This is a genomic window from Natrinema sp. HArc-T2 (assembly GCF_041821085.1).
In the GTDB taxonomy this organism is placed as follows: domain Archaea; phylum Halobacteriota; class Halobacteria; order Halobacteriales; family Natrialbaceae; genus Natrinema.
The window spans coordinates 56906-108095 of record NZ_JBGUAZ010000008.1 but is presented as its reverse complement, the minus strand read 5'-3'; the positions used below and the strand labels follow the sequence as shown (position 1 = coordinate 108095).

Below are 51190 nucleotides of genomic sequence, written 5' to 3'. Positions count from 1 at the left end.
ACAAACTCGTGCAACTAGCATGGCTAAATCGGACTCCAATAGCAATGACCTCCGGCAGGATCAACCGGAATGTAATGCTCTTCCCCAGCAAAGCTGGGGGAGTTGGCGGTGAATGTAAGTACACTCACACATTTGGGTCCACACGTTCGGTGACCGTTGATCGAACGACCGATCGGGCGTCACCGAACTACCAAGGCTCACATCAGATCCCGTCTGTACGGCGGACCGCAGGGGCGGGGTCCTCATCTTCTTCGTACTAATACACAATCGCCGACCACTACTTAAGGCCTACGAAGCTTCACTTCAAAGGTAGTTAGTACCACACTGGCTACCAAGATAGAGATTCAAGAAACTCCGCGTCTGGAGTAGTCTGCGTCACTTCTGAATCGTGGCTACACCGGTACGCTATTCGAATCCGGCGACTCGAGCGAACGCTTCCGAAACGAGTATCAGTACCTCACAAAGCATCCTCAGCAAACTGACGCTGGAGCGTGAGTTACTATCGAACCAGAGCTCGAATTCGCACTCTGAAGATCTACTCCACAACGAGAGATAGGAGGTCGTCGCAGTCGGCGGCTGAACGCCGCCGACGCGACAGCGTTACCACTGATCGCCAGGGTAAGATCGGTCACTAGTTACCGGTGGAACCGGTCGTCCGGTGGCCGATTCGCGGGGACGGCCCGACGCACCGCAAGGGCCGTCCACGCTGCCCGTGTCACCATATCGACGAACTCTTCGAAAGGCCACCACCAGAGGCGACGCCCGCCTTGGCGGGGCGTCGCCACATACTCCCAGTGCAAGTACCGCCAGATGTTCTGAATCAGGAGACTGAGTACGACGAATAACAGCCGTCTCGTGGGATCTTGCGTCGTCGTCGAGATGATTGTTGACTCGGAGAGACGGTAGCTCGCTTCGATCCCGAACCGTTTGCTGTAATGGGATCGAGCCCGTCGAGGTTCATCGACAAACGGCGCGTCGACGGCGTAGCCATGACGCGCCACCCCGTGCTCACCGTATCGACCGTTCTTGTAGGTACAGTCGATCATCACTGGAAACTCGACGGTCCACTCGTATTCGCCGTAGGACGTCGTGAGATCGTGAGTGATCTCACGACTCCAACCGGTGCTGAGTTCGTTCTTGATCTTGCTGCCCCACTTGATCACTGGAACGATGTACGCGAAATTGTGTGCTTGGAGCAATGTGAGACACTTGCCGTCGTAGAAGCCGCTATCAAGATATACCGCTTTAACGTCGAAATCGAAGTTGTTGAGCAGTCCTAGAAACTCTGCGAGGACATCGCTGGTGGTGTCGCCGTCGGTGAGACGGCGCACCCGCCAAGGTGTAGCGCTTGTCGTTCACGCGGGCGTAGAGTGTGGCGTAAGCATGGAACGCAGTTGTTCCTGCTTTGGCCTCACTGTAGTAGAGGCCGTCAGTCTCGTCTTTGTCACCATAGTAGGGTCGCAGGTGGAGGTCAGCGACGACCTCCACCTGCTGGGGAGTGTTTCAAGGATATCCTGTTGGAGAAGCGTGTTCCCCGTAGATTCGACAGTTTCGAGGTCAAACTTGGAACGGAGGTGGTAGAGGACGTCATTGGCAGAGGGAGCGTCTTTGCTCTCCTTACAGAGTGAGGAGATCGAGGTCGCGCCGACGGGACCTCGAAAATGTCCTCTGGGTCGATTTCAGCGTTCTCACTGAGGTCAAGAGTAAACGCGCCGGTGAGAACGTTGACGAGAAAATTAAGAAGCTGGTCCTCGTGGATTTCACTGTCTGCTTGCTGCTGTTTGCTAGGCACATTCACAGCAAGCAGACGTTCTAACTAAGCGGCTTTGTGAAGTACTGAGTATTCAAACCAAACCCCGATCACTCGCGACGCGGTGTTTCTCTTTCAGCTCCTGTGCTTCGAAAGACATGCATGGAGCACGACTTTTGAATCGACATCAATCGCGGCGTAGAGCCACGCTTTCTCTTCGTTTCCAAGTTGAATCTGTTTCTCATCGACTGCAACACGGTCCGGTTCTGCTGTGAAGTCTTGCTTGTAATAATCAGCGTAGGATTGGTACCAGTGCTGAATCGTCGCTCGGCGTCGTTCGACACCGAACCGCTCACAGAGGTCTCGACACTCTGCTAATGAGGCCGCTCCAGCATGGACAGCGCACGCCAGCCTGGCTGATCAGGCTGGCGTGCGCGTCCGATCACTATCCAAAATCCACATCAGAAGAACTCGTTACATCGACGTGGAGTTCTTCGAACAGCATGTTCCCACTTCCCTCGAAGAACTCTGCTCAGTTTAACCTCAATCTAGCAGTGCCCCTCTATGAGATAGGTTTAGTCCTCTATATGTAGTAGTTCTGTTATAATGTATGGGTATATCAACGGGAATTATATCATTGGTATGTCATATACAATAGCTGGCAGGGATACTACTTGCAGATGACGCGTATACCATTATCCGCCAGTTTCGAGCCTACTAGTGATATCGGGCGTGCATACACTGATCATGGCTCTTACAAATGTTCTGCCAACAGGCGATTCGTCCAGCGGAACCGAGACAGACCATCCGACCGATTACGTAACAGATCGTCTCGAAGCAGGAAAGGAAACAATCAGCGGTGTTTCGATGCGAATCCGTCGTACGGCTGGCGAGCAAGTCGCCGGTGTTATCGATCGAGGAGTAGACGAACTACGGACGCAGTCTGAGACCCGAACTGAGACTGGCATCCGCGACCGACTCGTCGAGCGAGCCGCCAACGAACTGTGTGAACGGTTTGTGGATCGAACTGTCGACGAACTCCGTGAGCAGTCCGACCTGAATCTCAACATCGACGATACACTCGATCGTACACTCGAGTCATTTTTGCGCCGATATAATCTGAACGCAACCCGTCTCGACGACGATACACTGACCGCGATCCGGAACCAGTTGGCCTCAGAAACTGCCGTGAGTACAGATGAGTTGCTCGAGCAGTTCGTTGCCGACAATTCGGGACAGCCGTCGGCGGAGTCGGATGTGGGATCGCAGTCAGACGCGACGGAGACAGTCGACTACGGGCTCACAGAAGCGTACTCTCATTTCTGTACAGAATTGGATATTGAGACGGATCAGTCCATCGACCGCGTTCTCGAGGACATCCTCCAGCGGGACGCCGTTGTCGTCGGCCACGCACTCGAACGAACGCTGACCGAGGAGGTACCACAGATAGTCAGTGACCAGTCACGTGACGTAGCTGGAATCGAGGGCTCACAGAAACCGAGTGCTCAGTCGAGCGACGCGACCGCAACCCTGTCAGACGGAAAAACTGATCGACCAGCTGCCGCGATGGCGCTTGTAGCAACGGCACTCCTCTCAGACAACGTGGGCGGTGATCGAGCCCTCGCCCGTGTGCTCCCGGCCCTGGCGTCGAATCTGACGAACGGAGATAGCCGAACCGCCACACGAGAGCGTGTCTTATTCGAGATCCTCTCGAATCTGGTACTCGAGACTGGAAACGAAGACGGGGGAATCGATCTCGCAGCACTTCGGTCACAGTCGACCGGCTCATTGGCGCTCGTCGCGCTCTTCATCGCTAATCTCATCGCGATGGGGCTTGGGGCGTGGGTATCTCACAAGCGTGCACCGCCGATTCCCGACGAGATTCGCGGACCGGATGGGGAACCGATCGTCACGGACGAGCAAGTACAACTCGGCAAGAAAGCGTTCCAGGCAAACGGCCTCATGAACCTGGGCTCGATCCTGGGTAACGGCTCGTACTTCGGGGTCGATCTCACCGCGGATGCGCTGGCGCTAAAAGCCGAGTTCATGCGTGAGTATTACGCTCGCCAGCACGGTGCTGATTCATTCGACGCACTTGACGATGACGAGCAGGCAGTCATCGCAGAACGCGTCGAACAGGAACTCGACGCAGATGCTCCGGAGAGATCAATTGCCCAGTACTCAGCGGCCGAAGCCTATGCCCATCATCGTATTCGGGACCAGTACGTCGACCGGTACTACGGCGGCTCACCGGAACGAGGGATTCCGTCGAAGTTCGTCGGATCGGTCGACCATGCTAAACGAATCGCTGATTTCGCATGCTGGACGGCGTGGATGTCCCACACCAACCGGCCTGGCTCGGATCACTCCTATACGAACGACTGGCCGTACGTGCCTGCAACCGGAAACCGACCGACAGGACAGGTACTGGTCTGGAGCACGGTCAGCGTCATCCTCCTCATCGCTGGCGGCGGCGCTGGCGTCTGGGCGTACCACTCGTTCGATTTCGCCGAACCGACGACCGAACTCATCGACGTCCCTTCCCCTGATGAAGTATCGATCACGCCGACCCAGTACGCTGCAGCGTGGTACGTCCCCGTCGCCGGGGCGCTGTTCGTCGCACAAGCGCTCGTTGGTGCGCTGCTCGCCCACTACTATGTCGAACGGACTGGATTCTACGGTATCGGGGACGCACTCGGGATCGACATCGTCTCGCTGTTGCCGTTTTCCGTCGGTCGTACCTGGCACGTCAACCTCGGTATCCTCTGGATCACGACGCTGTGGCTCGCAGGTGGGCTTTTCCTGCCAGGACTGTTCAGTGATCGCGATCCACCTTGGCAGGCCGAGGGCACAACTGCACTGCTTGGCGTGCTCGTACTCGCGACAGTCGGCGCGTTCACGGGCGTCTGGCTCGGCACACACGGCAAACTCGGCTCACCCGAGGACGGTGATCTCTGGTGGTGGCTCGGATCTGAGGGTCTCGAGTACCTCGAAGTCGGTCGACTCTGGAAGGTTGGGCTGCTCGGCGGCTTCGTCGGCTGGACGGGGCTAGTACTCCGTAGCGTCCGCCAACTGGATGAACCGCTGACTGGCTTGGGCCACTTCATGACCTATGCTGGTGGCTCGATCGCACTCATGTTCGCCGCGAGCATGCTCTATACGCCCGAGACGAACATGGCAGTCACGGAGTTCTGGCGCTGGTGGGTCGTTCACATGTGGGTCGAGGGCGTTTTCGAGTTCTTCGTCACCGCTGTGATTTCCGTTGCACTGGTGTCGATGGATCTCCTCGAGAGAGGTGACGCGGAAAAAGCGATTCTCTTCGAAGTGTTCGCGATCATGGCGGCAGGAATCGTCGGTGTCTCCCACCACTACTGGTGGGTCGGCCTTCCCGACTTCTGGGTCCCGCTTGGAACAACGTTCTCGACCCTCGAGTTCGTCCCGCTCGTGTTCGTCCTCTATCGAAGCTTCGGCGAATATCGGTCGTTGAAAGCTCAAGGCGAGGCATTTCCCTACACGATACCACTCTTGTTCATCGTCGGCAGTAGCGTTTGGAACTTCGTTGGTGGTGGAGTGCTTGGTTTCTTCATCAATCTCCCGGTTATCAACTACTATGAACACGGAACCTACCTGACCGTTGCACACGCTCATACCTCGCTGTTCGGCGCATTCGGGCTACTTGCACTCGGTCTCGGCACGTATATTCTGCGTGTCGTCACACCCGAAGCGGCGTGGGATCCGACGTGGTTCCGGGGCGCGTTCTGGCTGACGAACGTCGGACTCGTCATCATGTCCGTCGCATCGTTACTCCCTGTTGGATTCGTACAGTTGCAGACCGCCTATCAGGACGGATATGCTGCCGCACGGAGCCTCGAGTTCTACGAGCAAGATCACGTCCAGACGCTACTATGGGCACGAACGCTTGGAGACACACCGATGATCCTCGGCGCACTCGCCTTTACTGTCGGCGCGATTCGACACCTCTACGCAGCACGACAGCATTCCCTCGGAGACGGCTAATGGTTCGCTGTCGGCAGGGGGTGTTCGATGCGGAGTTTGCTGTAGCGCTCGATAGCGATGCCCTCGTCGAGGCGGCAGAGAAGTCTTGCGAGTGATAGCAGGTTTTGAGAGTTGAAACTAACGCTATTAATAGGCACCACTGGAAACTTTTTATATATTTTATTTAATAATTATTCTGTGTATTTGACTCCAACGGGAAATGAACCATGGAGAATGCAGACACTATGTGTAGCAACATCACTGGTAGCTGATAGAAGTGTCAGCATTAGATTCGCATACTCACTTATTAGCCAATTCGATGTAGAATTAGGTGTAATAAAATCGCGGGAAGAGTTCTATGACGCCCTCTATGATGCCAAACATACCAATTTCTACGATCTCATAGGGAACTTATTACTGATATAGCTGGATCTTTGATTTAGCGACCTATCCCGCCGCTGTCCGGTGATTCAACACAGCCGTTTTAGGCGTGTTCAGGCAGCAGCCGGTCCTGAGAGCAACGATTCGAAGACTTCCTTCTGTGCTCGGCGGAGATGTTGATGGAACGTCGCCGGCGCAATCTCGAGCGAGTCGGCGATCTCTTCGCCGGAGGCATCGCGAGGCCACTCGAAAAAGCCCGCGTGATAGGCGGCATCGAGGGCTGCTCGCTGGCGGTCGGTGAGTTCGTCCGTCAGCACGTGACGGACACGTCCAGCGGTGGTGTCAGGACGCGTGGTCTGACTGTGTTTCAGCAGCTCTGCGGTCGGATAGGTTGCCTGGACGGCGTCGATGACCTGCCGGATATCTGCGCTTGGCGCGAGATGAAACGTCATCTGATAGCCATCGTCGTCGATGACGGCGCTCTTGACGGCGCCACCTAGTGAGGCGACCGTCGACAGTATCGGCGCTTCGGAGAGTCGGAGTTCAAAATCCGTCACTTCGTTGTCAGTCCGGTAGGTGACAGCAGTCCAGTGGGGGAGTGCATCGACGAGCCCATTCAAACTCTCGATAGCGTCGTCAGTGACTGTCCCGTAGACGAGGAATTCGTCGTTTTCGATGGGAACTGTGTGGTCAATTCTGATCGAGCCGTCGGCTGGGGCATCGCTTTCAGTGACGTCGAAAATATCACGAATGCGAAACTGGAGTTCGACGACATCGTCACTCATCAACGCCCGCTTGCGTTCGGTGGCGGCGATCGCGTGGCCAATCACCTCGCCCAGCTGACTGATGACTGTCTGTTCCTGGTCCTCGAACGCATTCGGTCGGTCTGCATAGACGTTCAACACTCCATAGACGGTGTCCTCGTAGATGATCGGGACTGCCGCCGACGAGCGGAAGCCGTGTTGTTTGATATGGTCGCGCCAGGGGTCGTGTCTACTATCGGCTTCGATATCCTGCGTCGTCTGGATCTCGCGCTCAAGGATCGCTCGACCTGTCGGCCCTTGACTGCGCTCGTCGTCCGGGTCGGCAGAGATCGTGATCTCATCGAGATAGCCCTCGACGCCGGCTTCCGCTCGCATGGTCACTGTCTCTGAAGAGACATCGACATCACCGATCCAGGCGAACAGGTACGACTGCGACTCGGCGAGACGCTCGCAGACGACTTGTTCGATCTCCGCGCGTGTGGACTGATCGATGACTTCGTCGGTGATGCTGCGGACGACGTCGTTGAGGTTATTGAGTGCGGCGAGTTGCTCTCGCTGGCGCTCGAGGTCCTGTTCGTGCTCGATCCGCTCGGTGATGTCTTGGAACGCGCCACGGAGTGCAACCACCTCGCCGTCGGTTTGCACTGGGTTGCAGATGGTCCGAACCCATCGCAGGCCGCCGTTGGCTGGTTCGATTCGGAGTATGAGATCGTATGGGTCGCCATCCTCGATCGCGTGCTCAACCGCCTCGCGGATCCGTGGCCGATCCTCGGGGTGGTAGAACGAAATCCCATCCACGAGGTCGACTTCTTGATCCGGCGAGAGACCGTGGATTCGATAGACTTCGTCGGTCCACCAGAGGTCGGCGGGCGTCGTGCCCATATCGAGTTCCCAGGCGCCCACGCTCGCCAGTTGCTGTGATTGTTCGAGCAGTTGTATCGTTCGCTCGAGGGTGGCCTCGCGTTCGCGGAGCTGGCGCTCTTGTCGCTTGCGCTCGGTGATGTCCTGGCCGATCACCATGCCTCCAAACACATCACCGTCGTCGTCGGTCACGGGGGCTGTCTGCATCCACAGCTCACGGTCGTTCCACTCTATCTCGAACGTCGCCGTTTCGCCAGCGATCGCACTCCGATAGTTGGCTTCGATTCGTTCGCGGGCCGTCGATTCTTCCACCAACGTCCCCGCTGATGCTCCAACGAGGTCGGTCGAATCGATATCACACTGTTCAATTAGCTGCCCGCCGGCAAGTGTGTACTCGAGATCGTCATCGAAGAGGGCGACCATGCCATTTGGGACGTTCTCGACAAGCGTTCGGTAGCGACGCTCCGATTCCTCGAGTTCGCGTTCACGCTCTTTTTGATCGGTAATATCGGTGAAATACACTGAGAGGCCGGACTCCGAAGGGTGCACTCTCACGATCTCCCAGATGTCGAGCGGCTCAGAGTAGCGTTCGAAACTCGTCGCCGTCTGGGTAGCTAGCGCCGTCTCGTATCGGTCACGGAGCGGGTCATCGTCGGGGATGGACAGCGCCTGCCAGATGTTCCTGCCCAGTAGTTCTGACCCGGAGTGTCCCAGCAGTGTTTCGGCACGGTCATTGACGTAGGTAAATCGCAGGTCGTCGTCGAGCGCGTAGAACGCGTCGTCGATCCGCTCGAACACTGCGTCGAGTTCGGCCTCAAGGTCGTCGTGCTGGCGCTCGAGGCGCTGTGCCTGCTCTTTGAGTTGCGTAATATCGGCTGTTGTGACGATAACGCCGTCGTCGAGCGGTTCGGCGTTCACGGAGAGCCACCGCGTCTGGCCGTCGCGACTGTCGACCTGTATATGCTGGTCGGCGATTGACTCGCTGGTTGCGAGTACCCGCGCTGCCGGTCGCTCTGCATACGGAATTTCTTCACCATCCTCGTCGAACAGGGGAACGTCGCCGAGCACGTACGTTGTGGGATCGTCCCCACCCAATCCGAGGTACTCGGCGAATTGCTGATTCACGCGACGTATTTCGCCGTCAGCGTCAAAGATGCCAATTCCTATCGGACTGGTCTCGAGGACGTGCTCGAGGAGTGTTTGTTCCATGTGACGGTCATGCTCCGAGCGTTTCCGGTCGGTTATGTCGTAGTAGAGTTCGATGCGCCCGCCGGCGTACGTGCCAGACTCGATCGGTTTGCTCTGGTGCTCGAGCCAGCGTGCTTCGCGGTTCTCTCCCGCCGTGATGCGACACTCGAACCGTTCAGTGTACGTATTATCCTCGTAGGTCCCCAGCACGGTGTCAGCAAACGACGTGCTGTCTGCGACGGACGGGGCCAACTGTTCCGTGAGGAGATCTCGCTTGTCTTGGCCGAGTACGCGCTCGCGCTCGAGGTCGAAGTACCGCTCGGCTGTCTTGTTGAGCTGCACTACCTCGAGATCTGCGTCGATAACGAACAGTCCGATTTCGGCGTCGTCGAGCACGTCGTTGACTGGGAGTTCGGTACTGGGCGGTGACTCTCCATCACTAATCGATCGATCGGCCACTGACGAGGGTCGCCACCAGACACGGGCACTCGCACCGACCTTTTTGGTTTTGAGCCGATCGTGCTCGACGAGTCGCTCGAGTCGGCCGTAGGTGCTCCGTCGGCCGAGGTCGAGCTGGTCTGCCACCTCGGTGGTCGTCCGCGGTTCTCCGGTGCTATCGAAACACGCAAGCGTTTCCCGAAGACTCTCGGTCAACGCGGAAGCTGTCATTGCGCGCTCTAGAGCGAGTCGGGCAGATAACTCCTCCGCCGGCGGAAGAAAGTCCGGTGTGTAAGGACGGCGTTCCTGCCGCTTGCTCATCTCGCGGACCACCGCAGTGAGCGCCGAACCACGATTCAGTCGGGGAACTACCTAATCACATCTAGTATATGCTTACGCATGCTGGGTCACTGTAAAGGACTATGCCCCAGCACATATACGACTCTACGGAGACACACACCAATTTGGAGGATCGTCCCGAAAGAGAGCGGTATCGATTGTTTGCAGCCGACCGACGCCGGCAGACACTTGATATTCTTATGGGACAAACTGAGCCGGTCGACCTGATGGAACTGGCGTCGGGGATCGCCGCGCGAGAACGCGATCTTGATTCGACTGACGATGAGGACGTCACGCACGTGGCAGTGACACTGAATCACATTCATCTTCCCATGCTGAACCAGTTCGGTATCATCGAATACGATGCCGAGCGAACTCGTATCGAGTCGTGTCCAAGCCGCACCGACGTCCACGCAGTGTCTCCTACAGGCTTTAATTGAGCAGTCGACGTCATGGCCTGTTGGCAGTGAGTCGCAGCCGTGACCATTATCCAACAGGACAGTCTATTGAAAAGTGTTTTCGGGCCACTAACCCCACAACGCTCCTTTCTGGCATTCGAACGCGCCAGTATCAGTGACCCACACGTTCCACCATTAGCGAAGAATTGGTGACGGCGCGTATCCCTGCCGTGGACGGCGAGGCTTTGTATTATGGTCTATAGGTCGTCGTAGTGATGCCCTCTGTGAAATACAGTTGGGTGTGCTATGGCGGTGGGGCAGAATACGTCTCAAGGCCATATTCGGCGGATCTTGGATTGAGTCAGACATATAAACAAGTCCGGATCAGCCGATCTTCTCAGTAGATCAGCAGTGGAAAATTTGATTATCCGTAGAACCAAGATCGGCACGTACAGAGTTTGTGAAGACTTCTGCCCCACCGCCTGTTACTCGCATCTCAACAAGAGCCGATGCGATATGAGCAGGAACCACACCTTGGGGTAGAAAAATGAACTGGGAGCCAATTAACCTGAAACTGGAACGAAAACAAAGAAATGAACCTCCTGTCGAGGCCCTGCTCGTACTCAGCCATCAGGATGTCGTTGAACTGCTCTCGTACCTGCGGCTGTTCAAGCACGCCTCTCCCCCACGTCATTCTCGAAATCCTCTGGCATACGGGATTCGCCTCGGTGCGCTCCGTTCGCTCGAGCTGAAGGACTGCGACAGCGACCGAGAGACGCTGGCGCTTCGGCACCGTCCCAAGCGACGATCTCGTCGAGTTCATTACCTCTGGTCCGGTCATGGCGATGGTCTGGGAGGGCCAGGACGCCACCCGGCAGGTCCAGACGATGATGGGCGAGACGGACCCCGCCGAGTCCGACCCCGGCACCATCCGCGGCGACTTCGGTCGGAACATCATCCATGGCTCCGACCACGAAGGCGAGGGCGCAAACGAACGGGAGATCGACCTCTTTTTCCACGAGGACGAACTCCAAGACTACGAGTGGATCGACGAGACCTGGCTAAACGAGGAGCTATCCGGTCTCGCCGAGATATCCCGACACGAGCCGTTCTTCCGCCCGACGCAACCGATAGGAGAGCGTCGACCGTGGCACGTCGAGCTCTCCGGCCAGGTCGTCCAGCGTGACCTCTCGCGGCGTCCGGTAGTAGCCGTGATCGAGGGCCGCGCGCATCGCTGTCCGCTGGTCCGGGGGGAGCACCACCGACCCCAAGGAGTTGTGTCCCCACCCCTCGGCGTCGCGGAGGTGACCCATACGAAGGGCAAGTCCCGCCCGCAGATTCGCGCCGAGAGCGTCGTACAACAGGCCCACATTCTCGTCAGACTTCATGAAGATGCGCCAGCTGTGACGATTCTCCCGACGCGAGGTGCAGTAGAGTGATCCGTGAGGGAGATACCGACCGGCGAGCGTCTGAACGGATTCGCCGTCCTCAACGTCCTCGACGTGGGTGTAGATCACCCGCTCATTGTTCGAGCGGTCGAGCACGTCGTGGTACCGCATGGCCGAACAGTCCGCTTCGGTCACTGACGCTGTCCGTACCGTCTCGTCGAGGCGGAGTCGTTCGACCGCGTCGAGCGCCGCCGTCGGACCGATCAGCCGCTCGATGCGCCAGAAGCGGTCCTCGGTTACGCAGCCGTATAACGCCTTGGCGACGAGTGTCGGATGCTCGATGAACACGTCCATCACCGGATCGGAACCCGTCTCGTACACGATATCGAACGTGAACTCACGCATCAGGAACCCACCCGGTTGTCGTGGGACACCACGAACACACCCCGGGAGTACGCCAGCCAGCGCATAAGGTTTCCCTAAGGTCAAGCGACCGACACGAGTTGTCGCTCGACAACTCAATTATTATTTATGCCCATCATGTGGTTGTCACTGTCTCGCATGAGTGCTGACGAACCCAGCAGCGCGGCCGAGAAGCACGGACACGAACACCACGAGGTAGAGGGACCGGGCTATCCGACGCCCGCGGCGATGCGGACCGAGTCGGAGCGCGAGAAGACGGCGTTCGTCATCGCGCTCCGTGTCGGAATGGACGTCGACGGCTCCGACTTCATCGGCGTCGTCGACCTCGACCCCGAATCGGACACGTACAGCGAACTGGTCGACACCGTCGAGATGCCGAACAAGGGCGACGAACTCCACCACTTCGGCTGGAACTCCTGTTCGTCATCGTGTCACACCGAGGGACTGATGCGCGATCACCTCATTGTCCCCGGGCAGCGGTCCTCCCGCATCCACATCCTCGACGCCGAGGATCCGCGTAACATGGAGATCGAGAAGGTCATCGAACCCGAGGAGATCTTCGAATACGATCTGTCTGCGCCGCACACGGTTCACTGCGTCCCCGGTGGGAAGGTCGTCATCAGTATGCTCGGTGACGCCAACGGCGAACTCCCTGGTGGCTTCCTCCAGTTGGACCAGAGCGACTTCTCCATCGACGGCCACTGGGAAGCCGATCGCGGCGACATGGAGATGAACTACGACTACTGGTACCAGCCCCGTCACAACGTGATGATCTCGACGGAGTGGGCCGCGCCGAATACCTACTATCCCGGCTTCGATCTCGACGACGTCGAGGAGGGTAGGTACGGCGACAGCATCCACATCTGGGACTGGGAGAACAAGGAGCACCAGCAGACCCTGAACTTCGGCGAGGAGGGGCAGATTCCGCTGGAGATTCGCATGCCGCACGATCCCGAGGAGACCCAAGGCTACGTCGGTGCGGCGCTCTCCTCGAACATCCTCCGCTTCTGGGAGGAGAGCGACGGCGTGTGGGAGTGGGAGAAGGTCATCGACGTCGAGTCCCGCGAGCATCCCGACTGGGACATGCCCGTCCCCGGTCTCGTGACGGACATCGTCCTCTCGCTGGACGACCAGTACCTGTTCTTCTCGAACTGGCTGCACGGCGACATGCGGATGTACGACGTGAGCGACTTCGGCAACCCTCGGCTGGTCGATCGGGTCTGGGCCGGTGGTAACTTCGCCGACCGACAGGAGATTCATGGCACCGAAATCCGTGGCGCGCCCCAGATGCTCCAGCTCTCCCGCGACGGCAAGCGCGTCTACTGGACGACGTCCCTGTTCTCCTCGTGGGACAACCAGTTCTACCCCGAAATTGGCGAGCAGGGGTCGCTGATGATGAAGGCGGACGTCTACCCCGACGAGGGACGGATGGAACTCGACGAGGACTTCCTTGTCGACTTCGGCGACGCCCCGGGTGGCCCGGCCCGCGCCCACGAGATTCGCTGGCCCGGCGGCGACTGCACCAGCGACGTCTGGCAGTAGCCGCCGATGCCCCACACAGTCACTCTGGAGTGGCGCGACGGTCGAGAGGCGACCGTCGAGGTTCGGGAGGCCGAGACGGTCATCGACGCTACTGAGCGTGCAGGCCTCGGCGTCCCCTACGGCTGTCTGTACGGTGCTTGCGCCACCTGCACTGGACGCCTGCTGGAGGGTGACCTCGTCCACGTCAAACGCCCGCGGGGGTTGAAACCCCGACACCGACAGGACGGTTACGTCCTGCTCTGTGTGGCAGAACCGCGATCCGACTGCCGGATCGAGGTGGGTGCGGAGATACAGGCCGACCTCGTGCCGAACCCGTGGAAATGAGTTCGATCGCCCGGCGCACGGCTGCCGCCGCACTCGGTGTCGCCCTCCTGTCGACGCCGGCGACCGTCATACCAGCGTAGGTCACACCAGCTCGCCGTCCGCCCCCAGCAACTCGAAATGCTGCGAGAGCGTGGCGCAAAGGTGGTATAATCCTTCATACGCGTTGATCTGGATCGCGTGATTTCCCTACTACCGGAACATTCCTCGGACGGGTTCGTCCTGTTGCTCCTGCGTCTGTTGTAGCTGTTGTGCGACCTGCTGTTTCTGGCGCTGAATCTCCTCCGCCTGCTCGCGAAGTTCGGTGGTATCAATATCAAACTCGACGAGCGGTTCAAGCGCCGTCTCGATCACGGACTGTGCCGCAGCCGGATCCGGGAGACGCGGGTCTGCGCGGACAAGGAGCAATGCTGCTGGAACATCTGCCTGATAACAGGCATTGACGAGTGCACCGGTCACACCACCTACGGCACCGGAGTCTTCCGCGAGCTCAATCCCGGCGTCTTCGAGGTCCGTCTTCAACGTCTCGGTCGTCGCAACGCCGATGACATCGCCCTGCTGTTCCTCGGACTGGGCCGGCGCACCGGCAAGGAAGATCGCTCGGCTGAAGTTGTCCACTAGTTCCTCTAGAACGCACTGACTCAGATCGGCGAACGCGTCTTCCGGGATTGGGACATCACTCTTCAGCGTCATAATATCCGGATCAGTTCCGCCATGGACGCGTACCGTATCCTGAACCATTCCGTCCGTGAACGATGCCACAGGCGGAAAGGAATCCGACCGGATCGACCCATACTCCTCGAGTCCAAGCTGATCTGTGATTTGATCGACGGCGATCGACGCAACCAGTCCATGTCCCGGCAACCCTTCGATCAGCGTCGATGACTCCGCATCGAGCTCGCCTGACCGATGAAATGACACGTTAGATGAATCTGGCATGATTCTTGTCGAACTACACTGACCCGTCACATATGCCTACGGGGCGCTGCCAAGTTCGCGTTTCGCCGAGTGCGCTCTTTCCTCAAAAACAAGTCTACTCCACTATAGTTTCCAAGGAGGTTGAAACGCGGTGTTCATCATATCTGAGAAAGAGATGCGATCTCTCAGACCACTCCTCAGAAAACCCCACATTGCTAGTTTTTCACTATATACAGACTTATTGTTGTATACTAGAATCTATGCGTCGTGTCAATCAAGCGGTCGAAACCGATCGGTCGGCTATACGAGGAGGTAGCCGAATACGATCTCGTCATCGTCCCCGACGCCCCGTTAGCAAGTGCACTCAACCGACGACTCGAGCACCCCCATTTCGGCCCGTTCGCGATCACACCCCGCAGACTCGCTGCCAGACGTCGAGAAACTGCAGAAGACCGGCTGGCCTTCCTCGAGGTCACCAGCCAAAACAATCTCAGTTGGAAGCAGGCGTCCTACGCAATCGGGAACGTGCTGCAGTGCTGGGAGTATCAGGGCAGCCCCGATTCAATTCTCGAGTACGATACGTTCGATACGCCAGCAACACGAACCGTCGTCGACTGTATCGAATCACTCGAAACGACGTCGCGAACGCTCACTGACTACCAAATCGACCGCGAGGAGTACGAACCAGTCGCCGTCATCGGCGAACAGCAACTGACGAATCTCGAGCGATCGATTCTTCCCCCGCAATACGACGCTGTCGATCGCTTCTGTGACGACTCGTTCGAATTGCCTCCCGTCCGAATCTTTGACTCACCAGCAGCAATCGTCGATGCCGTCCTCGATACGGTCACCCCAGAGAACGCCGACGACATTGCAGTCGTTCTCGATGCGAATAGTGAGTATTCACCACTCATCGAGTCCGCGTTTGAAGCGACAGAGATTCCATATTACGGCGGCCCATCGTTCACCGACGATCAGGATCATCGAGCCGTTATCCAGCTTCTCCGGAGCACGATTGCAGGATCCGATACCCGCCTCAAGAGTGTGAAACCGCTCCTAACCCGTCTCGGGATGACTATCGATGTCGATCACGACGAAAAGCGGCTTTTCGAGGTCGACGCTCCCGAGCTCGAGTGGCTCCGTGACTTCTGCGATCGGGCAGCAGCGCTCACGATCGGTGACGCGCTAACCGCCTACGAAAACCGCGCCGAGTGTACGCTCGAGACCTTCCGCGAGGAACTCGACCATCTCGGACTCCTCAACGAGGCGATCACCGAAGATACCATTGATCGACTCACCTTCTATCTCGAGACCTACGACGTCCCGATCGACCGAGAAAACGAGGGCGTCCTGCTGGCCGATGCGAAATCAGCGTCGTTTGTTGATCGGCCAGTCGTCTTCTACCTCGGCCTTGACGAAAGTTGGACGCACACGTCACCAGAGCGACCATGGGTCGATCATGACGAGGAATTCGAGCGGAATATCGATCAGTTCCAGTCGCTGCTCCAGAGTGGTGTCGACCAGTACTATCTCGTCCAGGACACTGCCGGGGGGACACCCGTAACGCCGTGTCTGTACTTCGAAGGCCTCCTCGAAACCGAGTTCGAGCGTTTCAGTGATTTCGAATCGATTCGCTACGCACGGACGTTTCGGTCGACAGGCGCAGGATTCGACAAAGAACCAATCAACGTCGAGACCGAGCCAGAGACGGCACTCAGCCAATCGAGTCTCAATTCATACGCGAACTGCCCTCGAGACTACTTGTTTGGACGGCTCGTCGACAACCCAGATAAAGACCACTTCGTTGAGGGGAACCTCTTCCACGACTTCGCAGAGTTCGTCGTCAACCATCCCAAGTTCGTCGATGACGCTGTCATCGAGGAGGTCGTCGATGTCATGATCGAGGAGACACGGGCGTTCCACCGTGATGTCGATCTGGCCGCCCGACAAACGACGTATCGCGTTGGCCTCGAGACGATCGCCGACTACCTCGAGAGGAATGCACCGTCGGATACTGACTCCCACACACCCACGAGCAGCAGTGACAACGTCTTCGCGACATACTTCGACCGACCGGTCGACTCCCCAGCGACCGAACGATGGTTCGAGGACGACGACCGTGGGATCAAAGGGAAGATCGACCTCGTACAGTCGCCGACACAGCTGGTCGACTTCAAAAGTGGAAGCAAGAAATCATCGTCACAGGTAATCAAACGCGCAGCAATTGATCCACCGAGCGATCGCCCGAATTTCCAGGCGTTGCTCTACCTCACCTACTACCGGAGCCAGCGACCGAATGAGCAACTCGAGTTCACCTTCTTCCACTTCCTCGAGACGCTCGATGACGTCGTCACGGGCGAGGGGACTCTCGACGACTGCCTGACGACAGTCACGTACCGTCCGACCCCGTTCGACGAATTCGTTCAGTCACGAGCCGTTTTCGAAGAGCTCCGCGAAGATGCCTCGAACGATTGCAACAAGACGTTCTCAAAGACAAGCTACGAAGAATATCTGGCAGCGTTTGATGCACACCAGCCACCCAGAACGCGGGATGCAGAGGAGATGGCCGATTCACCGTTCGGCAACGCACTCCTCGAGCGGATGATCGAAGCCGTCGGCGATTACAAATACGTCACAAATGGCTGCATGCAGGCATTCAGGCACCTGTGTGGCTATCGCAAAGAGGGCTATTTCGTCGAGGATCTCGACGAATTCGAGCGATTCATCGATGACCAACTCGCGGAACTGAACCGATATCGCCGTGGGGAGTCTCGTTTCCCCGTCGAGGGACGAGCAGGTGAGCCGAACTACCGATACGTGGACAACCGCGATATGATTCTGACAACAGAGCGCGCAACCGATGCCCCGGCTGACGAGACCGAGGTGAGTCGATGACAGCACCGAACCCGAAACAGCGTGAACTCATCGAGAGTACAGAAGGGCTGTATCTCGTTGATGCCGGCGCTGGGACCGGCAAGACGTTCACAGTCACTCGTCGCTACGCGAATATCGTCTCCCAGAACGACGTAGAGCCGGATGACGTCCTGCTAATTACCTTCACCCGCAACGCAGCGACGGAGATGAAAGACCGCATCGTCACCAACTGCGACTACGATATGCGGGCGCTGAAGGACGCACCGATCCAGACCTTCCACAGCCTCTGTAATGATATCCTCGAGCAACACGGCTTCCATGCGCCCACGCATCTAGGGATCGACGATGCGATCACTGGCTCAACACAGGTCCTCGAGAACGAGACGATCGAGCGTGAGTACTTCGGGGAGCTCATCGACCAGTTCAGCGACGACCATTCGGAATACGACGATCTGTTCCGGTGTCTCTCGGAGCCGACAGAGCTGCTGGATCTCATCAACAATCTCGCAGCCAAAGGCGTCTTCCCGACTACCGACGGCTGGTATCGTGACAGCAAGAGCCATCTCGAGGGCGACTTCGACGCGTTCAAAGCTGTATTTGACGAACTGAATCAGCCTCGGAATGGGGGCAGCAAACAATCGAAACTGCGCTCGAAACTCGGTCGATATGGCAAGAACAAGTGTTACCTCCCGGACGCCCCCGATCGGTCAGAGCTACGAGGACCACGTGGCACGAAGGCGATTCCCGATGAGGTCGCCGAGCGAGCCTTCACTGAAGACCGCGAGCACCTCATCGAATTCATCCACGATATCTACATTGAGTACCTCGAGTTCGCGCTCCGCCGGAACTACCTGAACTTCTCGTTCCTCCAGCTTTTCGCGTTCGTCCTCCTCTGTGAGGACGACGACCTTCGCGAGTCGCTTGCGTTCGAGTACGTGATGATCGACGAGTTCCAGGACTCGAGTGAGATCCAATTCAAACTCTCGCTGCTACTCGCTGGAACGGACAATATCTGCGTCGTTGGCGACTGGAAGCAAAGCATCTACTCCTTCCAGTATGCCGCGATCGAGAACATCACCGAATTCGACTCACGTCTCGAGCGATTCACGACCGACCTGAACGATGACGCCGAGCGCGTTTCGTTCCCGGTCGAGCCGATAACCAACATCGAACTCGAAGAAAACTATCGGTCGACCCAGGAGATTCTCGATTTCTCGGAACACGCGCTTGTAAACCCAGCAAGTAGCCACGAGTCAATCGATCGAGAAGCGATCCGCGAACAGGTTGTCTCACTGTCATCGAACACAGAGCACGAACACTCACAGATCGAAGCCATCCAGCACGACGATGAACACGAGGCGATCCTAACGAAGGTTCAGGAGATCGTCGGGAACGACACATACGCAGTTGAGGACGATGGTGAGCTTCGCACTCCTGAGTACGGCGACATCGCAGTGTTGACTCGCACACGTGACTTCGGTCGTGACTTGCTGTCTGTCGCCGAGGAGTACGACCTTCCGATGGCGTACGAGGGCGGCATCGAACTCTTCCGAACCGATCAGGCCAAACTCCTGCTTGCCTGGTTGCGTATCCTCGAGACCAACGCGGACAGGGGTTGGGCAGTCGTCCTCGAGCGTGCTGGCTACACGCTCGACGAGATCGATCACATCCTCGAGCACGAGGCCTATCCCGAGAACATGGCAGCGTTCCGCACGGAGCTCGCAGCACTCGAGACCACGAATGCCATTGCACGACGGGTATTCGATCACTACGGATACGACGGGCCGACAGCGGACGTCATCCTCACCACGGTTCAGTCGGTCCACAATGCGACGACGATGACGCTTGGTGACCTAATCCGCTTCATCGACCAAGGGGTCGAATCGGGACACACCGAGGAGGTCCACGCTGCAGCAGGGACCAACGCGATCACCGTCCAGACGATCCACTCGGTCAAGGGACTCGAGCATCCGATCGTGATTCTTGGGAATATGAACAGCGGGAAGTTCCCACCTGCTGGCGGACGGGATGGAACGATCACGTACTCCGAACTCACAGGACTCCGCCAGCGCAAGTGCTATGCCGAGGCTCATGGCGAGCCCCACATCTACGACAATTGGCGGACCGACGTCCTGAGACGGTGTCAGTCAACGGAAGCCGACGAAGAACGCAGGTTGCTCTACGTCGCAATGACGCGGGCGAAAGACCATCTGCTGTTTTCGGCTGGCGACGATCCGAACACGTTCCTCGAGGAGCTGCCCGTCGACATTACCCCACTCGAGCCAGCAGTTGATACTGAGCGTATCGCAGACTCCGTTCAGTCACAACTCACCGTGCCGATCCCACAGCCGAACGGTCCTGATGGGGACTCGCCTCACTCGCTAATGGGCGACGAGGTCTACGAAGACGTGGGTCAGGGAAGAGGGCAGGAGTTTGGCTCGTCGGTTCACGAGTTTGCAGAACAGTACGCTCTCGGAGACGACGTTGATCCTCGAAACGGGGATGAACAGAATATCAAGGAGCTTCTCGATTCGCTCGAGGGGACCCTCAGAGCCGAAGAACAAGTGTATCTACCGCTTGAAAGTGACGGCGATCAGGTGACGATCTCTGGAGTTGTTGATCTCGTCAGTGTGACATCCGACCGAGCAGAGATCATCGATTACAAAACTGATCAGGGACGCCATGCAGAGTCGAAATATCGAACGCAGCTCAGCGTGTACTATCATGCACTCGATGCATGGTTCGAGAGTCGAGACGTGAGCGCCTCGATTTATTATTCGGCGAGGGACAGCCGGATCGAGATTGAACCGCTCTCGAAGGAAGATCTCACAGACCTTCTCGAAATTCGAGAGTAGCAACGAAGGAACGCCTCGAAAGCGGGATCTGATCGGTCGTGACAAGCCAGTTTTTCTGCGCCCGAGCGGCTTGAAGCGCACACTCGTGTGCCTCGAGGCCACGAATGAGGACAGACGAAACCACCCCAGATCGACCAGCAGAATAGCCTAAGCTGAAATTGGCTATTTCAAAATCGGTAACTGGCGGAGAACTCAGTATTCGGGTTGCAGTGGAGATCTCAGTGTTCGAGAAACGTGTTCTTCCCAAGCTTTTACACAGTATTTCGAGTGTGTCTGTTATGAGCTCTGGACTGGACCCGACGGAAGAATACGACGGTTCGATTACCGTTCGACTCTTGGATGACCAAACTGGAACAGAGACGGTCATCTGTTCCTCGTACGAAGAAGCGATCGAGGTCATCAAAGAGAACCACTATTCGGTCACAGTCGCAAAGATCACAGATCGGAATGATGACGTCGTCTTCACATCTGCTGACATGGACATTAATGACTGGGAAAGTATCTGGCGGCAGGAGAAACTCCGCCAGTCTGCCAACGTAGACGAGTACGACTGTCCCTACGATAGCGTTTCGTGTTTTGGTGATGAATTATGTGTTCAGTGTAAAATCGATAAAGTGCAAAATCAATACTGATCGAATTCGGCTGTTTCGATCCCAATCTGCCTTGCTACTAACAGCCGCTGCCACCCTGACCACAATAGTTAGTAACCAGATGTGTGTGTATCGCGTATGGCGAACGACTGTCAATCACGAGCACAAGGGATCTTGCTGGGGCTCGCATGTGGGGACGCGCTCGGACGCCCAGTCGAATTCCAAGGGCCGGATCGAATCGAGCGAACACACGGGCGGGTGACTGAAATGCTCGCCCACGGGACCCACGGCCAACCCGCGGGAACAATCACTGATGACACGGAGATGGCACTCTGTATCGCCCGGAGTCTCGCAGAACACGGCGCATTTGAGCCAGAAGACATCGCCACCAGATTCATTGACTGGAAACGGTCGGGGCCGTTCGACATCGGGATCATGACCTCGAGTGCACTCCAACGGATCCAGAACGGCGAATCGTGGGACGAAGCTGGCCAGCGTGAGTGGGAGGCAAGCACGGAAGGTAGCAACGCCGGCAACGGCAGCCTGATGCGGTGTGCGCCATACGCCATCGCGTATCAAGACGAGCCAGTCGAACTCGTCGACATCAGTCGGCAGTCGTCAGCGATCACCCACGCAGATCCGCGGTGTCAGTGGAGTTGTGCACTTTTCAATCAGACGCTCGCGAATCTCCTAATCGATGTCGACCAGCCTCTCGAAAGGGTCTTAGATGATATCGGCTCAGAGCTGCCCGACGACGTTCGAAACGCTGTTGAACCGGTCACTGCCGCTCGCCGTGGCGAACCGGTGGATATCTCTCTTGAGAACTCGGGATACGTCGTCACAACGCTGCAGGCAGGCCTGTATCACGGGCTGACCGCCGAGACTGCTGAAGACGCGATTGTTGACGCAGTGATGATGGGTGGCGATACAGATACGATCGGTGCCGTCGCCGGCGCAGTTGCAGGTGCCCGGTTCGGAGAGGGTACACTGCCCGAGCGATGGCTCACCGATATTGATGAAATCGACGAACTGCGACAGTTAGCATTCGATCTGATTGAACTACGATCGAACTAGTCACAACAGGCTTGTAGCTCGGCGGTTCTCCTCTCTGAGATCGTTCGATAACTGTCTTCGATTGTTCCGAGTGCCTACTCAGTCACCGCACTGTGAGCGAGCAAACGAACCGCTTGACAAACGCCTCGCGTGACGCTTACGATGGCGCTGGTCGATCTGAGCCGGCGGGCTGCCCCATTCGGCACCGAAATCAAATTCTACGCCCGCGTCGAAGGACGAGCATGAACGTCGATAGGGAAACTATCGAGAACCGGAGCACCGACGCAGTGTTCGAGCGCGGGAAAAACTACCGCGACGAGGGACGTATTCAGCATCTCGACCGGTTCGACGACCTCGTGACCGCGACTGTCAGTGGCTCGAGCCTGTACGACGTGACTGTCAAATTCAGCGGGAAAAGTATCGACACACGGTGTACCTGTCCGTACGACGGTGGCGGCGACTGCAAGCACGTCGTCGCAGTATTATTGGACATCGCCGCCAGCCCGCCACAGGATGAAAGCGAGCGTGTCGAGGCAGTCTTAGACGACGTGTCGACCGACGACCTGCGTAAGTTCGTCCGTGACGCACTCGCCGAGCACGCGGAATTGCGTGAGCAGTTTCTCGCACGGTTCGGCGACGATCACAAATCGGTCGACGAATATCGTGAGGAAATCGCACAACTGTTCGAGCAGCACGCCGACCCGGCCGTGTTCGAAGCCATCGACTTCTCCCGATTTTTCGAGATTGCCAAGCAGTACCGTGACCGCGACCGGTATCTGGCCGCAGCGACCGTCTATCGAGCGGTGTTTGAGGAGGTCGACGAGAAGTACAACTGGATCGACGGGGCCTACGACCACTACGCACGGACCATACAGACTGCACTCGATGGATACGCTGACTGCATTCTTGCGACCGATCCGACTCCTGAGGAGTTCGACACGTACGCTGGCGTACTGGAAGCACGGGCAACGACAGAACCGCCAATCAATAGCGAGCAGTTCTGGCGCGCACTTGACGACCTTGAGGAGCAGTACGAATGAGCGAGCCAACAGATCGATTCGTGATTGAGCTCGGAAGCGGAACAGTAGCGCACATTATCGATATGGATGCTGACCAATCAGAGACGGACTCTCGCTTCTCGCTCACTCCCAGCGCTCCCGGCGAGATGATGTGTAGTCGAGGCCATCGCCATCCGCGACCCCAGCGAGTCCCATTTTCCGAGTTTGTATCTCACCACGATATCGATAAAGAGGGTTTCGAGGGCGATGCACCTGCAGAGATCTGCTCGTATTGCTGGTCGAACACTCGTGAAGCAGTAGAGAAAGATCAGGAACGGGACGCTGAAGACGTATCCGAAAAGATCGGAACTGTCGGGTATCGTCTCCGGTGGAAGCAGAAAGGCCGTGCACGAGACGAGTGGTACGATATCGTCGTTAGGCCGGAGACGACGATGGCTGAACTGGACAGACTTGTATGTCGGTTCACTACGCTCGATGACTTCCACCTCCGGATGTACGGTCTCGAAGACGAATACCTGGATTCCAGTCTCAATGTGCTTCCAGACTACCAGTACGAGGAAGCGGGTGACCGGACATACACGAAAGCGAGCGAAACGACGATCGCGGATGTCGCCGAACGGGCCGGACTCCAAGAAGGTGACAGACTCAGTTTGGTCTACGATTTCGGTACACCATCTCACTACTACTGCATCGTCAAGGGTGTCTACGAACCTGAAGAGATCGACGGGGTTCTCGACAACAACGATGTGATCACGTCAACCGACACAGCTGCGGTTGTCAAGGAGAAACGACCATGAGACGGGAGACAGACGAAGAGCGAAACAAACGCATTCGGAGCGAAATACTCACCGATGCCTACACTGCAGATGAGCAGGCGATCAGCTGGTGCTACTATCTCGAACGCGAGATTACCTTTCCCTTTCAGGCGCAGTGTATCGAGAAGCGAGTGATCTCGCCACTGAGAGAGGACGAAGAAGTGCGTGTCATTGGAATGACCGACAAAGTCGTCAGCAGCCGTGAGATGTTCGTCCTCGTGAAGTGGATGGATCGGGAATTTGGCGTACCGTTGTCACAGCTCGAAGTACTCGATGTGGATCCCGATACTCGGGAAGCAGTCGACGACTGGCACTACTGGAACGGCGATGGCGGCCGATTGGGCTGAACACTCGATTGGTTGTGCCCTGTTTCGACGTGTAACGCATACTCCACAGCCAGTTCAACCACATCGTGAACCGCCTCGGGGCTTAACCCCGAGCACTCGCCTTGCTCATTTATAGAGCAAGCGTGACAAGCCAGTTTTTCTGCGCCCGAGCGGCTTGAGGCGCATATTTGTGTGCCTCGAGGCCACGAATGAGTACAAACCGACCACCCTAGAGCGATCCGCATCGAGATCCACCGACAGACGAGCACACGAGCGACCGCGATCGCAGCTATCCAGGGGACGTTGCCCGGCTGAACGGACACGAACTCGTCGCGATCGACGAGTGGTTACCAGGCACGGAGCCAACACCGTACACGAACTCAATCTCACTGATGGCTACGAATATCGCACACGCTACTGGCGTTGCAGAAAGTGCAGCCAAGAACGCAACCATCGCGACGAGTTCATCGTCCCCTGCGACAACCCCCAGCCACCAACTGCCCTCGAGGCAGGTGGCTACTCGATCGACGACCCACAAACTCGCCGTGCACTGAACGAGAAGTTTGACGTCCGCTTTGCAACAGTGGGCCCGGTCTACGAGGTCCGTAGCGAGAGCGGAAATACCTACAAAGTCGATATCGAGGTAACGACGTGTACGTGCCCAGGTTTCGAACAGCGCCAGCCAGATGACGGCTGTAAGCATCTTCGCCGTGTCGACCTCGAGATACGTACTGGACTTGTCCCTGCGCCAGATGGTACGTTCAGCCGCTGACTGTTGAGTGAGCTCGTCACTCGAGACGGTTTGTATCTCCCGGAAGGGGTGCAGGGCTCGAAGGGAGTCCACCGCAGCAACCCATGAGACAAAAAAGACAGTAGTTGCGTCGGCAAGCATTGAAACGACTCGGTTCCTGCATCGAGGGATCACCAGATGACTGACCGCGATGAGTGTCGGATGCCAACGTGTTCGGAACCTGCTCGCGATCGGACAGGGTATTCTGGTCGGTTCTGTTCGGACAGCTGCGAGGTCCGCTACGAGCACCTCCAAGCGGACGCTCGAGATGCTTCAATAGATGAAGCCGAGGATCGGTGCTGATGCTCAAGCAGATCGATCACCGTGGCAAGCGCTTCACGATCAGTGATGAGGACGGTGTCGACGACGTGGCTCATGGCCGTTGTCGGCGAGCCGAACTGCTCGAACGGCAGGCTCAGCGAGAGCTCCGTGAACTCGAGCGTGCAAAGACAGTCGCTGGACCAGACAGTACAGATTCTGATACTAGTGTGCTCGACCAGCGGCACGGAACGTAGGGGGACGAAAGACACACCGTATTTCCTAAGAAAACAGGGATGAAACTCCCTCTTCATAGATAGTTGATCCCCACGCACACAGAGTTCACTCTGCACACGGTGTGTTTCGAGTGTCGAAAAGCGATACGTCCGGTGGATCGAATGTCGCGTGGCGCGAGAAGGCGAAACTCGACGGCAACAACACGAATTACCGGACCCCACAAAACCCATCCACAGCTGCGGTTGGTGCGTCTGTCCGGGTCGGGGCACGTAAGCCGCCCAACCTCATCCCGCTCGCTTGCCGAGCAGGGAGTGCTCGGGCACGGCTGAGGGAACCAACAAAAGCCTCGGGCGCGGTGGCCCGAGGCTGTTTACGTCCTTTCTCGATTCGAAGTTGCCAGCTAGCGTAATGCCTCTGAGGACCGGAACTTCTCACACGAGAGTCAAGCCCAAGCCCTCCTGGCCCGTATTTTCTCCATGGATCGGAACGAAGTACGTCGCGCTTGGGACGCCGTCTCAGAGAGGTATGCTGAAGAGCGAGAACCGGACGGATCGGATGCACGATTGATTGATGAGTTGCTTGCGTTGTTCCCTGAGAGCCCCGACGTGCTTGATATCGGTTGTGGTGACGGTGCACGAACGCTTTCAAATCTCCCGCCGGGAAGCGTCGGGCTCGACGTATCTCAGCGTGGACTCGACCTCGCAGCAGAGACGGTTCCGACAGCCCAATTGATTCACGGCGAGATGTCGGAGTTACCAATCGGTGACAAGCAGTTCGACGCGATTACAGCCTACCATGCTGTGTTTCACGTGCCACGAGAGCGCCACCCGGCAGTGTACGACGAATTCGCTCGCGTTCTCCGACACGGTGGCTACTTGCTCATGACGCTGCCCAGTAATCGATTCGAAACCATTCGTCACGGCTGGATGGGCGACCGAATGTTCTTTTCAGCAGCCGGACGAGACCAGACGCTCGTACAGTTGCGTGCGTCAGGGTTCACCGATGTTCGACTCGAGATGGCGACCGATCCACTCGGCAGTCAGACTGAGTTCGTTTTCGCAAAACTCGACAAGCCATAGGAGTGCGCACATATTGGACTCCGCAGATGCCATAAACAAACCTCGTTCCATTCTGTATGAATATGTGAAGCTTGAATAGTGGGGACAGAATTGGTATTCGTTATCATATGTCGTTCACACACGAGGAGTCACTGAAGCGGCTACACGAGACCGTATCGAGTGGGGATCCAATCATCGGTGCTGGCGCAGGAACGGGTATGTCGGCGAAGTTCGCCGAGCGCGGCGGTGTCGACCTCCTGATTATCTACAACTCCGGACGCTACCGAATGAACGGTCGTGGCTCGCTTGCCGGCCTGCTTCCGTACGGCGATGCCAATGAGATCGTTCTCGATATGGGCCGGCAGGTGTTGCCGGTCGTGGAAGACACGCCAGTTCTTGCAGGCGTCAATGGAACCGATCCATTCCGGCAGATGGATGTCTTCATCGAGGATCTCAAGCGGCGCGGATTCTCGGGCGTCCAGAACTTTCCGACGGTCGGTCTCATCGACGAGGATAGCCAGTTCCGGCAGAACATCGAGGAAACGGGTATGGGGTATGACAAGGAGATTGACATGATTCGAGAAGCTTCCGAACAGGGCATGCTCACGTGTCCGTACGTCTTCAGTGAAGAACAGGCCCGCGAGATGGCCGAAGCTGGTGCTGATGTGATTGTTTCGCACATGGGTCTGACAACCTCTGGTGACATCGGTGCTGAAACGGCACTCGACATCGAAACTGCTGCCGAACGGGTTCAGGCCCACCACGACGCGGCCACAGCTGTCAATGATGATGTGATGGTTATCTGTCATGGCGGCCCTATCGCATGGCCCGACGACGCTGAATACGTCCTGAACAACACAGAAGGCGTCGTCGGATTCTTCGGTGCGTCCAGCCTTGAGCGGCTTCCGACCGAGGAGGCTATCGAAACCCAGGCCAGCGAATTCAAAGCGATCGAGTTCTAACCATGCCAGAGACCAAGCACTTCATTGGGCCAGATGACGTCGAGAGCCAGATGTTTGACTGGGGGGTGCTCAAATGGTTGAGTACTCCCGAAGTCACTGGTGGCGAACGCTTCAGCGCAGGTGTTGTGAAACTCGAGCCGGGGAAAGGCCACGAACGACACACTCACCCCGACAGTGACGAGATTCTCTACGTCCTCCGTGGGGAGGGTGAACAGGAAGTTGCGGATAAAACACGCGAAATTACGGCAGGTGAGTTGGTATTCATCCCAGAGGGAGTCGAACATGGGACCGTCAACACCGGCTGGGAGCCGTTGCTTCTCTTGGCCGTGTATGCGCCTCCCGGACCGGAAGACGTACTCCGGGACCTCCCTGAGTGTGAGGTCGTTCCCGCCGGTGAACTGCCGAGCAAAGAAGACGCCGTTGCAACTGATACCGACCCATGAGCGTTGTCATCGTTGGCACACTGGACACGAAAGGCGAGGAAATCGGCTTTGCGAGAGACGTCATCGAAGCCCAAGGCGTGGATGTCCACATTGTCGACACTGGCGTGGTCGGTGAACCCTCGTCCGAACCAGAGACGGCTGCGAGCACGGTCGCCGAGGCAGCCGGGACGACACTCGAGCAGTTACGGAGTGAAGCTGATCGCGGTGAGGCGATGGAAGTAATGAGCGAGGGTGCAGCCGAAATCGCACAACAGCTCTACGACGAGGGTATCCTTGATGGTGTTCTCGGACTCGGTGGCTCGGGTAACACCTCGATTGCGACGACGGCAATGCGGGCACTGCCGGTCGGTGTCCCCAAACTCATGATCTCGACGATGGCGTCCGGAGATACAGAGCCCTACGTCGGTTCCCGGGATATCATGATGATGTATTCGGTCGCAGATATCGAGGGGCTAAATCAGCTCTCGCGGCAAGTCATCGCCAATGCCGCTCTCGCGATGGTTGGAATGGTCTCGAACGAACCCGATGTCGACGTCGAAGATCGGCCGACGATTGGTATCACGATGTTCGGTGTGACGACACCCTGCGTTCAGACTGCCCGTGAGAGACTCGAAGCAAACGGTTATGAGACGATCGTCTTCCATGCGACCGGGACAGGCGGTCGCGCAATGGAGACGCTCGTTGAGGAGGGCGTCATTGACGGTGTTCTTGATGTCACGACGACCGAGTGGGCCGACGAACTAGTTGGGGGAGTACTCAGCGCTGGCCCGAACCGACTCGAAGCAGCTGGAAACGAAGGCATCCCACAGGTCGTCTCGACGGGCGCGCTCGATATGGTCAACTTCGGTCCGCGTGATTCGGTTCCCGAGGAGTTCGAGGGACGGCAGTTCCACATCCATAATCCGCAGGTAACACTCATGCGGACGACACTCGAGGAGAACGCCGAACTGGGAACGATCATTGCCGAGAAACTCAATGCCGCTACGGGGCCGACCGCCCTCGTGCTCCCCCTCGAAGGTGTCTCGGCGATAGATACGGCGGGTGAGGATTTTCACGATCCCGAAGCAGACACAGCACTGTTCGATGCGTTGCGATCGACGCTCAATGATGGAATCGAACTCATCGAAATGGAGACTGATATCAACGACCAAGCCTTTGCGGAGGCACTTGCGGACACTCTCGACGAGTATATGCGAGACGAGGGACGGGCCCCTACGAGTGACGGCACTGGCTAGATGAGAGTTTGAGGAACGAGCAAGTGGTGGCAAGAAGTGTCCATGTAACTCGCCAACCTGCTCAGAGAGAGCTGAGACGTGGATTGTGATGAGTTTTGGAAGAACGAACGCACCCCGACACCGTTGGGTGTTCGGGGTGCGCCTGCATTCGATGGGGTTGTCGGTGCGAGAAGTCGTCGCTGTGTTGGACTTGCTTGGCGTCGATCTCACGGAGCGGTCTGGAATTGGACACCTAATCTCGCGGAGAGTCAGGCAGGCCCGCCGACGGCAGCGCCGTCGCGGGTCGCCGTTGATGAGGAACAGATCGAGGGCGATGGCGAAAAGCAATGGCTGTACGCGGCGATCGACACGGAGTCGAAGCTCTTGCTCGAAATCGACGTATACAGCCGCCACGGGACCGATCCCGCGGCGGCATTTTTGCATCGGCTAACCGAGAAACACGATGTGTCAGACACTGAGTTTCTGGTTGATGGTGGTGGCTATCTGACTGCCCTCTTTCGCCACGATCTGAGCGGTCAACTCAACTACACAGACCGGAACCACATCGAAAAATGGCTCCAGACTGTGTCGATGCGAATCGACCGCTTTTACTCGTTTTGGCGGGGCAGTCCAGCTAGCGCGCGTCGCTGGCTCAGACGGTTTCGACACCACTACAACCACGATCGGTCGAATCAAGCACTCGATGGCCGAACGCCAGCTCAGGAGGTGCTGAACTAGACAGTGCCCTCATCCTGAGTTATATCCTCGTTCGTAGTTGGTGATTGCGACGATGAGTCGAAGACACAGCGAGAGGAGACCCCCACCGTGCATAGCTATGTCTCCGTTCCGTACGCGCGGACGGTGCGCTGATCGGTGCTGTCCTCGGTTTCGACGCGTACCGGGAACGAATCGTCCTGAGCCACAGGATACGTCTCGAACACGAGCTTGAATCGTTTCGTCCCGCTGGCAGGAACCGTCACAGTACGACTGTCCACGAGTTCTGGGTCATCGCCGACCACCAAATCGACGTCACGCGTCACTTCTGCAGTCCCCGTATTCTCGATCGCAGCAGTCACTTCCAAGACTTCACCACCAGTCACCGGACTATTCGTGTCGAGAATCGTCACGACGACCGCTCCTTCGTTCCCGCCATCATCGCTCCCTGCCCCGTCGACGCCTTCGAACACCCATGGATTGACCGCCGTATACGTGTTCTGCTCGTCGATCACCCACGTCTCGATCTGGCACGTATGGCAGCCGCCATCGATCTGGATCGACGCCGTGTCACTCGTCCCACTGATATCGGACACGTCGAGAATTACGTCAGACTGCGTCAGCCACCAGACGACACGATCCAGTTCGGTGGTGGCACTCAAAATATCAAGTTCGAGCGTGGTCGGTTCGTCGGCGGCAAGTTCACTGGTGGGTGGCCGCGTCGCATCGACGGTTGGCGGTGCAGCTCCGTCATCAGCCACCGTCACCTCCCAGCGCGAGGCAGTGTTCCCGTCGTCAGCGACCACGACCGCATCCACGAGATACGTCCCGGCAGCGTCGAACGTGTGCGCAAAGAACTCGCGGCCAACGTCAGCGAAATACGTTGCAGACCACGGCCCGGTCGGCGTCGTGACGTACTCGCCGTCAACATACCAGTGCGTGGAGCCCTAGTGATCCAGCATCTCGGCATCAATCTCGAAGAGAACCGTCGTCCCCGGTTGAACTGTGAGTTCCTGCTCGCGCTTGGGATACGCGTACCGGGCGTCGAACGGATCGATCCCCGTGACAGTAACCATCATCTCAGCGACGTCCATCTCCGTTTCGACCCGGACAGGGAACGTGTCATCACGACGTACTGGGTACGTCCGGAACTGCAGAAACTCGACGGTTCGTGTCTCGCCTGCCTCCACCGGGACCGTTCGTTGGCCGACCACCTCCGGATCTCTGCCCACGACCAGACTCAGTTCGACCCGCTCATCCGTGGCGGCACTGTTCTCGAGTCTGACTGTCAAATCAAGGAGGTCACCACCCTCAAGTGGGGTATTCGACCCAGTGATGTCGACTGTAATATGATCGGATGCCACGCTACTGGACGACAGGAGCGAAACTGTGCCAACCCCGGCTCCAACCCTTGTCAGGTACTGCCGCCGGTTCATATCACATACTAGTTCACCCAATTGCAAGAAGATTACATATGTACCAGCTCATGGAATTCTTCAGATTCAACGCGCGAGAGTGCGAACCACACTGATACTGTCTTTCCCCACCCCCCTCCTCAACTCATAAACTATCATATCATTGTGTCCGTGGCGGTCGGCGGCTTCACCACCGCCCGACACAGCCAGACTCACCACATCGGCTCTGTTGAAATCCTTAGCTGTTGGCAGTTTTCAACCCTTTTTGATCAGTATAGGAGATATACGTTCTCTCAATACAGTAAGAATCCTACCAGTGATGCCTCGATGGAAGTGGTGACTACCGCCGATCAAACTGGGCGGATATGAAGGCCGAGAGATTTTATTGGCAGCCACTGTGGGTCCGGTATGGCAAACGACGAACAAGAATCCGAGACCGAAGCGGAATCGGCAGCTGATGAGACGGAACGAGAAGGTGAGCGGGTGATGAGTCGGGCAGACGGTGCGGGAATCATCCGTGAAGTCGCTGATGGTGTCGAGAACGGGACAATCGACATCGAAGGCGAGAACGGCTTCACGGTGGCGGTTCCAGAGCACTTCGAGCTGGAAGTCGAATACGAGGTTACCGACGACGAGGCCGAGTTCGAAGTTGAACTCGAATGGCAGATGGAAGACGGCGAACCGGTATCGGCAGACGAATGAACGGTTGCCGGCCTCTGTTGCAGCCAATCGTGTGAGAATCGTATCCGTTCAATAATCGGACGGTGCAGAGTGTCCTCCGAACCAGATAAGAACCGAATCAAGATGTACGGCTCCTGTCTGCTGACCATCGACTGGTTAAGGAGTCTATTCGATGGCTTGCACGCCCTCAAGCGCTGTACGTGATGGGAGTGAATCATCGCCAGTTTTGCAGGTTCGCCGGCCGAGATGCTGGTCGATGATCACGTCGCTGGGCCGTCAGGGCGAATGCGAGGATGGCGACGCGTCTAAAACGTACAGACCGCTCGAGTCGACTTGCACGGTGGATTAATAGCTGTCTCACTCGTAATACACGGTCGTGACAGCATCCGGCGCCGGCTTTCACTCGTTGACCACCGAAGTCCACGACCATCACCCGACGGTCGAGGGCACCATCCCCGACTGGCTCTCTGGGACGCTGGTTCGCAACGGGCCCGCCCGTTTCGAGGCAGGCGATCGTCGCGTCAACCACTGGTTTGACGGGCTGGCAATGCTCCGGCGCTACGCTTTCACCGACGGCCGGCTCCGCTACTCGAACCGATTTCTCCGCACCGATGCCTACGAGGAGGCGATGGACGGGCGGCTGACCGGCCAGTTCGGCACTGACACGCGTGGCTGGCGTCGTCTCCTCGAGACGGTAGCTTCTCTGGGGGTCCCCGAACCGACAGACAATGCGAACGTCCACGTCGCCCGCATCGACGGCGAGTACGTCGCACTCACGGAGGCCCCGCGCCGGGTCGCCTTCGATCCCGAGACGCTCGAGACACGCGGGCACTTTCGATTCCACGACGACCTACCCGAACACATCACGGCTGCGCATCTCGTCGACGACCCCCACCGGGACGAACTGGTCGGCTTCGCCACGCAGTTCGGCCGGACGCCACAGTATCATCTCTATCGTCTCCCACGGGGGAGTCGTACGCGGGAGGTCATCGCCTCCATCGACGCGAACGGGCCAGCGTACATCCACGACTGCAGCGTCACCGCCGACCACGTCATCATCGTGGAGTCGCCACTCGTCCTCTCGGTACTCCAGGCACTGAATCCGTTTACCGAGGGTGCGATCGACATGCTCGACTGGCAGCCGGAGCGCGACACGCGCGTGCTCGTGGTCGACCGCGATACCGGTGACCTCGTGGCCGACCCGACGCTTGATCCGGCCTTCACCTTCCATCACGTCAACGCCTACGTCGACGGTGGGACGATCGTCCTTGACGTGGTGGAGTTCCCGAACGGCGACATCGTCGACACGATGGCACTGTCCGAACTCGACGGCGACGGCTTTCCTGCCGTGCCCGACGCTCACCTGATGCGGTACCGTATCGATCCCGACGCGAACACGATCAGTCGAACGCGACTCTACGATGGCGCGATGGAGATGCCACGCGTCGCTCGTTCGGTCGTCGGTAGACACCACCGCTACGCGTACGGCCAAGCGACCGATCGCGCAGGGGCGAACGGACTGGTTAAAGTGGACTGTGAGACGGGCACCGCCAGGGAGTGGTGGGAACGGTCGGTCTACATCGAGGAACCAGTTCCCGTCCAGCATCCCGATGCCGACGCCGAGGATGCGGGAGTCGTGCTCGCGACGGCGCTGGACACCCAACGTGAGCGGACGACACTCATGATTTTTGATGCAGCGACGCTCACTGTCCAAGCGCGGGCAGTTCTCCCACATCCGGAACCCTTCGGCTTCCACGGCCGGTTCTTCCAGAGCGTGTAGCTCATGCGAGGTCGGCGAGCGTCTCCGTCGTGACGGGGTTCGCTAGCGGGTCGAGCATCGTCGTCAGTCGGACGATCGCCGAAGACGCTCGGTCGGCAACGAAGGGGCGCCCCTCGCCGAATCGCTGTGCGATGGGATCGAACGTCCCAACGCTCGTAAGCGCGTATCCGTTGTGGACTCAGCACGTACAGCTGATTTCAGGCAGATCTAGACCATGCAAACGAGTTTCAATACTCCGGACGGACTTCGGGACTTCAATGGAGTGCGTCGGGTAAAACTCGTGGTCCTCCGGGACAGCCAATAGGTGAATTCCCACTCGAGACCAATCTGTCACCGGAACGGCCTTCTGTCGGTCGTATCGCATCACGCCGGGTTCCGTTGTGCCGTGATCACTTCAAATCGTGCGCCCCCATCCTCGCTTTCGGTCACATCGACCGTCCAGCCGTGGGCCTCGACGATTCCTCTGACGATGGCGAGGCCAAAGCCCGTTCCCTCACTCGTCGTCGAGTAGCCCTGATCGAATATGTCCTCGCGTATCGCAGGTTGGATGCCCGGCCCGTCGTCTGCGACGTAAAATCCATCACCGCTCTCGAGCCGACCGACACGGATCGTCACGTCGTCGCCGCCGTGATTCAGCGCGTTCGAGAGGAGATTCTCGACTACCTGTCGCAGCCGACCCTCGTCAGCATCGACGCGATAGTCCGCAAGCACGATGTCGATGGTCGCACGGTCGCTCGGAATCGTCTCACAGACCGACTCGAGTAGCGTCGCCAAGACGATCGGCTGGGTCTCGTCGACCTGCTGACCGTTGCGTGCGAGCGTTAGCAGATCGTCGATGAGCGCGTTCATCCGCTTGTGAGCGGCTTCGACACGATCGAAGTCTTCCGCTGCGCCGCTCTCACGACCGAGTTCGAGAGCAACCTGTGCGACTGTCAGCGGGTTTCGAAGGTCGTGACTGACGACGGAAGCAAACTCCTCGAGGCGAGCGTTAGTCCGCTGGAGTTCACGCTCTCGTTCTTTGCGTTCGGTGATGTCCTGAAACGCGCCGCGCGCACCGATGAGGGCGCCATCGTCGTCGTTCCACGGCGTTCCCAGCGTTCGAACCCAGCGCTGCTCATCGGTAGCCGTGATGATCCGCAACTCCAGATCGTAGCCCTCCCCTGTCGTCTGCAGTCGTTCGAACGCGTCCACAATCGTCGCTCTGTCATCTGGGTGGTAGAAGTCGATACCGTCTTCGATCGCCGGCTCGTACTCGGCTGGCAGTCCGTGGATACGGTGGACTTCATCGGTCCAACGCATCGTCTCCGTTCGGAAGTCGACTTCCCAGCCGCCGATATCCGCGACGGTCTGGATTTGTCTGAGAAACTCCCGTTTTTGCTCGAGTTCCTGGGCACGCCGTTTGTGTTCCGTGATGTTTCGCCCCTCGGTGATGAGCAGGACGACCTCGTCCCGTTCGTCCGTGATCGGTCGAATCGAGAAGTCGATGATGGCAGTTTCATCGGCTCCTCGTACTTCGACGTCGTATCGGACGAACTCGCCAGTTGCAGCCGACCTGACGGCGCCTTTCAGCTGCGTCTGAGTGTGTTCGTCGGCCTGCCACCAGTACGTGTCCCATATCGGCTGGTCGATGACCGCCTCACGCTCGAGACCGCCGAACTCGAGCGCGGATTCGTTGGCCTCGAGCAGTGTCCCTTCGGTGTCGATCAACCCGATATACTGGTACGTCTGGTTGAATATGGCGTCGTACCGGCGTTCACGATCTTTCTGTGCGGTGACATTCCGTGTTGCGCCGACGAGTTTCTCGACGGTTCCATCGATGATGACGGGGGAAATCCTCGTCTCCCAGTAGGGACCTTCGTTGGGGACTGAGACGAGTTCTTCGTACTCGATCGGTTCACGCCGGGCAACACACTCTCGATACTTCTCGAGAATCGTCGTCCCCTCTTCGAGACCGAAGACGTCTCGTAACCCCCGTCCACGGAGTTCGTCGCTCGTAAGGCCCGTGTGGCGTTCGTAGGCAGGATTGACGCGTTCTAACCGGCACTCGTCTTCGTCCTCGGCGAGATCGATGAGAAAGAGCGCATCCTGTGTGTTTTCGAACAACGTTTCGGCGAGCTCGACTCGTTCCTGATGTACCTTGCGCTCGGTGATTTCACGGGCAAGTATCGTGAGGCCGTCCCCAGCGGCGTACAGAGTCACTTCGATCCACACGTCGACCGGCTCGCGGAGTCGCGTTTCGAACGAGTGTGTGTCCTGTGTTTCGATGGCGTCCCGGCAGTGTGACTCGAAGGCAGACCCGCGAAACGCTGGGATGGCGTCCCACACGACCGCACCGTCGATGTCAGCGGCCGAGGTGCCAGTCCACGCAGCCATCCGTTCGTTCCAGTACGTGACGCGTCCCTCGGTATCCACTGCACAGCATGCATCCGAGATCCGCTCGATCAGTTGCTCATCTGTTGATCGATCATTAATCATCTAAATAATGTCGTACAGCGGCGGTTTCGAGGCATCGTGGTGGGACTGCGTTCCGGTCGGTTCCGGGCAAGCGGTAGAAAACAGTTGTGCCCCGTGTGGCAACTCCAGCGGTCTGCTCGTCGCTTTTCGTTCGCACAAACGCTTCGAAACGGACCTCATCGATCGCACAGCGGTCAGACACTGCGCGTTTGCGAGAGGGCACTGACACACTCCTTCGAGACACGTTTTCGGCGTACATTCGTGACAGAAATACATCCTTATTGATGTATTGGGGCCGACCTGCGATTTAGTCGACGCGCTCGCCTCGAGCATAGACGGCGTTAGTCGGCAGCGACTGCCTTCCGGATCCGTGCTGCCAACTCGTCGTACCGTTCGGTATTTGGTCCCTTCTGGACGTAATCAGTGACGCCAGTTTCGATCGCCTGGCTGGCAACTGTTTCACTCCCTTTGGCGGTGAAAACAATGAACGGAATGGTCGCGTCCTCTTCGCGAACGGCTTTTAAAAAGTCGAGACCGCTAATCGCCGGCATCTGATAGTCACTCACAATACAGTGGAACGACACTTCCTCGAGTCTCGTCACCGCTTCGAGGGGGCTCGTCGCAGTAGTGACGGTCATATCGTCGTTCTCGCGCTCGATGTAGGCACCGATCGTTTCGGGGAGTCCTGGTTCGTCGTCGACGAGCAACACCCGAATCTCCTCGCGTTCGTCGGGTTGACTGTGCGTTTCGCGCACGCTCTCGATTCGGATCTGATGGCGAACTGCGAGGTCAAGCCACTCGCCGATTTCGCCGTGAAGATTCGTGGACTCGGCTATCTGTTGCTCCGGATCGTACGTCATAAGCCCGGCGTCGACGAGTTTTGGGAACTGACTGTGATGTAACAACGTGCGTAAGTGTTCGCGATCGATCTCCGGGGACTCGTCCCCACGGATCTCTGCGATCACGTCAGTGAGTTCGTCGACCGTCGCAACTCTATGCTGGCGAAGGTGAAACAGCACGGTTCGCCGACTCGCATCGGAGAGTACATGAAACAATTCATCGCCCGAGAGATCAGCGCGACCACGGCTGCCCGGAGTATCATCGTCTCCCATACCTGGTAGAGATGACTACACAATCATAAGCGTTATTTACAATTTGGACATATTACAAAAATGGCCGATAGTCCAGCTATGCGGACATCTCTTCGCGACATCGGATTCTTGTGGCTGGTGAGTACGTGACCTGATCAGTCGTTAGGGCTGTGGCAAGGAGGATTTGAACCTTGTGGGAAGTATAAAGAGTGTTTCTACCAGACAATCCACAATTTCTCAAACATCTGTAAAAACACCGTGGAGAATAGAGACAAGGTGTGGTCGATAAACCACCTCCAACTACATTAAACGACTTGTAGATGTTCCTTCCGGAGTTCCTCGTCTGTGAACTCTTGTCCGTGAATCTCCTTCATGTGCTTCTGAGCCAGTTCTACTGCCTCTTCTTCGTCTTCCGATTGAATAATAAACCGGCACGTGTCAGATACCGATTCACAATCGAGTTTGTGTGCGTCGGCCATGGGTCTCTCCTGTTCCTCCGCGGACAGTGCTTCATAACCCGCCCATTGTTACCAAGCACCAATCTAACTACCACGGGATATTATTTAATGGCTTCTGTCAGGAAGTATGTGGAAATTTTGGAGGAGTTCCATCGAACGATCTAATTGTTCGTGACACTAATTCTTCCACTTCACTCATAGGGATCAGCAGACTAGTTCATAGTTTCTCTCGTCGTGCGGGTTTTCCAGTAGGCTGTTTTGTTCGTGAGAATCTCCGAATATCCACGCTGATCCCTATCAGTAATAGTATAACCTCACGATCGATACGCATACGTGGTTACCGAATTTCGCAGCTTGGATTCAATCCGTTACTATAGTGGAATATTTTCGGTTCTGGGTTGCCGAAATAGCCCAAAGCGCATCATCCTTCAGGAAGGCTCGTTTCTCTCGAGTAACTGCCCTCGATATAGCTCGGCGGTGTCCTGATCAAACTTGTCGATCGAGACGACATCACCGTCGTCGAGATCGTCGTACTGCTTGACGTACGCCGTCGCGTCCGACTCGTCTACGAACGGCAGCGGATTCAGCCGCATCGGGTCCGCAACGCGGTCTGGGTCCGTCTCAAGCGCAAAGCTCGCCTGGAACGCGTCGATCAGGTCACGGGTTTCGAAATCGTGCACCCACGCCCCTGTTATCGATGCGTCGGGGGCACCGAACTGCTCGGGTACGACGTAATACGTGGTCAGACACCCGGGCGTGCAAAAGTACGCCCGCGTGCTATCGTCGTGGACGAGTTGCGCGTTCCACTCGGGATACTCCGCAGGAACCATATTACAGACCGCGCAGTTCGCATCCGATGGCACGTCGGTCGGTTCGACCACATCGTTTCCGTTCGATCCCGCGTTCTGCAGTGTGGCGGCGACGTCCTCAGCCCGGACGAGTTGGCCCCTGATCTCGCCATCAGGGTGAGTCTCGGTGTGGACGTTCACGTATGCGTTTCCGTTTCGAATTTCATCGACGAGTGCCCCGAGGCTCTCCCCTTCGAGGTCACCGATGAGGTGCTCGTCGGTGATCGTCCCAGTCGCAAGGATACCATCGGACCGCCCCTCCTGCAGTTCGGGTTGGCTGGCGTCAGGACCGGGATAGAGCCACACGACGGCGGGACCCGATTCGCCTTCTGCTCCGAGGTGAATGTGTGCTTGATTGGCGTCTTCGATGGCGTTGACCAGCAACGCGTACTCGAGTTCGCTCCCGTCCTCGCTCAGGCTGACCACCGCACCGCCAGTCGCGGTCGTCTCGACCGGCTCGGGCTGCTGGTCGCCGGTCAGCGCACTCAGAAACAGTCCGTTCGACGCACTCGAGTCGTCTTCAGCGGTCGAAGCCGATTGTGCAGTCGCGGTCGTCCCAAGTCCGGTTCCGAGTGCCGTGGCTGCGCCAAGGGCCAGAAGTTTGCGTCTGTGAACACCGGGCGCGATTCGCGGCTGTGACCGTGCGTCATTGTCAGTCATATCACCATCCACACGGGTGCCGGTAGTAAAGTCGACACTTGCAATGCCATCGCAAACCGCCCGTGTCGTCTCTCGTGTGGCGGTTGCTGGTGAATAGGAGCCGACCTGAATTCATCACAATGGCTGATCCGCTCGGCGACCGTCTCGAGTCGGCACTCGACTCGATGGTTCCCATCACCGAGTGGTTACCAAACTATGACTCCCCGTGGCCTCGACGTGACGTACTCGCCGGGATCATGGTCACGGCGTCGGTAATCTCCGAAGGACTGACGTCCGTATCGCCGGCGAACATGCCGCCGGTGACCGGATTGTATGCCGGGCTGCTGGCAACCGCTGTGTGCGTTTTCGTCGGCACATCGCGGCAAGTGGTATTCGGACCCACGTCAGCACTAGCGATCCTGCTGGCGGCAAGTGTCGAGTCGTTCGCGACCGGTGGGACGGCCTCCTACGCTGGACTGGTCGTCTTATCCAATTCATACTAACGTAGCTTTGAGACAGGTTACTGGGCGGTGCCCCCAAACCGTTCGGGGACAACTGTCCGCTCGACGAGAAACGTGACTGCAAGGCCGAGAACACTGCCAAGTATACCGACGTCGATGAAAAAGAGGAGTCCCTCAACAACGAATCCAAGTCCAATGACGAGTGGGACACAGAGGAGAACGAGACCAGTCACAACGTAGCTGAGACGTTCGCGCTGTTCTTTGGAAACACGATCACGAATAAGCCATGTGATCGGACCAAAAATGAGAGCGGTCACGACAGCAAAAACTGCGACCCATCCCCACGGACTTGTCTCGTAGCTACTCACACGAGTCCCCGTAAAGAGTGCGATGAGAGCCAGTAAGCCAATTCGTGCAAGTTGGCGTGAGCGGTATGATCCTAGCATAGACCTGTCGTAGTGTTGCCGTACATCGCTAGCTAACTTCAGTATATTTGAAAACTTGGAGAAAGTCACCGAATGTCGAGCGAAATGTGACAGATGATAAAATACGAGGAGAATATTCATCAGTGATCGATTTCGGCCCTCGTGGAGTGTACCGCTCGATTTCAGCATGGGAAATAAAGGGGTGGCCAGTTATGCAACCTTACAGCGGTGTACGTGTTGGATAACAAATATTGGATCAGCTGAACGCCTGTGACATGGATGACCTCACAGGATTTCAACGAGACCTGCTGTACGTGATCACCGGGTTCGATCGACCGTCCGGACAGGACATCAAAGAAGAGATCGAGAGCTACTACAGCAGCGAGATCAATCACGGGCGGCTGTACCCGAATCTCGACACCCTCGTCAACAAAGGCCTCGTCGAGAAGGGACAACTCGACAGGCGAACGAACTACTATACGATTACAGCGGACGGCGAGCAAGCGATCGTGGAACGACAAGCGTGGAAGGCACAGTACATCGGCTAACGGCGGGACCAGTCGTGGTTCACTGCGATCTCGAGCAGCGAAAAAGACCGGGTTCGCAGTTGCGTTGGCGTGGGCACCTCACAGAGCCAGCAACCAGCAAGAAGTGCATTTTAGGGATCTGACGTGAACGTGTCGCTATGGTCTCCGTTCGCCTTCGAGAACGCGTCATTGGCCTCTTCATCGTGCTCCTCGTCGTCCTCGCCGGAATTGGCTGGCGGCGGCGTGAGACGGCCCGACACGTGGCCGAGCTTCGGCAGGCTGCAACCCCCGGACGCGAGCGCGTGTTCACGGAAGACGACCTCGAGGGACTCCCCAACCCCGTCCGCGCATATTTCGCCACCGTCCTACAGGAGGGACAGCCATACATCAACTCGGTCAGTCTCGAGCAGACCGGCAAACTGCGCCCCGGCGGCGCAACAGCAGCGTGGAAACCGTTTTCAGCGACGCAGTACGTCACGGTCGATCCACCAGGATTCATCTGGGATGCGTCGGTCCGTCTCGCGCCGCTCATCTCGGTCCGCGTCCGTGACCAATTCCACGACTGGACGGGAACTGCGAGCGTGTCGCTTTTCGGTGTCGTCCCGCTCGAGACGGTCGACTCGAGTCCAGAACTGGAGGAAGCGGAACTGATGCGGTATCTCGCCGAGGCGGTGTGGTATCCGACGGCGCTCCTCCCCACAGCGGGTGTCGAGTGGGAGCCGGTCGATGATCGGACGGCGAACGTGACCATCGAAAACGGGGACGTAAAGGCGTCGGTTACGTTTTCGTTTACCGAAGCCGGAGAGGTAGCGCGCGTCCACGCTGACCGGTATCGGCACGTCGACGATGGATACGAGTCGACACCCTGGTCTGGCTACTGGCAGAACTACGAGACACGGAACGGTATCCGCGTGCCGACGGAGGGAGACGTCATCTGGCACCTCCCGGACGGCAACATGCACGCGTGGCAGGGACAGCTCACGGCGATTCAGTACGACGAGTGCTGACAGCATTCATACGGACTCCTGCCAGTCAGGTCCAGTGCAACCACAACCTGCACTGCAGTTGCACTGGTACATCGATACAGCAGCCCGTATCGGTCACCGAGTACGCTGGTCCGTACACTGCGAAGTTGCGATAGATTCAACAGGTTGTTTGACATACTCAAACATGGCTGCCAGGGCAGCCAACGAGGACAGTCGTTTGCCGCGACTCGAGGGTGAGGCCGGTGTCTCTCCCAAACACTACTCGCCCTCTCCTGTGACTCTTGGCGTCGCTTCCACGTCTAGTTCCGTGCTTCGTTGACTGTCAGCTGCCGCCGTTACTGTGACAGAGTCGAGACGGGAAGCCGAGAGCAGCCGGTCAGATTATCACGCCATCCCACCTGACAGATACAGTCTGTAACGAATTATTATAGCCAATTTGTTGCGAAATCCGGGGAATTGAGTTAGTTTTAAACCACCACCAGCACTCGGTCGAATATGGATCGACCACTGCTCGTACCGCAGTTTTTAGACCGTGCCCGAACGTATTTTGGCGAGGAAGAGGCCATCATTGCTGCGAACGGCGATCGATTCACCTACGACGAGTTCGGCGAGCGGGCCGACCGACTCTCGGCAGCGCTGCAGGACCGCGGCGTCGAAAAAGGCGACCGCGTCGCCGTGCTCGCGCCCAACACGCACTATCACCTCGAATCCGTCTACGGAATCACCCAAATCGGCGCTGTTCACACGCCGCTGAACTACCGGCTCGTCCCGTCGGATTTCGAGTACATGCTCAACGACTGTGATGTGACCGCGATCATCGCAGACCACGAGTACGCCGATCAGGTCGAGGCCGTCCGTGACGAGGTTCCGGTCGAGACGTTCATCGCATCCAACGCCGACGAGGTCGACGGTGACTGGGAGGACTTCGACGAGGTGCTCGAAGACACCGAGCCGACGTACGATCGGCCCGAGATGGACGAAGAGGACATCATCACGATCAACTACACCTCGGGGACGACGGGCGACCCGAAAGGCGTGATGCGAAACCACCGCGGCGAGACCATCCACGCCTACTGTTCGTCGGTCCACCGCGAGATTAGCGACGACGACGTTTATCTGTGGACGCTGCCGATGTTCCACGTCAACGGCTGGGGTCACGTCTTCTCGATTACGGGGATCGGTGGCACGCACGTCTGTACGCGCGGCGTCGACGCAGGCGACGTGTTCGAGGCGATCCAGGACGAAGACGTCTCGTACTTCTGTGCCGCCCCGACCGTGCTCAACATGCTGCTCGATTACTACGACGAAAACGATCCGGTGACGACGGGCGACAACGACGTTCGCGTCGCTACCGCCGGCAGCGCCCCGCCGGAAGCGACGATCCGAACCGTCGAAGACGAGTTCGGCTGGGAACTAGCACACGTCTACGGCGCGACCGAGACCGGCCCGCTCATCGCCACCTCCGAGGTCAAGAGCTTCCTCGAAGACGACCAGGCCCGCTACGACATCAAGAAGCGACAGGGAATCCCGATGCTCGGCACGGAGATCCGCGTCGTCGACGACGACGGCAACGAGGTCCCGTGGGACGACGCGACGATCGGCGAGATCGTCGTCCGTGGCAACCAGATCATGGAAGGCTACTGGGAGAATCCCGAGGAGACCGAACGGGCATTCAACGACCGCCTCGAGGGCTGGTTCCACATGGGCGATCTCGCCACCGTCGACGAGAACGGGATGATCGCGATTCAGGACCGCAAGAAGGACATCATCATCTCCGGCGGCGAGAACATCTCGAGTATCGAACTCGAGGACGCGCTCTACGAACACCCTGAGGTCGCCGAGGTCGCCGTGATTCCCTCGCCCAGCGACCAGTGGGGCGAGACGCCGAAGGCGTTTATTGTGCCGGCCAACGGTGATCCGACGGATCCCGGTGTGACCGCCGAGGAGATCATCGACTTCACCCGCGAGAAACTCGCGAGCTACAAGGTCGTTCGTCGGGTCGAGTTCGTCAAGCAACTGCCGACGACGGCGACCGGAAAAGTCGAGAAGTACGAACTGCGCGAGCAGGAGTGGGACGAGGAGGACTCGCTGGTCGGCCAGGGATAACAGCGATAGAGCCCTCAAACTGTTTTCACACTGATTGTAGATCGTACAGCCCTCCCTCTATCAGGCATACATTGGCGTTCAGTACAATACTGTCTTGCTCGTAGACGTATTGCCGATTCCGACCGTCGTCAGTGGGTGAATTTCACAGCATTTTCGGTTGAAATATCGAATACGACAAGGATATAATTGTGCTCTCGTGATGAGGTGTATGGTTCAGTACGCGGCCTCGCGGTGTTCTACCTGCGGTGGCAAACAAAAACTACGGGCGGACGACTCTGCCTGGTGTCCGAACTGCGCCCAGTTTCATCCCGCTGCGTCGAAGTCGTAAGCCCTCGGGTCATACGGACGACTGTCAGTCAGTGCCGGTGGGACCACGACCCGCACTGCGAGTGCACCGGTAACTCGTGACAGCAGACCGTATCAAACAGTCCTCGAGGCGAGCGACCGCGAGATTTGTGTGTCTCCGCCGAGACGAGCGGTTGCGATCCGTTCGTGATGCTGTCGTTCGAGCAATGGACAGCTGCGACGGGATCGCGAATATCGATGTACTCCAACGAACAGAAGACAGTGTTCTCGTCCAGTTCGAGACATCGAGACCGAATACGTCAGCATCGCCAGCAACTTGACGCCGAGTACGAGCAGGGCCTCAAGGACGATCGCAGTTCTGAGAAACGATTCACTGATGGAACACGATCCGCACTCGGGTTCAGATGTTGTGACACGAATCCCCTCGCTCGTGGGCCCACATTCGGGACACCGCCGACTCGTGCTCGCCTATATCGGAGATTCTATCCGGTATCTAGGTTTGGCCGAAACGGTCCGAACCCGATTCCTTCATGCTGTTTTCGACGAGCACAGCGTTGGCACGTCGGTAAGGTTTGCACGGGGCGATAGACGAAGGGAGACAGTGAGCCAACTGCCCGTATGTCGATTGCCCTGCGGACGCTCGACGACGGCGCGTGGATCAGCGTCAACGACAGTCGCCAAGTGAGTGTGAGCGATGTCTGGACCCTTGCTGCTGGCACGTTCTGTGACTGTTCCCCGGCGTACGTCCTGCTCGAGGCGTTCGTCGATGTCGACGTCGATGGCTCGACCGTCGTCGCCCACGCAGTGGGCCAGTGTCTCGAGTGTGGGACGCGTGATTCGATCGAGCACCTTCCCGTGGGTCGCATCGTGAACGGCGACTTCTCCCCGTACGGCCCCGAGAGTGTTCAGTGGCTTGTCGAACCAGACGGCGAACGGTCGTAAGCCGATAGTGGCAAAGACGACCGGAACCGCCGAGACGCGGGGAGAACTGACGGCAGAGGACGTGTCTTATGTGTACCCCCCATATGCAGTCGTAATGGTTACCGACGTCGAGCACTGGAAGGACGAACTCTACGGGACCGAGATCCGCGACGAGATCGAGCGCTTCGCCGAGGCGGGCTGGGAATCGATTCCCGAAGACGAACGAGACGCCTGGTTCGAGCGGTTCAAGTGGTTCGGCCTGTACCACCAGCGGGCCGGACAGGAATCGTATTTTATGTTGCGGATCGGCCCGCCGAGTGGCGTCCTCGAGCCGGGCCAGTTCCGACGCATCGTCGAACTCGCCGACGAGTTCTCCCGTGGTCCCGCGGAAAACCCCGAGTTCGGCAACGGCTGGCTCGACGTGACCACCCGGCAGGCGATCCAGCTTCACTGGATCCGACTCGAGGACATCCCCGAAATCTTCGAGCGCCTCGAGGATGTCGGCCTCTCGACGGTCCAGGCGTGTGGTGACTCCTGGCGAAACATCGTCGGCTGCCCGGTCGCCGGCAAGGACAAACACGAGCACGTCGATGCGGGTGCCCTTGCCACCGAACTCAACGAGACGTTCAAGCAGAACGAGGCACACTCGAACCTTCCGCGGAAGTGGAAGGTCTCGGTGACGGGCTGTGACGAAGGCTGTGGCCAGGGCGATATCAACGACCTCGCCTTCGAACCCGCCGAGAAGGAGATCGACGGGGAGACGGTGACCGGCTACAACGTCCGCGTCGGCGGCGGCCTCTCGCGAAACGAGCCGCGCTTCGCCCGGAATATCGACGTCTTCGCCACCCCGGCGCAGGCCGTCGACGTCGCCGGTGGGATTTCCGCGCTCTTCCGCGATCACGGCGACCGCGAGAACCGCTACAACGCCCGCATGAAGTTCCTCGTCGACGAGTGGGGGCCGGAGAAGGTCCGCGACACCCTGCAGGAGGAGTACGTCGACTTCGAGCTCGAGACAGCTGGCGACGACCTCCGCGAGGCGTACTCGTACAACGCGGGCGACGCCGACGGCAAACACGACCACGTCGGCATCCACGAGCAGGTCGACGGGAACTCCTACGTTGGCCTGAACGTCCTCGTCGGTCGGATCGGCGTCGACGACGCCTACGAGATCGCCGACGCAGCCGAAGAATATGCGTCTGGCGAGGTACGGCTGACACAGCGCCAGAACATCATCCTCACCGATGTTCCCGACGAGAACCTCGATTCGTTACTCGCAGAACCGGTATTCGAAACGTACAGCCCTGACCCCCATCCGTTCCAGCGCGGGTCGATCGCCTGTACGGGGACCGAGTTCTGTTCGCTCTCGATCGTCGAGACGAAGAACCGACAGGTCCGCTACGCCCGCTGGCTCAAGGAGAACGTCGACCTACCCGACGGCGTTGAGGACTTCCACATCCACCTGTCGGGCTGTACCGCCTCGTGTGCCCAGCCCCAGATCGCCGACGTCTCCCTGCGAGGAATGAAAACCCGCAAGGACGGCGAGCCGGTCGAGGCCCTCGATATCGGGCTCGGCGGCGGACTCGGCGAGGATCCGCAGTTCGCGTCCTGGGTCGCCGAACGCATCCCTGCGGACGAAGTCCCCGGCGCGATCGCGAACTTACTCGAGAACTTCGCGGCCGCCCGCGACGGCGAGGAGAGCTTCCGGGAGTTCGTCCTCGAGCGAGACGACGACGAACTCGCCGACCTCATCGAGCCAGAAGAAACGGACTACGACGATCCGTACATGCACAACACGAAGCGCACCTGGTATCCCTACGCCGAAGACGATGACCTCGAGGCGAGCCCCGCACCTGCACGCGCCGACGGTACACCGATTCCATCGGACGACTAACATGGCAGACCGATTGATGAAGGTCAACGCGTACACGACCCTCGATCTCGTTGACGCCGTCGTGACAGGTCACGACTTCGAGACGGAATCGCTGGCCGTCGTGAACGCAACGGCAGAGAGGGACGACCCCGACTGCGTTCGATTGCAGTTCGAACTGGACAACATGACTGAAACCCACCTGCCCGCGCATACGGAGATACTCGAGTTGACACCCGAGCAAGCGCGGACGATCGCGGCAGACCTCGAGAAACACGCCACGCGCGTCGAAGAGGCACACGACAGGCAGTCGGTCGAGGACCGTTCCGACACCGATAGTAGTCACTGACCGTCACTGCACGTCCGATCGCACGACGGGAGCGCGGGTCGGAACGACGACGTGGGCGAGCAGCGCGGACGATGCGATCGGTGTGTCACTCGTTTCATACGGACTACTGTCAGTCATGTCCGGCGCACCCGCCGCCCGTTCTGCGTGCGCCGGTACACCGTTACAGCAGACCGTATCAGTTGTTACGATAGTCCGTATCAAGCGACACTCGCTCGTGGCTGCACGGTCACTTGATCACGATGGTCGAAACGTATAACTGTGTGATATCTGATTTCATAGATAAATGGGGATCAACAGTGATGGAGAGAGTGACCGGACGCGGGGCCCGACCCTGTATCTCGAGTCAGGTACGCTCGAGTCCGACGAGGCGTTTTGTACCGAGGTGTTCGACGACGCGGCCGAAGGCGAGTACCGCGTCGTCCAGTTGACGTCCTCACAGTCGTTCGAATCGCTTCGGGATGCGCTCGACATCCAGTTAGAGCGAATCAACGATCCCTCGGAGGCGGCCGTCATCATCACGACACCGCAGTCCGACGGGGGTTCGACGAGGACAGTCGTCGGTGAACAGACGCCGCTGTACGGATTTCAGGTAGATCCGCAGGATTTGACCGGGATCTCGATCGTGTTCTCCCGTCTCATCGAACGGTGGGACGAAATCGAGGGGTCGGTGAAGATCTGCCTCCGCGACATCGAGTCGCTCTTACCGTATCACGATACGGACCTGATCTACCGCTTTCTGAATACTATCCTCGCGACCCTGCAGGGCGCGGGGGCCGACGTCCACGTCCATTTCCATCCAGCGGCAGCCGACGAACAGACACGCCGTCTGTTCGAATCGTTGTTCGATCACGTCGTCGAACCACAGGACTCACCGCTCGAGTCCATCACGGACGACGAGTCACCGACGGAGACCGGGCAGACGGCAGCGACGACCGCCAACGCGCTCGAAGAAGGAGGCAAGGAGTCCGACGGGAGCGCAGAGACGGTCACTCCCACGACGATGTCGGACGACGAGATCGATAGCTTCCTCGGATCGGAGGGCTACGGTGTGCTCGCCTTCGATGGGGGGTCACCGTACGCGATTCCGATGTCGTACGGATACGACGCCGATGAAGGGGTGTTATACATGCATCTGGCAGCGTTCGATGGCAGCGAAAAACAGGCTCGACTGGAACGCTCAGCCGCGGTTTCGTTCGTCGTCTCGCGGTATGCACGGCCGGACCAGTGGCGCAGCGTCATCGTCGATGGCTCGCTGTCTCCACTCTCCCGCGACGAGGTTCGACAGCGAGACGTGCTCGAGGTGTTCGCCGAAAGCGACCTCGCATCGGTCGACGTCTTCAGTCAAGACACCGCGTCGATTTCGTTCGACTGGTACGTCCTCGAGCCAGCGACGATCAGCGGTCGTCAAAGTGCGCGGTCGCTGTGAACGCCAGCCGTGACCGAGAGCGATCGCTCACGAGAGCGCATCGAGCGTGATCTCGATCGTGTTTCCGCGCGGGCTGTTTGACCGGACCTGAATGTCGCCGTTGGAGTGTTCGATAATCCAATAGACCAGCCACAACCCCAGGCCGCTCCCGTGAGAGAGCGGATCGATCTGTTCTTCACCAGTCAGGATACGGGCATCTTCCGAGGGAATGCGTGGTCCGGTATCCGAGATACGGACCGAGACAGTTCCATCGTCGTTGCGTGTGACCTCGACACGGATCTCGGACGGCGACCGATCGTTGTGAACGAGCGCGTTCTCCAGCAGTTCCTCGATCGCTCGCTCGATGTCTATCATTGCGTCGACGAAAACGGGGGCCGATGCACGAATCTCGATCCGTCCGTTCGAATACTGGGATCGAATTCGTTCGGCACACTCTCTGATCGTTTCGACGAGTTCAATCTCGGTGCGATGGGGCGGGCTCGAAACGATCTGAACGATCTCCCGTTCCTTCGAGACCGTCTCGAGCAGGCGATCACAGCTCGCGACGATTTCGCGTGCGTACGCGGCTGCGTCTCCGGGAGTGGCGTCCGTGATCGTCTCAGCATAGCCACGAATGATTGCCATCTCGTTGTTGAGGTTGTGTCTGAGCACGCGATCGAGGACCCGAAGCTGTCGAATCCGGTGCTTGCGGTACGTGATATCGCGAATGAAGGCGACGAACCGATCGCGTGGTTCATCGGTCATGATCCGACTTATCCAGACTTCGACCGGATAGGTCGAACCGTCCGCTCGCCGGTGTCGGCCATCGACCTCGACTTTATGCATCGCTCCGGGATCCATCGATCCCCATTTGTCTCGCAGTGTCGCTTCATCGATACCGCATTCGATATCGGCGATGTTCATGGAGCACAACTCGTCTCTGGTGTAGCCGAGCATCTCGACGAGCGCCTCGTTGACGTCGAGTACGGCACCATCCACGTCGTGGACGACGATGCCGTCCGGTGCTTGATCGAATAGTACACGAAGTCGTGATTGACTCCGCTCAAGATCGTGTTCGCGCTGTTTCCGCTCGGTGATATCGCGCTGGATAGCGACGAACCCCTCGATATCGCCCGTCCCGTCGACGATGGGTGCGATCGTCTGTTCGGCATGATAGCGCTCGCCGGCTTTCATCTCGTTGACGATCGATTCGTCCCACGTCTCCCCGTCGAGGATCGTCGCCCACAGCCGCTCGTAATAGTCGTCGTCGGTGTCCTCGGACCGGAGAATGTTCGGCTTCCGACCGATGGCTTCCGCAGACGTATACCCGGTGATCGTCTCGAATGCGGGATTGACGTACTCGATGGTTCCGTCGACGTCGGTAACGAAGATGGCGTCGCCAGCCTGTTCGATGGCACGTTGGCGGCGGCGCAACTCCTCGCGCATTTGCACGTCGTCAAGGGCGTATGCGATCGTCTCTCCGAGTTCGGAGAGCAGTTCTCGTTCGTTCGGTTTGAACGCACCCACCCGATCCGCGTAGACGTTCAAAACGCCATAGAGCGCGTCGTCGTAGACGAGCGGGACCGAAGCACTCGAGCGGTAGCCGCGGTCGAGCGCCTGCTCGCGCCAGGGTTCGTAGGCCGGATCGTCCGGCACGTTTTGCATGACCTGTATTTCACGGGTACGAACGGCTTTGCCGGTTGGACCCTGTGCGGTTGGTTTCTCATCCGTCGTGATACTGATCTGCTCGAGATAGCCCGCTTCGACACCGGCTGCGGCCCGTCCCGTCACTGTGTTTGATTCGGAGTTGTGCTCGCCGATCCAGGCGAACAGGTAGGACTCGGACTGGCTGATGATCTCGCAGACGCGGCGCTCGATCTCGGACCGGGTCGATGCGTGAACGAGTGCCTGATTGAGATCACGGATGACGGTGTTGATCCGCTCGAGTTTCGCTGCCCGCTCTGTCGCCAGCTCCTGGGAGACTGCATCGAGAATCTGTGTCGCCAAGAGCGGATACGCGTCTTGGTCGGGTTCGCACGGCAAGTACTCGGTCACGCCGGCGTCGACCGCCTCGCGGACGCACTCACTCGAGTGGTCGGTAGGACACAGAAAGATCGGAACCGACGGATCGGAGTTGCGAACCGCTTTAATCGCGTCAATACCTGAGCCATCCGGCAGTCGGCGTTCGGTCACGACGCAGTCGAACGCACCAGCGGCGAACCGTTCAAGACCGTCGCACAGCCGGGAAACTGTCTCGACTGTAAAGACCGCGATCTCGTGTCCGTCGGCTGGTACAGACAGCACCTCGAGAGGAAGGTGATCACCGACGTGCAAGACAGACACCGACGTATTCATACCCGTTCTTTTTTAGCTGATGACCAAAATGATTGTGTAGCAACGCAAGCATAATCACGGCACGGCACGGTCAGACAGCCCAGCCGAGTGTTCACAGTATAGTCACTCTTATTGATGAAACAGGCCGTGAATGTGTATGGCCGATCAGAATCGACCGGACGGTCGTGTGGCTGGATCTGACGAGAGCGACCGCGCGTTGTC

Annotated in this window: 38 protein-coding genes and 4 pseudogenes (1 of these 42 only partly in view); 30 read left to right on the top strand and 12 right to left on the bottom strand. The window is 58.1% G+C overall.

Annotated features, from left to right (window positions below):
• Positions 1-635: 635 nt before the first annotated feature.
• Positions 636-1792, bottom strand: a pseudogene (locus ACERI1_RS16615) (ISH3 family transposase).
• 705 nt (positions 1793-2497) lie between these two features.
• Between ACERI1_RS16615 and ACERI1_RS16610 the strand changes: the two are divergent.
• Positions 2498-5767, top strand: a complete 3270-nt coding sequence (locus ACERI1_RS16610) for a nitric-oxide reductase large subunit (RefSeq protein WP_373619581.1) — start codon at positions 2498-2500, stop codon at positions 5765-5767.
• A gap of 473 nt (positions 5768-6240) precedes the next feature.
• Here ACERI1_RS16610 and ACERI1_RS16605 read toward each other — a convergent pair whose 3' ends face one another.
• Positions 6241-9609 (bottom strand): PAS domain-containing protein, encoded by a 3369-nt coding sequence (locus ACERI1_RS16605; RefSeq protein WP_373619580.1) that lies wholly within the window; start codon positions 9607-9609, stop codon positions 6241-6243.
• A gap of 335 nt (positions 9610-9944) precedes the next feature.
• Between ACERI1_RS16605 and ACERI1_RS16600 the strand changes: the two genes are divergently transcribed.
• Positions 9945-10157: a hypothetical protein gene (locus tag ACERI1_RS16600; protein ID WP_373619579.1), complete on the top strand. Its 213-nt coding sequence runs from the start codon at positions 9945-9947 to the stop codon at positions 10155-10157.
• Positions 10158-10918: 761 nt separating this feature from the next.
• Positions 10919-11185, top strand: a pseudogene (locus tag ACERI1_RS16595) (nucleoside-diphosphate kinase); the annotation flags it as partial.
• A gap of 3 nt (positions 11186-11188) precedes the next feature.
• Here ACERI1_RS16595 and ACERI1_RS16590 read toward each other — a convergent pair.
• Positions 11189-11908, bottom strand: a complete 720-nt coding sequence (locus tag ACERI1_RS16590; protein WP_373619578.1) for a helix-turn-helix domain-containing protein — start codon at positions 11906-11908, stop codon at positions 11189-11191.
• Positions 11909-12064: 156 nt separating this feature from the next.
• Between ACERI1_RS16590 and ACERI1_RS16585 the strand changes: the two genes are divergently transcribed.
• Together ACERI1_RS16585 and ACERI1_RS16580 are read left to right on the top strand one after the other, a co-directional pair.
• Positions 12065-13468, top strand: coding sequence for a selenium-binding protein SBP56-related protein (locus tag ACERI1_RS16585; RefSeq protein ID WP_373619577.1), 1404 nt, complete (start codon positions 12065-12067; stop codon positions 13466-13468).
• 6 nt (positions 13469-13474) lie between these two features.
• On the top strand, positions 13475-13792 hold the full coding sequence (locus ACERI1_RS16580) for a 2Fe-2S iron-sulfur cluster-binding protein (RefSeq protein ID WP_373619576.1): 318 nt from the start codon (positions 13475-13477) through the stop codon (positions 13790-13792).
• Between the two features lie 189 nt (positions 13793-13981).
• Here ACERI1_RS16580 and ACERI1_RS16575 read toward each other — a convergent pair whose 3' ends face one another.
• Positions 13982-14728, bottom strand: a complete 747-nt coding sequence (locus ACERI1_RS16575; RefSeq protein WP_373619574.1) for a proteasome assembly chaperone family protein — start codon at positions 14726-14728, stop codon at positions 13982-13984.
• 246 nt (positions 14729-14974) lie between these two features.
• On the opposite strand from ACERI1_RS16575, the gene ACERI1_RS16570 reads away from it, so the two are divergent.
• The 14 genes and pseudogenes from ACERI1_RS16570 (at position 14975) to ACERI1_RS16505 (ending at position 29939) form a co-directional block, all read left to right on the top strand.
• Entirely contained in the window at positions 14975-17602 is a 2628-nt protein-coding gene (locus ACERI1_RS16570; RefSeq protein WP_373619573.1) for a PD-(D/E)XK nuclease family protein, read from the top strand.
• Positions 17599-20436 carry a UvrD-helicase domain-containing protein gene (locus ACERI1_RS16565; RefSeq protein ID WP_373619572.1) on the top strand — a complete coding sequence of 946 codons (2838 nt, stop codon included), beginning with the start codon at positions 17599-17601 and terminating at the stop codon, positions 20434-20436. The genes ACERI1_RS16570 and ACERI1_RS16565 overlap by 4 nt, the downstream gene beginning before the upstream one ends.
• Before the next feature lie 278 nt (positions 20437-20714).
• Positions 20715-21068 carry a hypothetical protein gene (locus ACERI1_RS16560; protein ID WP_373619571.1) on the top strand — a complete coding sequence of 118 codons (354 nt, stop codon included), beginning with the start codon at positions 20715-20717 and terminating at the stop codon, positions 21066-21068.
• Between the two features lie 96 nt (positions 21069-21164).
• Positions 21165-22100: an ADP-ribosylglycohydrolase family protein gene (locus tag ACERI1_RS16555; RefSeq protein ID WP_373619570.1), complete on the top strand. Its 936-nt coding sequence runs from the start codon at positions 21165-21167 to the stop codon at positions 22098-22100.
• Between the two features lie 221 nt (positions 22101-22321).
• A complete protein-coding gene (locus ACERI1_RS16550) occupies positions 22322-23119 on the top strand; it encodes an SWIM zinc finger domain-containing protein (protein ID WP_373619569.1) in 798 nt (265 codons plus the stop codon).
• Positions 23116-23895 carry a hypothetical protein gene (locus tag ACERI1_RS16545; RefSeq protein ID WP_373619568.1) on the top strand — a complete coding sequence of 260 codons (780 nt, stop codon included), beginning with the start codon at positions 23116-23118 and terminating at the stop codon, positions 23893-23895. The genes ACERI1_RS16550 and ACERI1_RS16545 overlap by 4 nt, the downstream gene beginning before the upstream one ends.
• Entirely contained in the window at positions 23892-24260 is a 369-nt protein-coding gene (locus ACERI1_RS16540; RefSeq protein WP_373619567.1) for a calcium-binding protein, read from the top strand. Before ACERI1_RS16545 ends, ACERI1_RS16540 begins: the two co-directional genes overlap by 4 nt.
• 188 nt (positions 24261-24448) lie before the next feature.
• Positions 24449-25011, top strand: a pseudogene (locus ACERI1_RS16535) (hypothetical protein).
• Positions 25012-25331: 320 nt separating this feature from the next.
• A complete protein-coding gene (locus tag ACERI1_RS16530) occupies positions 25332-25544 on the top strand; it encodes a hypothetical protein (protein ID WP_373619566.1) in 213 nt (70 codons plus the stop codon).
• Positions 25545-26000: 456 nt separating this feature from the next.
• The gene (locus tag ACERI1_RS16525) at positions 26001-26603 is read left to right on the top strand and encodes a class I SAM-dependent methyltransferase (protein ID WP_373619565.1); all 603 of its coding nucleotides are present in this window, start codon (positions 26001-26003) and stop codon (positions 26601-26603) included.
• A gap of 107 nt (positions 26604-26710) precedes the next feature.
• Positions 26711-27544 carry a phosphoenolpyruvate hydrolase family protein gene (locus tag ACERI1_RS16520; RefSeq protein ID WP_373619564.1) on the top strand — a complete coding sequence of 278 codons (834 nt, stop codon included), beginning with the start codon at positions 26711-26713 and terminating at the stop codon, positions 27542-27544.
• Positions 27545-27546: 2 nt separating this feature from the next.
• Positions 27547-27987, top strand: coding sequence for a cupin domain-containing protein (locus ACERI1_RS16515; RefSeq protein WP_373619562.1), 441 nt, complete (start codon positions 27547-27549; stop codon positions 27985-27987).
• Positions 27984-29222, top strand: coding sequence for a Tm-1-like ATP-binding domain-containing protein (locus tag ACERI1_RS16510; RefSeq protein WP_373619561.1), 1239 nt, complete (start codon positions 27984-27986; stop codon positions 29220-29222). Before ACERI1_RS16515 ends, ACERI1_RS16510 begins: the two co-directional genes overlap by 4 nt.
• Positions 29223-29300: 78 nt before the next feature.
• Positions 29301-29939: pseudogene (locus ACERI1_RS16505) on the top strand (IS6 family transposase).
• Between the two features lie 95 nt (positions 29940-30034).
• Here the strand turns inward: ACERI1_RS16505 and ACERI1_RS16500 are convergent.
• Positions 30035-30733, bottom strand: coding sequence for a hypothetical protein (locus tag ACERI1_RS16500; RefSeq protein ID WP_373619560.1), 699 nt, complete (start codon positions 30731-30733; stop codon positions 30035-30037).
• 129 nt (positions 30734-30862) lie between these two features.
• Positions 30863-31279, bottom strand: coding sequence for a hypothetical protein (locus tag ACERI1_RS16495; protein ID WP_373619559.1), 417 nt, complete (start codon positions 31277-31279; stop codon positions 30863-30865).
• 459 nt (positions 31280-31738) lie between these two features.
• On the opposite strand from ACERI1_RS16495, the gene ACERI1_RS16490 reads away from it, so the two are divergent.
• A complete protein-coding gene (locus ACERI1_RS16490) occupies positions 31739-32032 on the top strand; it encodes an amphi-Trp domain-containing protein (RefSeq protein ID WP_373619558.1) in 294 nt (97 codons plus the stop codon).
• Between the two features lie 355 nt (positions 32033-32387).
• A complete protein-coding gene (locus tag ACERI1_RS16485) occupies positions 32388-33791 on the top strand; it encodes a carotenoid oxygenase family protein (protein WP_373619557.1) in 1404 nt (467 codons plus the stop codon).
• 363 nt (positions 33792-34154) lie between these two features.
• Here the strand turns inward: ACERI1_RS16485 and ACERI1_RS16480 are convergent, their stop codons facing one another.
• The 4 genes from ACERI1_RS16480 to ACERI1_RS16465 all read right to left on the bottom strand — a co-directional run bounded on the left by ACERI1_RS16480 (position 34155) and on the right by ACERI1_RS16465 (position 39302).
• Positions 34155-36266, bottom strand: coding sequence for a PAS domain-containing sensor histidine kinase (locus tag ACERI1_RS16480; protein ID WP_373619556.1), 2112 nt, complete (start codon positions 36264-36266; stop codon positions 34155-34157).
• A gap of 320 nt (positions 36267-36586) precedes the next feature.
• Positions 36587-37357: a response regulator gene (locus ACERI1_RS16475; RefSeq protein ID WP_373619555.1), complete on the bottom strand. Its 771-nt coding sequence runs from the start codon at positions 37355-37357 to the stop codon at positions 36587-36589.
• 284 nt (positions 37358-37641) lie between these two features.
• Positions 37642-37815, bottom strand: a complete 174-nt coding sequence (locus ACERI1_RS16470; protein WP_373619554.1) for a DUF1059 domain-containing protein — start codon at positions 37813-37815, stop codon at positions 37642-37644.
• A 407-nt stretch (positions 37816-38222) separates the two neighbouring features.
• Positions 38223-39302 carry a CHRD domain-containing protein gene (locus ACERI1_RS16465; protein ID WP_373619553.1) on the bottom strand — a complete coding sequence of 360 codons (1080 nt, stop codon included), beginning with the start codon at positions 39300-39302 and terminating at the stop codon, positions 38223-38225.
• Positions 39303-39421: 119 nt separating this feature from the next.
• On the opposite strand from ACERI1_RS16465, the gene ACERI1_RS16460 reads away from it, so the two are divergent.
• On the top strand, positions 39422-39784 hold the full coding sequence (locus tag ACERI1_RS16460; protein WP_373619552.1) for a SulP family inorganic anion transporter: 363 nt from the start codon (positions 39422-39424) through the stop codon (positions 39782-39784).
• 17 nt (positions 39785-39801) lie between these two features.
• On the opposite strand, the gene ACERI1_RS16455 is transcribed toward ACERI1_RS16460, so the two are convergent.
• On the bottom strand, positions 39802-40110 hold the full coding sequence (locus tag ACERI1_RS16455; RefSeq protein ID WP_373619551.1) for a hypothetical protein: 309 nt from the start codon (positions 40108-40110) through the stop codon (positions 39802-39804).
• A gap of 332 nt (positions 40111-40442) precedes the next feature.
• On the opposite strand from ACERI1_RS16455, the gene ACERI1_RS16450 reads away from it, so the two are divergent.
• From ACERI1_RS16450 to ACERI1_RS16420, 7 genes are all read left to right on the top strand, one after another.
• Entirely contained in the window at positions 40443-40715 is a 273-nt protein-coding gene (locus ACERI1_RS16450; protein WP_373619550.1) for a helix-turn-helix transcriptional regulator, read from the top strand.
• A gap of 137 nt (positions 40716-40852) precedes the next feature.
• A complete protein-coding gene (locus tag ACERI1_RS16445; RefSeq protein ID WP_373619549.1) occupies positions 40853-41701 on the top strand; it encodes a DUF6544 family protein in 849 nt (282 codons plus the stop codon).
• 474 nt (positions 41702-42175) lie between these two features.
• Positions 42176-43786, top strand: coding sequence for a long-chain-fatty-acid--CoA ligase (locus tag ACERI1_RS16440; protein WP_373619548.1), 1611 nt, complete (start codon positions 42176-42178; stop codon positions 43784-43786).
• Positions 43787-44710: 924 nt separating this feature from the next.
• Positions 44711-45034, top strand: a complete 324-nt coding sequence (locus ACERI1_RS16435) for a hypothetical protein (protein ID WP_373619547.1) — start codon at positions 44711-44713, stop codon at positions 45032-45034.
• Positions 45035-45128: 94 nt separating this feature from the next.
• Positions 45129-46904, top strand: coding sequence for a nitrite/sulfite reductase (locus tag ACERI1_RS16430; protein ID WP_373619546.1), 1776 nt, complete (start codon positions 45129-45131; stop codon positions 46902-46904).
• 1 nt (position 46905) lies between these two features.
• Positions 46906-47229: a DUF6360 family protein gene (locus ACERI1_RS16425; RefSeq protein ID WP_373619545.1), complete on the top strand. Its 324-nt coding sequence runs from the start codon at positions 46906-46908 to the stop codon at positions 47227-47229.
• A gap of 283 nt (positions 47230-47512) precedes the next feature.
• Positions 47513-48655, top strand: a complete 1143-nt coding sequence (locus ACERI1_RS16420; RefSeq protein ID WP_373619544.1) for a pyridoxamine 5'-phosphate oxidase family protein — start codon at positions 47513-47515, stop codon at positions 48653-48655.
• A 27-nt stretch (positions 48656-48682) separates the two neighbouring features.
• On the opposite strand, the gene ACERI1_RS16415 is transcribed toward ACERI1_RS16420, so the two are convergent.
• Positions 48683-50989 carry a PAS domain S-box protein gene (locus ACERI1_RS16415; protein ID WP_373619543.1) on the bottom strand — a complete coding sequence of 769 codons (2307 nt, stop codon included), beginning with the start codon at positions 50987-50989 and terminating at the stop codon, positions 48683-48685.
• Positions 50990-51125: 136 nt separating this feature from the next.
• On the opposite strand from ACERI1_RS16415, the gene ACERI1_RS16410 reads away from it, so the two are divergent.
• Positions 51126-51190, top strand: the 5' end (the start) of a protein-coding gene (locus ACERI1_RS16410) for a PAS domain S-box protein (protein WP_373619542.1). 2206 nt of this gene lie beyond the right edge of the window; the window shows 65 of its 2271 coding nt (coding positions 1-65); it begins with the start codon at positions 51126-51128; its stop codon lies off the right edge, out of view.

Coding starts and splice junctions, on each gene's coding strand:
- ACERI1_RS16425 (WP_373619545.1), top strand. CDS start 46,906: ATGGCAGACCGATTGATGAAGGTCAACGCGTACACGACCCTCGATCTC.
- ACERI1_RS16610 (WP_373619581.1), top strand. CDS start 2,498: ATGGCTCTTACAAATGTTCTGCCAACAGGCGATTCGTCCAGCGGAACC.
- ACERI1_RS16515 (WP_373619562.1), top strand. CDS start 27,547: ATGCCAGAGACCAAGCACTTCATTGGGCCAGATGACGTCGAGAGCCAG.
- ACERI1_RS16415 (WP_373619543.1), bottom strand. CDS start 50,989: ATGAATACGTCGGTGTCTGTCTTGCACGTCGGTGATCACCTTCCTCTC.
- ACERI1_RS16475 (WP_373619555.1), bottom strand. CDS start 37,357: ATGGGAGACGATGATACTCCGGGCAGCCGTGGTCGCGCTGATCTCTCG.
- ACERI1_RS16560 (WP_373619571.1), top strand. CDS start 20,715: ATGAGCTCTGGACTGGACCCGACGGAAGAATACGACGGTTCGATTACC.
- ACERI1_RS16480 (WP_373619556.1), bottom strand. CDS start 36,266: ATGATTAATGATCGATCAACAGATGAGCAACTGATCGAGCGGATCTCG.
- ACERI1_RS16490 (WP_373619558.1), top strand. CDS start 31,739: ATGGCAAACGACGAACAAGAATCCGAGACCGAAGCGGAATCGGCAGCT.
- ACERI1_RS16445 (WP_373619549.1), top strand. CDS start 40,853: ATGGTCTCCGTTCGCCTTCGAGAACGCGTCATTGGCCTCTTCATCGTG.
- ACERI1_RS16510 (WP_373619561.1), top strand. CDS start 27,984: ATGAGCGTTGTCATCGTTGGCACACTGGACACGAAAGGCGAGGAAATC.
- ACERI1_RS16460 (WP_373619552.1), top strand. CDS start 39,422: ATGGCTGATCCGCTCGGCGACCGTCTCGAGTCGGCACTCGACTCGATG.
- ACERI1_RS16580 (WP_373619576.1), top strand. CDS start 13,475: ATGCCCCACACAGTCACTCTGGAGTGGCGCGACGGTCGAGAGGCGACC.
- ACERI1_RS16420 (WP_373619544.1), top strand. CDS start 47,513: ATGGGGATCAACAGTGATGGAGAGAGTGACCGGACGCGGGGCCCGACC.
- ACERI1_RS16435 (WP_373619547.1), top strand. CDS start 44,711: ATGTCGATTGCCCTGCGGACGCTCGACGACGGCGCGTGGATCAGCGTC.
- ACERI1_RS16520 (WP_373619564.1), top strand. CDS start 26,711: ATGTCGTTCACACACGAGGAGTCACTGAAGCGGCTACACGAGACCGTA.
- ACERI1_RS16525 (WP_373619565.1), top strand. CDS start 26,001: ATGGATCGGAACGAAGTACGTCGCGCTTGGGACGCCGTCTCAGAGAGG.
- ACERI1_RS16430 (WP_373619546.1), top strand. CDS start 45,129: ATGGTTACCGACGTCGAGCACTGGAAGGACGAACTCTACGGGACCGAG.
- ACERI1_RS16575 (WP_373619574.1), bottom strand. CDS start 14,728: ATGCCAGATTCATCTAACGTGTCATTTCATCGGTCAGGCGAGCTCGAT.
- ACERI1_RS16465 (WP_373619553.1), bottom strand. CDS start 39,302: ATGACTGACAATGACGCACGGTCACAGCCGCGAATCGCGCCCGGTGTT.
- ACERI1_RS16540 (WP_373619567.1), top strand. CDS start 23,892: ATGAGACGGGAGACAGACGAAGAGCGAAACAAACGCATTCGGAGCGAA.
- ACERI1_RS16590 (WP_373619578.1), bottom strand. CDS start 11,908: ATGCGTGAGTTCACGTTCGATATCGTGTACGAGACGGGTTCCGATCCG.
- ACERI1_RS16600 (WP_373619579.1), top strand. CDS start 9,945: ATGGAACTGGCGTCGGGGATCGCCGCGCGAGAACGCGATCTTGATTCG.
- ACERI1_RS16555 (WP_373619570.1), top strand. CDS start 21,165: ATGGCGAACGACTGTCAATCACGAGCACAAGGGATCTTGCTGGGGCTC.
- ACERI1_RS16545 (WP_373619568.1), top strand. CDS start 23,116: ATGAGCGAGCCAACAGATCGATTCGTGATTGAGCTCGGAAGCGGAACA.
- ACERI1_RS16565 (WP_373619572.1), top strand. CDS start 17,599: ATGACAGCACCGAACCCGAAACAGCGTGAACTCATCGAGAGTACAGAA.
- ACERI1_RS16450 (WP_373619550.1), top strand. CDS start 40,443: ATGGATGACCTCACAGGATTTCAACGAGACCTGCTGTACGTGATCACC.
- ACERI1_RS16550 (WP_373619569.1), top strand. CDS start 22,322: ATGAACGTCGATAGGGAAACTATCGAGAACCGGAGCACCGACGCAGTG.
- ACERI1_RS16470 (WP_373619554.1), bottom strand. CDS start 37,815: ATGGCCGACGCACACAAACTCGATTGTGAATCGGTATCTGACACGTGC.
- ACERI1_RS16585 (WP_373619577.1), top strand. CDS start 12,065: ATGAGTGCTGACGAACCCAGCAGCGCGGCCGAGAAGCACGGACACGAA.
- ACERI1_RS16530 (WP_373619566.1), top strand. CDS start 25,332: ATGCTCAAGCAGATCGATCACCGTGGCAAGCGCTTCACGATCAGTGAT.
- ACERI1_RS16605 (WP_373619580.1), bottom strand. CDS start 9,609: ATGACAGCTTCCGCGTTGACCGAGAGTCTTCGGGAAACGCTTGCGTGT.
- ACERI1_RS16440 (WP_373619548.1), top strand. CDS start 42,176: ATGGATCGACCACTGCTCGTACCGCAGTTTTTAGACCGTGCCCGAACG.